The sequence below is a fragment of the Mesorhizobium sp. M1322 genome, from assembly GCF_040318085.1.
In the GTDB taxonomy this organism is placed as follows: Bacteria; Pseudomonadota; Alphaproteobacteria; order Rhizobiales; family Rhizobiaceae; genus Mesorhizobium.
Genome location: NZ_JAMYLP010000025.1, coordinates 1 through 54,448, shown reverse-complemented (window position 1 = coordinate 54,448; position 54,448 = coordinate 1). Strand labels below are relative to the sequence as shown.

Sequence of the window (54,448 nt, the reverse complement as noted above, 5' to 3'; positions counted from 1 at the left end):
ACGCGAAAACGCAACATCATTTGTTGAACATTCATTCAAAATGGCTGGACAATACGGCAACAGCCATGCCAGATTTCGCGCATTCGGGCCGATCACACGTAGGGGTCGGGCAGAAATGAAGGGGTCGGGCAGAAATGAAGACTGGGCCAAAATGAAATCCTGGGATGCGATCGTCATCGGCGGCGGGCACAATGGCCTGGTCAACGCCTGCTACCTGCAGCGCGCCGGGCTCGACGTGCTGGTCGTCGAGAAGAACGGCTGGGTCGGCGGTGCCGCCACCAGCAGGGAATTGACGCCCGGCTTCCTCTATTCCAATTGCTCCTATGTCTGCTCCCTGTTTCGTCCCGAGATCATGCGCGATCTCGAACTGCCGCGCTTTGGCCTGCAGGTGATCTCCTATGACGGCGGCGCGGTATTCACCAGGGATGGCGACTATCTCGCCAACTACCGCGACCACGATGCTCACCGGCGCGAATTCGCCCGCTTTTCCAAGCGCGACGCCGAAGCCTATGACCGCTACGCCCGCGACGTGACGCGGCAATGTCGCTTCATCCAGCCGCTGCTGATGCGCACCGCGCCCGATCCGACCAGTTTTCGGCCACGCGATCTCGGCGAGCTTCTCTATCTGGGCAAAAAGTTCGCCGGGCTTACGCCTGAGGAAATGGCGCTGACGCTGCGCTTCTGGACCATGTCGATCTCGGACTTCCTCGATGAGTATTTCGAGACCGACGTCATCAAGGCGAATTTCGCGCTGTCCGGCATTATCGGCACTGCGCTCGGCCCGATGTCGCCGGGCACCGCCTACGTGCTGCTGCACCACTATATGGGCGAGGTCGACGGCTCGGTCGGCGCCTGGGGCTATGCGCGCGGCGGCATGGGCGCGGTCACCAAGGCACTCGCCGCCTCCTTCCAGTCCTCCGGCGGCACCATCCGTACCGGCGCCGAAGTCGATCATGTTTTGGTCCGGCGCGGCAAGGCCAGGGGTGTGGTGCTGGCCGGCGGCGAAGAAATCCCCGGCAAGCTCGTCGTCTCCAATGCCGACGTGAAACGCACCTTCCTCAAACTGGTCGAGGAAAAGGAACTGCCGGACCTCTTCCTGCGCCGGGTCAGGAATTTTAAGATCCGCGGCTCGTCGGGCAAGGTCAATATCGCGCTGGATTCACTGCCAGAATTCCCGGCGCTGCCAAAGGATTCGCCGGTCTATCGGGGCGACATGCATTTCACCGATTCGATGGAACGCATGGAACGCGCCTATGACGACTGGAAGGCCGGGCGCTGGTCGGCCGACCCGTTCCTCGACATGGTGATCCCGACGACGCTCGATCCGACCATGGCTCCATCAGGCAAGCATTTCATGAGCTGCTTCGTGCAGTATGCGCCACCGAAGGTGAACGGCCGCGATTGGACCGACGCTGACCGCGATGGTTTCGCCGAAAGCGTGATCGCCCAGATATCGGACTACTCGCCGGGTTTTCGCGACCGCATCGTCCATATGGAGGTCCGCACGCCGCGCGAGATCGAGGCTGAGGTCGGCCTCACCGAAGGCAATATCTTCCAGGGCGAACTGACCTTCGATCAACTTCTGTTCAACCGGCCGGTGCCGGGCTACGCGCAATACCGCTCGCCGGTCGCTGGGCTCTATATGTGCGGCTCCTCGACCCATCCTGGCGGCGGCGTCATGGGCGCGCCTGGCCGCAATGCGGCGGCCGAGATCCTGCGCGATCTTGCCAAGCCGACTAAGCATATGAGCCCGGCCCATGACGTCATTTGACGCAATCGTTATTGGTGGCGGTCACAACGGCCTTGTCTCGGCCGCTGTCCTGGCCAAGAGCGGCCGCAAGGTGCTGGTCCTGGAAGCTGCCACGGATGTCGGCGGTGCGGCGCGCACCGAGGAGTTCGCGCCGGGCTTTCGCGTCTCGTCGGTTGCCCATCTGCTGAACCGTCTGCATCCCGATGTGGTGAAGACGCTTGAGCTGGAAAGGCATGGGCTGGACATTGCGCGCGGCGACTTCGTGCCATCCGTAGCGCTGTCGCAAGACGGCCTGCCGCTTGTCCTGCATGGCGCCTATGGCGAGGTGCTGACCGGCGCCGGCTCCACTGAGCAGACCGCCTGGAAGCAACTGCGCGCGCAACTGCTGCGCTATGCCGGCATCCTGAAGCCGTTCCTTGCGCGCCGACCGCCCGATCTCAGCGGCATGTCGCTGCTTGAGACGCTATCGCTCGGCCAGACCGCCCTGGCGTTGAAGAAGCTCGGCAAGGAGGACATGCGCGACTTCCTGCGCGTGCTGTTGATGAACGTTGCCGACCTGCTCGACGAGCAGCTTGCCGACGATCGGCTGAAGGGCCTGCTCGCCTTCGATGCCACGCTCGGCAGCCATCTCGGCCCGCGCTCGCCGACCTCGCTGCTCGGTCTCTATTATCGGCTGGCAGGCGAGGCAGGCGGCACTGCCGGCGCGCAGGTTCAGCCGAAAGGTGGCATGGGCGCAGTCATTTCAGCCATCCGCGCAGCAGCTGAAAAGGCAGGGGTGACCATCCGCACGGCGACTCCGGTGGCAAGGATCATCGTCGAGAAAGGCTGCGCCGCCGGCGTTGTGCTCGACAGCGGCGAGATGCTTCGTGCCAAGACGATCGTCTCCGCTATCAACCCGGCAATCACTCTCCTCGATCTTGTCGGCTCGCGCGAGATCGACACCGGCTTTATCCGCAAGGTCAGGAATATCCGCATGAAGGGCGATGCGGCGAAGCTCAATCTGGCGCTCGATCGGCCGCCGCAATTCGCCGGCGCCGATGCCGCGGACCACAAGGGCCGTCTGGTGATCGCGCCCTCGCCCGATGGTGTCGAGCGCGCCTTCAATCCATCGAAATACGGCGAGTTCTCGCCCGAGCCGGTTATGGAGATCACGCTGCCCAGCCTTGCCGACCCGTCGCTGGCGCCGGATGGCGCCTGCGTGCTGTCTGCGGTGGTGCAATATGCACCCTATGCGCTGAAACAGGGCTGGAGCGCCGGGAGGGCGAAATTCCTCAAGGCGGTCATGGCTCAATTGGAGGTCTATACGCCGGGAATCGGCAAGACAGTTCGCTATGCCGAGCTGCTGACACCGGCCGACATCGAGGCGCGCTACCGGATGCCGGGCGGTCACTGGCATCACGGCGAACTGCAGGCCGACCAGATACTGATGTCGCGCCCCGTCTCCGGCTGGTCGGGCTACGACACGCCGATCGACGGGCTGTTCCTCGCCGGCGCCGGCTCGCATCCGGGCGGCGGCGTTTCCGGCGCGCCCGGCTTGAATGCCGCCAAACGCATCATCGCGACGAAGGGGTAGGATATGAACATCCAATCGGCTAAGGCCGAACTCTACGGCGCCCCCCTCTGTCCTGCAGGACAGAGGGGGGCGCGAAGGAACACCGTCATGAACCATCAATCGAGCATCGACCCATCGACCTCCACAGCACAATCCCATTTTCGCACCTTGCGGGTCGGCACGCCGTTTCAGCCCCGCATCGATGCGCTGGCCAGGACCAATGACTGGTACAATTGGGCCGGCTACCGCGCTCCACATTCGCTGTGGGACGAGGAGCTCGAATATTTCGCCATCCGCAGCCAAGCTGCGCTGTTCGACATCTCGCCGATGACGAAGTACCGCATCGCCGGGCCGGACGCCGAGGCCTTCCTCAATCGAATCACGTTGCGCGACGTGAGCAAGCTGAAACCCGGCCGCGTCCACTATACCGCCTGGTGCGACGACGACGGTTTCGTCCTCGACGACGGCACGCTGTTCCGCCTGTCGCCGGCACGATTCCGCCTATGCTCGCAAGAGCGGCATCTGCCATGGCTGCTCGACAGCGCGATTGGGTTCGACGTGGCTGTCGAAGAAGAGACCGAAGCCGTCGCCGGCGTGGCGCTGCAGGGACCGGCCGCCTTCGCCGTGCTGCGCAATGCCGGTTTTGCCGGCGTCGAAAGACTAAGGGTCTTCGACCTTGCCGAGTTCCCGCATGATGGTGACACGGTCACTATTTCGCGCACCGGTTTCACTGGCGATCTCGGCTACGAACTGTTCGCGCCGGCCGACAAGGCGCTCAGCCTCTGGGATCGGCTGATGCTGGCCGGCGAACTGCGCGGCATCCGCGCCATCGGCTATACGGCGCTCAACCGCGCCCGGCTCGAAGCCGGGCTGATCGTCGCCAATGCGGATTTCACGACGTCTGAGCGTGCCATCCGCGCCGACCGCTTACGCATGCCGGACGAGATCGGCCTCGGCTTCATGATCGACTTGGAAAAGGGTCACTTCAATGGCCGCCGCGCCATCGTCGACGCACGGGCGAGGAAGCGTCTTCGCCATGTGCTGGTCGGGCTGGAGATCGAGGGCAACATTCCGGCCGAGCATGCCATCGTCTACTACAGGAAAAGTCAGGAGGTCGGGCTGGTCAGCGCCGCCATGTGGTCGCCGATGGCCAAGTGCAACATCGCCATCGCCTCGCTGGCGCGGCCGTTCGGCGATACCATCGTCGACGACCTCTGGGTCGAGATCTACGCCATGCGCGAATTGCAGTACCAGAAGCTGATGAAGCGGGCCAAGGTGGTGCAGCGACCCTTCATCAAGCTCGACCGCCGCACCGCCAATCCGCCGGCGGATTTCTGACCATGAGGGATGAGGCAGACAAGCACGACGTCGATGCAGAAGCCAGCGAGCAGTGGGAACTGGTCAACACGCCGCTCGGCGAAAAATGGTCAGGCCGCACCCGCTACGCAGCCGCCATGTTCTACTACAGGCGCGGCGAGATGAATGCCGAGACGCTGGAAGTCTACCGCATCTGCGCAAGGCTGGATTCGACGGATCCGCTGCCGATCATCCGCAACCGTGGCGTCGGCCAGGATTGGCTGAAGCGCATGGGCGGCTAGCAATTCCACCTAGGCCTGTCGAGATTCAGGTCAGGCCGAGTCGAACCGATGGTTTCCGAGAACCGGAGCGGAGCGTACTTAAGTACGTGAGTACCGGAAGCGCAGGAAACCGCCGTTCGCAGGCCGGCATCACCTGAATATCAAGATACCCTACCCGATGGTCTTTTCCAGCATGTTGATCCAGTTGCGATAGGCGATCTTCTCGATCAGCGCGCGACCGAAGCCGCGCGCCGCGAACGTATCGAGTAGCTTCGGGAGGCCGGTAACGTCGCCGATAACAGCCGGGATCATGGCGCCGTCGAAATCGGACCCGAGGCCGACGCCGTCTTCGCCCAGCGCCTGCAGCAGCGAATCGACATGGCGCACCATGATGTCGAGACTGGTATCGGCATTCATCCGGCCGTCTTCGCGCAAAAACCCGGTGGCGAAATTCAGCCCGACCAGGCCACCCGTCTCGCGGATCGCGCCGAGCTGCCAGTCGGTGAGGTTGCGGGAATGGCCGCAGATCGCATGGACGTTCGAGTGCGTCGCCACCAGCGGTGCGTCGCTGATCTCGACGACATCGCGAAACCCCTTTTCGTTGAGGTGCGACAGATCGATCATGATCTTGAGCTGGTTGCAGGCCTTGACCAGTGCCTTGCCGGCATCGGTCAGGCCAGGTCCGGTGTCGGGCGTCGACGGGAAACGGAACGGCACGCCGTGGCCAAAAGCGTTCGGGCGGCTCCAGACGATGCCGAGCGAGCGTAGGCCGGCCGCATGCAGAACGTCGAGCATCGTCAGTTCGGGGTCGATCGCCTCGACGCCTTCGATGTGGAACACCGCCGCGATCGACCCTTTCGCCATCGCGTCGCGCACCTCACCGGCGCTGCGGCAAACGGTGAGCGCCGACGCCCGCTCCAGCCTGTACAGGATCGAGGCCATGGCGATGGTGGAATCGAGTGCGTCGGACCGGGAGAGTTCGGGCGGCAACGGCTCGTTGTCGCTGGGTGCCGGCGGCACCGCGCTGCGCCTGGATTTCTCAGCCGGCGGCGGGAAGATCGCGAACATGCCGCCGGCAAAGCCGCCCTTCTTCGCGCGCGGCAGGTCGATGTGGCCGCCCGGCGTTCCCTCGATGAACAGCTTCTCGACATCCGCGTCTTTCGACTGATAGAGCCTGAGCAGCGTATCGTTGTGGCCGTCGAAGACGGGAACGAGGTCGGTTTCGGTCATAAAGGGATCATCAGTTCGATTGGTCGGGCGGCAATATACCTACTTAGGCAAGGCAATACCCACTAGGCAAGACAACCCATTAGGCAAGACAGGCGATCTGCGCATATGCCACAGCGATGCATGCCCTTGTAGCTGCCCGTCCTCAACCGTCATCTCGTGCCGAGGCCTGTGGGTAGGACCAGCACTATTGCTTCAGCACGTCGGCCCATTCCTTGTGACGATGGAACTGGGCATTGGCGAACGGGCAGAGCGGAATGATCTTCTTGCCCGCCGCGCGCGCGTCCTCGACGGCGCGGGTAACGAGGCGAAGCCCGGCGCCCTGGCCGCGAAACGCATCCGGCACTTCGGTGTGATCGATGATGATCTGGTGCTCGCCGATCTTGGTGAAGGTCATCTCCGCCTCGGCGCCATCAGGCCCGCGCAAGAGATACCGGCCCTTGGAACCGCGATCCTCCAGTTCGATCTCCGGCAATTGATCAAGCATCGCTTACGCTCCTTCCACCGGCGTAGCGGACAGGAACCGCCGCGCCGCTTCGATCTCGTTCGACTGCACCTCATGGCCGCCGTCGTGCCACTCCACTGTGACATCGGCGCCATCGGCGCGCAAATAGGCCTCCAGCCGCGACGTCAGGTTGGTCGGACAGATCGGATCGCGCCTGCCTGCGGTGACCAGGATACGGCGGCCGGCAAGGCTGCCCTTCACCTCCGGCTCGAACGGGATCAGGGGATGCATCAGCACCGCCGCATCGAACAGGGAGGGCGCCGCGAACACCATCGAGGCCAGGATGTTAGCCCCGTTGGAATAGCCAAGGCCAAGCACCGACGAGGCCTTTGCCGCCTCGACATGCGCCTTGACGAAGCCGACCATCTTGTCCGTCGCCCGCGCCAGATCGTCCATGTCGTAGACGCCCTCGCCGGTGCGGCGAAAGAAGCGCGCAGCACCGTTTTCCGAGACATCGCCGCGCGGCGAGACGATGGTCGCTTGCGGCGCGAGGTCGCGCCCGAGCGACAGAAGCTGGCTCTCGTCGGCCCCGGTGCCGTGGAAGACGAAGAGCAGCGCGCTGCCCGGCGAACCAGGCAGTGTCTTGTAGATGTAAGCGTCCTTGCTCATGGCCTGTCCTCAGTCTTCCAGCTTCTGCAGATGTTGCTCGAGATAGGGCCGCAGATGCTGATGCTGCGACGGCAGCTTCAGCGCCTCGCCGAGATGGGCGGTGTCCTCGTCGCGATCGAAGCCCGGCTCGTTGGTGGCGACTTCGAACAGCACCCCGCCCGGCGTGCGGAAATAGATCGCCCAGAAATAGTCACGATCGATCACCGGCGTCACCTGATAGCCGGTGTCCATCAGCGCCTTGCGCACTTCGAGCTGCTTGGCGCGGTTTTCGACAGCGAAGGCGACGTGGTGGACGGAGCCGGCACCGAGATCAGCAAAAGCGGCGCCCGGCAGCGATTCGATATCGACGATATTGGCGCCGTTGCCGTTCTTCACCGCCAGCCTTTTTACGGTGCCGGACGTGTCGACTTCCTCATAGCCCATGAATTTCAGCAGCTCTTCTGTGGCGCCGCTATCCTTCAGCCTGAGCGACACGGAGTGAAAACCACGGATCGCCTCGTCGGAGGGAACATCGCCCTTCGCCCACGGCGTACGGGTGTCGGCCTTGTTCTCGACCAGCGCAAACCTGTCATCATCGGGACCGGCGAAGGCAAGGCGCTTCTCGCCGAAGCTCTCTTCATGCGACAGCCCGGCGACGCCCTCATTGGCAAACCGCTTTTCCCAATAGGGAAGCGTGCCTTCGGGCACCGAATAGACCGTGGTGCCTACTTCGCCAACGCCGTGGCGGCCCTTGCCGATGTTGGGGAACGGAAAATAGGTCATCACCGAACCGGGCGTGCCGAGCTCGTCGGCATAGTAGAGGTGGTAGACATCCGGCGCGTCGAAATTCACGGTTTTCTTGACCCGGCGCAGGCCGAGCTTTTTGGTGAAGAACTCATTGTTCTGGCGCGCATTCCTGGCCATCGAGGTGACGTGATGCAGGCCTTTGATCTGGTCGAGCATTTTCCTGCTCCTTCCCTTGTCCTGTGCGGCCCATGCCGCGGTCCACGCCAATATGAGGACCCGCCAGCTGGCGGCCAAGCCCGCAAACACAGAATGGACTGTGCCCCATGAGTGAACAATAAAACGACTTTTGTTCACCATTTGGCGAACACCCCAGGCTTGCGTCGCCACAGAAATTCGGCTCCATGAGCGGCACGCTTTCGATGAAGGATACAGCATTGGTCAGAAAAGACAGACGCCCGAATGTTCTCCTGATCACCTGCGATCAGTGGCGCGGCGACTGCCTGTCGGCGGCAGGCCACAAGGTGGTGCGGACGCCGAATGCCGACGCGCTCGCCGCCGAGGGTGTGCTGTTTCGACAGCATTATGGCGGGGCGGCGCCCTGCTCGCCGGCACGCGCCTGCCTCTACACCGGCCTATACCAGATGAACAACCGCGTTTGCCGCAACGGCACCCCGCTCGACGCCCGCCACGGCAACATCGCGCTCTCGGCGCGCAGCCTCGGCTATGATCCGACGCTGTTCGGCTATACCGACGTATCGCCCGATCCGCGCACGCTGGCGCCGGGCGACCCGCGGCTGAAAAGCTACGAAGGCGTGCTGCCCGGCTTCACCGTGCGCCAACTCCTGCCGGAGCATCAGAAACCGTGGCTGTCGTGGCTGAAGGCGCGCGGCATCGATAGTAGCGCCGGCTTTCCCGACATCCATCGCCCAGCGGACGACCTTGGAGGCACGACCGACAGCGCGGTGACCAACGCGCCGCCCGTCTACTCGAAGGACGAAACCCCAGCTGCTTTCCTGACCGGCGAGTTCGTCCGCTGGCTTGGCGAACAAGAGCGCGATACACCGTGGTTCGCGCATCTTTCCTTCCTCAGCCCGCATCCGCCCTTCATCGTGCCGGAGCCCTACAACAGGATGTATGATCCTGCCCGGGGACCGGCTTTCCACCGCGCCGCGAGCTGGCAGGCCGAGGCAGAAAGCCACCCCTACCTTGCCTATAACCTTGACCTGCAGGAGCGTTCGAATTTCCGCCCCGGCGCCGAGGGCAAGGTGCGCGACTGGGGCGACGACGATTTTGGCCGCATCCGCGCGCTCTATTACGGCATGATCTCGGAGGTCGACGCACAGCTTGGCCGCATCTGGCAGGCGGTCAAGGCGGCGGGTGCATGGGATGACACCATCGTCGTGCTGACCTCCGACCATGCCGAGATGATGGGCGACCATTACATGCTGGGCAAGGGCGGCTTTTTCGACGGCAGTTATCATATTCCGCTGATCGTCCGCGATCCGCGTCGCCGCAAAGCGGCCGGGGCCAGCGTCGACCGCTTCACCGAGGCGGTGGACATTGCGCCGACATTGCTCGCTCTGCTTGGCGAGGAAACCCCGCCGCATCTCGACGGACGATCGCTGAAGCCGTTCCTGGATGCCGGGGAGCCGGGGAACTGGCGCGAGGCCGCGCATTGGGAGTTCGATTTCCGCTCGGTTGCCGACGGTGATGCCGAGCGCCATTTCGGCATCGGTCCGCGCCAGTGCAATCTGGCCGTCATCCGCACGAAACAATTCAAATATGTACATTTCGGCGGCGGCCTGCCGCCGCTGCTGTTCGACCTGGAGAAGGATCGAGACGAACTGACCAATGTCGCTGCCGATCCGGCCTATCTGCCGGTCCGGCTGGAGCTTGCCGAAAGGCTGCTTGCCTGGCGGGCCGAACATCTCGATCAGTCGCTGGCGCTTGCCGAACTGACCGACGATGGCGTTGCCGGCTACGTCGCAGGCCTGCCGCCTTTCCAGTCATAAAAGGCCCACGCCGTCGCCGGCGCGGGGTTTTAGGGGGGAATCACTGGGGCTTAGCGCATCATCATACGCTGTTCGTCGCGTTTTTGCGTATAGGTGCCCTTGTCATAGGCGACCTGCGCCTCGAGCTGCTCCTTGGTGAAGTTCGTGTAAAGATAGCGGTTGCCATCCTTGTCGGTCATGAATTTAAGGTTGTCCATGCCGACAGCCACTTCCTTCTCGCCGACGCCGAGGAAACCGCCGACGTCGATGATGACGGCGTCGACCTTCTTGTCGCCCGTCAGCACGACGTCGCCAATCTCACCGAGGTTGACATCATTGGCGCCGTAGACGGTGGTTCCAACCAAATCTTCGGAGCGGATTTCGTTGATCGGCATTTCGGTCAGCGCCGATTTGTCGATCGCCGCGGTCTGCGTCTGGTCGGGGGTTGCGTCAGGCGTTGCTGCAGCCGGAGCCTCGGCTGTCTTGTCCGCCGGTGCTGGAGCAGCGGGGTCAGGCGTTGTTGCCGGGGCCTGCGCCATCTTATCGGCCGGGGCTGGAGCCGGAGCCTCGGCTGTCTTGTCCATTGGAGCCGGAGCAGCGGTGTCAGGGGTTGCCGCCGGGGCTTCCGCAGTCTTCTCCGCCGGGGCTGGGGCCGCATCGACAGCAGGGGTGGTTGTCACTGGCGCCGGCGCCGCAGCGTCATTCGATGCGGTTGTCGCCGGGGCGGGATCATAGGGTTCGCGGTTGAACTCCGGCAACGCCTCCAGGTCTTCCTTCGTGGTCTCGGCCACCAGCCAGCGATCGCCGTCCCTTTCCGCCCACTTGGCCTTATCGAACTCGAAGGCGACATTCTTTTCGCCAACCTCAAGGAAGCCGCCGACGCCAATGATCAGCGACTCGGCCTTGCCATCCTTGGCCAAGACGATGTCGTTTACGTCGCCGATATTTTGAGCATCGTCGCCGGTGCCGTTGTAGACGGTTTCGCCGATGATATTGGTCGCAAGATTACCGTCGGCACGCTTCACAGGTTCGGCGGGAGCTACGGTGCTATCGGCGGGAGCAGCCGGAGCATTCTGTGCGGTGGTATCCGTCGAGCCGGAAGGGGCGGCAGGAGCCGTAGCCGTGGTGTCATTGGCCGCAGGAGCCGGATCGTAAGCGTCACGGTCGAAGTCCGACTGAGCCGTCAACTCATCCTTTGTGGTTTGGGCAATCAGCCAGCGGTCGCCATTCCGTTCGGCCCATTCCAGCTTGTTGTAGTCGAAAGCCACGTTCTTGGCGCCAACGCCAAGAAAGCCGCCGACGCCGATGACGACGGATTTCGCCTGACCGTTTTCATCGAAGACGACATCACTGACCTCGCCGATATTCTCGGCATCGTCGCCTGTGCCATTATAGACCGATTCGCCAATGATATTCGTCACTAGGCTACCCTCGGCGCGGGCAACAGGGATCGCCGGGGCGGTATCCTGGACTGCCGGGTCTTGCGTCGGGGCCGGGGTTGTGGCCGTCTGCGCATATGCACCGGTCGCAATCAGCGCTGCGAGCGCGGTGGTGGTCAAAAGGGTGCGGATCATCGTAATACTCCTCGCGTATATCTCGTCGGGGCCGCGAGCATGGGAGATCGGTCGCGGCGTCACACATTCACAACGTCGTGACCGCGCGGTTGTTCCGACACCATTGCGAGTGTCGTGCAAAAACCACCCGAATCGCGCCCAACCATGCGTTCGGCGGGTGAGATTCGCTCCTGTATATTCGTCAGAGCTGCGGAACTTTTTTTCAGCCGCCCCGTTCCAGCCTATGGCTGGGTGTGTTCTGGCCGATGATTATTCAATGGCTGCTAAGAAAAAACGGAGCGGGGGGATGCGATTTGCGGCGGTGCTGAACAAGGAGGGCGGCACTCTGCGCACGATTGATCTTTCCGCCTTCACGGACCGGATGCGCCAGACGTTGGAGGCAGCAGGTCATTCCATCGATATCGACATCGTTGCCGGCAAGGACGTCGTCGCAACGCTGGACCGCATCGCTTCGAAGCACAGCGTCGACATTGTGCTGGCCGGTGGCGGCGACGGCACTATTTCGGCTGCGGCGGCTCGGTTGATGGGCAGGAAGAAAGCACTTGCCATTTTACCGGCTGGCACGATGAACCTGTTCGCCCGTGGGCTCAGCATTCCACAAGCCCTTGACGCGGCCGTGAAATCTTTTGCCGACGGCGAGGTGATCGCAGTCGATATGGCAACCGCCAACGGTAAGCCATTCGTGCATCAGTTCTCGATCGGCATGCATGCCAAGATGGTTCAGCTTCGCCAGACCATGGAGTTTGGCTCGCGGTTAGGAAAGATGCGGGCCTCGGTGAAGGCTGCCTGGGCGGCGATCAACAACCCGTCGGCAATGAAGGTGACGCTGACCATCGGCGAAGCCGAGATCGTGACGCGCACCACCGGCATCGGCGTCACCAACAATCTGTTCGGTGAGGGTCATCTGCCCTATGCCGACAATCCCGCCGGCGGCGTGCTCGGCATCTATGTCACGGTGGCGCGGCGGCGTGGCGAACTGGTCAGGTTCCTCTTCGACGTGGCGCGCGGTAAATGGCGCGACAGTGAGCATGTCGAAATCCACCAAGCCGACCGGGTCATTTTGAAAGTCCACTCCGCAAAGAAACGTCGCGCCGTCATGGACGGCGAACTGGTCGGGCTTGATCGCGAAACCACGGTCGAAATCCATCCTGGCGCGCTAAACGTTCTCGTCCCGGCGCGCGCCGTCCAAGCGGAGGCAGCGTGATGCAGCCCGGGACAGTCGATCGGAAAGCTTCAGCCTCTGGGAATCTCGCCCTGTTCGTCCCTGGGAAGCTCGCCCTGTTCGGTTGTCGACGTCTTGTCTATCATGTTGCCGTAAATCTCCGCGATGCCCCAGGCGATAAACGCCAACAGCAGCGCGGCGATCAAGATACGGAAAGTATGCCACCCCCAGCGTCCTTGGCGGGCTTTGTCTTCAGGAACGATCCTGGGCATGATCGGCCTCCATATGGTTTGGCGCTGGGATATCGTTTAGCGCCGGCAAGTCGTTTGGCGCCGGCGGGCGCTGGCAAAATGTGGTTGGGTAACGGTTCCTCAAGGCGAAGGTTCCGGTCTCAGAGCCAGGCAACTGGCCTGGCGAGAATGGCTGCGAGCCGATGCTTTTGGGGGCCTTGTGGATAGCAGGGTAGAGAAAACGCCGAATCTGCCGGTCGATGTCATTAACGTGGTAAGGGCGCAGGATCGGCTTGCAGTACTGCACGGTCTCGATGCAATGGACACGGCGGCCGATCCTGACTTCGACCATATCAGCCGTCTTGCCGCCGCGGTCATGCAAGCGCCCATCGCGCTGGTGACGCTGGTCGATGTCGAGCGGCAATGGTTCAAGTCCTGTGTCGGTCTAGATGAGACCGAGGCCGCGACCGATGCATCTTTCTGCGCCCATGCCATTGCCGCCGGCGATGAGCCGATGGTGGTGACCGATGCGACCACGGATCCACGTTTCAACGCCAGCCCGCTGGTCACTGGCGAGCACCATGTCCGTTTCTATGCGGCTGCGGCGATTGTGGTGGCCGGCGCCCGGATCGGCACGCTCTGCGTGCTCGACCGGAAGCCGCGCGCGTCCCCGTCTGCCGCCCAGCTCGAACAATTGACGGCGCTCGCCAGCCTCGCGGCCAGCCTGTTCGCATTGAAGCACGCCACCCGCAACGGCGCCAGCATCGCTGCGGCGCTGGCGCGCGAGGAAAAGCGGCGCGGCATAGCGCTCGATGCCGCCTCGCTCGCAAGCTGGGCATGGGATATCCACACCGATGTGATCGAATGCGATGTCCGGTTGTCCGAGCTGTTCGGCCTGCCGCGCTCGAACCGGCTGAGGGCGCGCGATATCCTTGCCGCCATTGACCCGCGTGATGTCTACCAAACCGAGACGCGCTTTCGTGACGCGCTGACCGGCGGCGACGACTATTTTGGCGAATACCGCGTCAAAGGCTTCACTCCGCCGCGCTGGCTCGCGACCCGCGGCCGTGTCATCGAACGCGACGGCGACGGCAAGCCGACGCTGATCTTCGGCGTCAATTACGACATCACCGAACGCAAGCTGGGCGACGAGCGGCAACGGCTCTTGCTGCGCGAGCTGAACCATCGCGTCAAGAACACGCTGGCGACAGTGCAGGCGCTGGCGACGCAGACCGTTCGCCATGCCCGCCAGCCGAGCGAGTTCCTCGAAGCCTTCAGCGCCAGGCTTCAGGCGCTGGGCGCCGCCCACAGCCTGCTGTCCGACCGCGAGTGGCGCGGTATCGGCATTCGCGAACTCGTGCAGATCGAGGTCAAGCCGTTCGACACCGCCGAACAGCCGCGCATGACGATCTCAGGCGCCGATCTGCTGCTTTCGCCCGACCAGGCAGTCGGGCTCGGCCTGATCTTGCATGAACTGGCCAGCAACGCGCTGCAACACGGAGCGCTGTCGGCGGCTTCGGGCAAGGTCGATCTCGACTGGCGGGCACAGGGCCGGAAAGGCGCACGGCGCCTGGTGCTGACCTGGCGCGAAAGCGGCGGGCCTGAAGTTGCCTCGCCCGAACGCCACGGCTTCGGCTCGATCCTGATCCGCCGCAGCCTGGCCAAGGTCATCTCCAGCGAAGTGACCCACGAATTCCGGCCGGAAGGCGTGTTCGCCGAAATATCGATGCCGCTGGAGGATCTGCCAAAGTGACGGCTCGACCATGATCCCGAACCGAAGGTCTGCGTCAGCGAAAAGTGGAGGCCGGTTTTCGGATAAGATGTCGTCAAACAACAAGAAGAATCGCTTCGGGCTATTTCGCTTCGCCGGCATCCGCATCGTCGGCATCGGGCTTCACGTTCTCGCGGTAAATGGCGTAGGCGGCGAGTGCAATCGCCGGGGCGAGTATGGTGCCCAGGCCGCCTTTCCCCTTGAATAGCGCCGGCAGCACGGCGAGCGCGGCCGTGATGCCGACCGCCTTCATGTCGGCTTTGCGCGTCCGCGCCCGGCGTCGGGCGCACGCGCCGGCCGACAGTTGATGGAGGAGCAGGAGAAGTCCTGCGATCACCAGGAAGCCGACCCCGAAACCAAGGCAGGCTGCCATCGGCCCGTAGCGACCCGCCACCCAGACATAGGCGGCTCCGACGAGGAAACCGACGCCGCATAGTGCTGCAAGTGCTGCGAGCGCATAGACGATTGCAGCCGCGCGTGCGCGGCGCACGGCTGCAACGGCTTCACCGGAGGCAAGACCCGAGATAAACGATGCCAGCATTCCCATCTGGGCTGGGGGCTAGCGGCGCGCGAGAAGCGCGAACAGAAAGCCGACGCCTGCCGCGATTGCCAGCGACGTCACCGGCTTTTCGCGCACGCTCGCCACCACTTGCGCTTCGATATCCCTGGCGTTGCTGCGCATATTTTCAAACGCTGCCTCGCCTTGGGCGCGCAATTGCTCGACTCCTTCCGTAGCAACGCGACGAGCAGCCCCGTAACCATGTTGGCCGGTCTCGGCCAGCTGTTCGGTGAGTTTCTGAATGTCGACTTTTAGCTGCCTGATGTCGGCTTCAAGGTCCGAATTCGGCTGGCTTTCGTTCGGGGACTTTCCTGCGGCAGTCGCCATTGCTTAACTCCTTGCGTTTGCTCGGGTCGAAACGTTCGACCCAACCCCAGGGTTCCGAAATCGGAACAAATCCATGAAAGGGTGTTTCCGCAGGCGAGTCCAGCCCGACACGTCTCCGGTAGCCGCTCAGATCAGCGGTCGGCGATCTTCGCTCAACCCTTCCCAGCGGGCGAGTTCCTTGAGCCTTTCGGTGTCGACCACCTCGCAGCCGCCGTCGCGCCAGAAGATAAGGTTGCGGTCCATCAGCTTGCGGATCGTCTTGTTGGTGTGGACCAGCGACAGGCCGAGCGTATCGGCGAGGTGCTGCTGCGTGATCGGAATCTGCACCGGCGTCCTGCCGTTCAGCCCGACCGCCCTGGCGCGGCTGGAGATGAACGCTATTAGATAGGCTGCACGCTCGAGCGCGGTGCGTCTGCCGATACTGAGCAGGTTCTCGTCCAGCATGCGCTCCTCTCGCGAGGCGATCCAGGTAATGTCGTAGGCGAGGCCCGGATGGCTGCGGTAGAGCTCGGGAAGGGCTTCCCGCTCGAAGACGCAGAGCAGCATCGGCGACAGCGCTTCCACGGAATGCTGCATTTCGCCCATCAGGCTGCCTTGCAAACCGATGAGATCGCCTGGCATGGAATAGTTCAGAATCTGGCGGCGGCCATCCGGCAGCAATTTGTAGCGGAAACCCCAACCCGACAGCACCGTATAGAGATGGGCGCTGTGGCTTCCCTCCACCAGAACGGTAGCCCCCTTGTCGAAGGCCAGTTCGCCCTTCTTGTGTGCGTTGACGAAGACAAGTTCCTGCTCCTCGAACGCCCGAAACGCCGGCAACGGCCGCAGTGGGCAGTTCTCACATGAATACCGGCGGGTGGACAAAGAACGGCCGTTCTGGCCAGACATTTCAATCCCTCTTCGAGAGCGGGCCCTTTCCGGAGGGCGATAGCAAACGCCCTGCAGGCGTCGAGGTTACGCCATCTGCGCCGACATGTCTTTTTTAAATGACAGGATGCCAATAACATTAAAGGACAGGAAGCCAAATAGGGAACATCACTCTATTCCCTGCGCTCCCTGTTCCCGGCGCCCCACGGAGACATTGCCACGTGCCCCCATTGCTGGACGGATTGCGGATTCTTGTTTTGGAGGATGAATTCCTGATCGCCATGGATGTCGAGCAGCTTTGCCGCGACTATGGCGCTGGCGACGTGGTCATCGCCCGCGATCTGGCTGAGATCGATCGGAAGAGCGTTGCCTCGCGATTCGATGCGGCCATCGTCGACCTCATGCTGGGCGGCACTTCGACACTCGATTTCGCTTCGCGGCTGCGCGAATCGGGCGTGCCTTTCGTCTTCGCCTCGGGCTATTCCGAGATGGACGAAATCAAGGTGTCCTTTCCCGATATCACATTGGTCACCAAGCCCTATTCGGGAGACGACCTCGTGCAGGCAGTGGCGGCAGCCTGCGGGCGCGGACCTCTTGTTTGATGTCCGGAAACCTGAGCCCATATTGCCGGGCCCCTATACTGATGGTCCGTATTCAGGCGGCGTTCGACCCCGTCACCTGAGCCGAGATCGCATCCGGGCCGAACTCGTCATCACCGGAAATCTTCAGGATTTCCTGCAGCCGCGTGCGGGCGCGGCTGACGCGGCTCTTGATCGTTCCGACCGCGCAGCCGCAGATCTCGGCGGCTTCCTCGTAGGAAAAACCCGAAGCGCCGATGAGGATGATGGCTTCGCGCTGGTCCTCGGGCAATTGCTCGAGCGCGCTACGAAAATCCTTGAGGTCGAGCTGGCCGTGCTGAGCCGGATGGACGGCTAGCCTGGCCGTCATGATGCCGTCGCTGTCCTGCACCTCGCGGCCGCGCTTGCGCATCTGCGAATAGAATTCGTTGCGCAGGATGGTGAACAGCCATGCCTTGAGATTGGTGCCCGGCTCGAAGCTTTCATGCTTGTCCCAGGCCTTCACCAGCGTTTCCTGCACCAGATCGTCGGCCTTGTCGGCGTTTTGCGTCAGCGACACGGCAAAGGCCCGCAGGCTCGGAATCGAGCCGAGCAGATCCGTCTTGAAGCTCTGGGAGACGGCGGCCATGCCTCAGTCCTTTTTCCGTGCAGGTTGCGCCTGCTCCAACTGGCTGAGCAATTGGGCGAAGCGATCCGGCACGTTGTCGGAGACCAGCTCGTCGTAATATTGTTTGAGTTTGCGGCCGATTTCCGAGTTTGGCCCGAGCGGGTCGCCGGAAGCAGCCCGGCGCCTGTTGGCAGCACCAGCCGTGTTATCTTTCCTCATGTCCTCATTTCGCCCTTTATTCCCAGCACCCTGCCGCCCTTCAATACACGATGCAAAGCCGGCGGTCCCCTTGTCTGGTTGCCCGTCCCGACCTCAAACGCCGTCCTCTTACATTAGTTCCAAAAGCATCGGAACTTTTTCGCAAAGCCGGCGTTTATGTTTTCAGGGCTTATTTCGGGGCTTGTAATCAGCTTGGCCTACAATCTATGAAATTACGTCAGAGGGAGACGTCCATCATGAGCCTATCCGCAACCATCGCTCCGCACCTGCCGTTTCTGCGCCGCTTCTCGCGGGCCGTTTCCGGATCGCAGGAGAGTGGCGACGCGCTGGTCGCCGCGATGCTCGAAGCCATCATCGCCGACGTTGACATCTTTCCGAACGCGTCGAGCGACCGCATCGCGCTCTACAAGGTCTTCGCCAGGCTGTTCACCTCGGTCGCCATCCGCGTTCCGCAAGAACACCCGCAGTCGGCGTGGGAACAGCGCGCCGCCGCCAATCTGAACGCGATCTCACCCCGTCCCCGGCAGGCCTTCCTGCTGGTCGCCGTCGAAGGTTTCAGCGAAGACGAGGCGGCTGAGATTCTCGACGTCGACGATCAGGAGTTCTCCGACCTTCTTGCCGAGGCCAGCAACGAGATTTCCCGCCAGGTGCAAACTGATGTCCTGATCATCGAGGACGAGCCGCTGATTGCCATGGACATCGAGCAAATGGTCGAAAGTCTGGGCCATCGTGTTGTCGGTACCGCGCGTACCCACGCCGAAGCGGTGGCAATGTTCACAAAGACGCGGCCGAAGATGGTGCTCGCCGACATCCAGCTTGCCGACGGCAGTTCGGGCATCGACGCGGTGAACGAGATCCTGTCGTCCACACCGGTGCCGGTGATCTTCATCACCGCCTTTCCCGAGCGCCTCCTGACCGGCGAGCGGCCGGAGCCGGCCTTCCTCGTCACCAAGCCGTTCAATCCGGACATGGTCAAGGCCCTGATCAGCCAGGCGCTGTTCTTCGACCGGCACGCGAAAGCCGCTGCATAGGACCGGCAGGCCCGGCCTCGCGCGGCCCGTTTCGACAGATCGCCCGTTTTCCACTGATCGAATGATGCTGATCTCTTGCGGCTGGCTAACGTCACTTGCGCCTCGAACTTCCCCTGAGCAATGACGATTCAATCCGGCCGGAAAGATTTGCAGGGATCGTCTTTTTCGGGAAATGGTGGAACAAACGGCAGCGAAAGACGTTTTTGCCGTACCATTTGAAGGAGATGGATCATGCTTTACTGGGCGCTCGTATTTCTAGTCGTCGCGATCATTGCAGGCGCTCTTGGTTTCGGCGGCATCGCCGGCACCTCGGCTGGTATAGCGCAGATATTATTTTTCATCTTTCTCGCTTTCCTGATCATCTCGCTTATTGCGGGCTTGTTCAAACGCGCGTCGTGAACTGCGATCGAACACTGGGAGCCGCACCCCTCAAGCGGTTTCCAGCTACCGCCGAGCGGTGTCCTTAGCGGGACGTCGTTCGGCGGACCTCTTTTGGGAACCCATTTTTCCGTCAGCCGTTCAGCCTGCATTGGGTGGGTGAACTGACCGATGCATCCAGAGCCGGAGACATGAAAGACAGCGGACGGAGCAATGAGATCATCGCTCTGCAATCCGCTGAGAGTGGAATGCAGCTTGGCCGGGCCCTTCTCCATGCGCTGCACAATGCCGGCATTTCGGTTCTCTATCAGGATCGCGAGATGAAAACCGTCTGGGCCCGCAACATGCGTCCGCCATGGGCTTCCGATACGGCCGACAACAACGGCCTCCTGCCGCCGGCGCAGGCGGAGCGTATTTGTGCGGCCAAACGCAACGTCGTCGCATCCGGCAATCCGGAACATCTTGAGCTCAGCATTCCCGCCGACGATGGCGTTCGCTGGTTCCAAATATGGGTAGACGCGGATCGCGACGACGGCGGCGCGGTGCAGGGCGTCGTCACCACCATGGTCGAAACGACCGAGCAGAAACGTCGCGAGCAAACCCTGAAGACGCTGCTGCGAGAGGTCAGCCACCGCTCAAAGAACCTTTTGGCAATTATCCAGAGCATCGCCACCCAGACCAGCCGTTATTCGGACACGCTCACCGATTTCCTGACACGCTTTCGCGGCCGTTTGCAGTCGCTTGCCTCATCGCAGGACCTGGTGACCTCGTCCAACTGGCGGGGAGCGGCACTGCGCGAACTGGTGTCCGGCCAGGTCGGCCGCTATGGAGCCGACCCGGTGCGCAGCCTGCGTTTTCAGGGTGCAAATCCGTACCTTAACCCCAATGCCGCCCTGCATATCGGCTTGGCCATGCACGAGCTTGCCGTCAATTCGGTCAGCTACGGCGCTCTGTCGCGAGCCGACGGATTCGTCGAGGTGACGGCCGATCTGACGGCCGCTTCCGCTGGCGAGACCGCCCTGTCGCTGACATGGGCCGAAGCCATCGGAGCCAATGACAATCATCCTAATGAGAAGCGTTTTGGCAGTGTAGCGCTCGAGCGCGTCGTGCCTGCGTCGTTGAACGGTAAGGCGACAATTGAAATCACCGGGGACCGCCTCGAATATCGTCTTGTCGTTCCTCGCGGCAATTTCGAGACGGATTGACCGGACAACAGCCGAGCCCAGAGCGCTGGGGCCAAGAGGGTTGCGATTGATACCGGCCGCGCCGGCTTTAACCATCTGTTCACCATAAAGTCCGATGCTTGTTTTTTCCAGACACAGCATGACGTTTTCGATCGCATCTGCTGCGCAGTACGGGAGGAATGGCTTTGACGGTTGCCGACATCAATAGGCTGGAACAGCCCGCACGCGTTTCGATGGGCGGGTTTCAGGATCTCGAAGCATCCGCGATGCCGTCGCCCCGTGCTTCCCTCCCGACCCCCGGCCTCGCCGCGATCGGGCTGGCTGCGGTAGTCGTCCTGGCCGCCGCGTTCCAGTTGGTCTAGAGCGTTGGACGCAAGTGGCCGGCGGCTTGTGCTTGCCTCATGTCGACCTGTTCCAATCAGCCGCCAGCCTGCATCGCCGGAACTTTGGCGGATGTCGCCCGTTCTTATGGCGAGAGGACCGTCGCCATGGAACATATCGCTGCAGTGCTGCTGGTCATCGGCTGTTCGAACACGATGACCGAGTGTCGCGAACTGCCTGTGTCGGTGAGCGTTTTCGAAACCGCTCAGGAATGCAAGGCCGAGCGTTCTTTCGTCGTGGGCGATTTGCGGGGTGAGGCTCCGCGCATAATTGCCGAATGCCTTTCCGTCGATCCGGCACTGGAGGATGATTACGACCAGATCGTCTGGACTGTGCGGCCGGACGGCACGCTCGACGCTTCCGTGGAGATTTCTAGCCTTGAGGTTGCCTCGAACGGCGCGCCCCCCGAACAAGATTCTCTTAGCCAACAATGAAATCGAGCAGGCAAAACGCTTTTTCGCATGATAAATGACGGGTGGAGCTACAAGTGAGGACAAAAGCGAGGAGTGACTCTATGCGGAAGATGATTATTGCCATGGTTGCCGTGGTCGCGGTCAGCGGTTGCAGCACCACCGAGCGGGATGTCGGCGTCGGCGCCGGTGTCGGCGCTCTGGCCGGCGGCCTGATTGACGGCGGCAAGGGAGCGCTGGTGGGCGCAGCCATCGGGGCCGGTTCCGGCCTGCTGGTGCGCAATCTGCGCAATGGCTATTGCCAGTACCGCGACAACCGTGGCCGTCTGTTTACGGCTCGCTGCTGATCCGTTTCAAACAAAAGAAGCGGAGACCGGCTCGTCCGGTCTCTGTTTACTTTGCGCTTCGAAAAGGGTCGGTTTGCGGCGACGTTTCAGCCCGACAATGGAATCCTGATTTCCACGCTCAACCCGCCATCGTGAAAATCGCGATTGATCGTACCGCGCAATTCGCGCGTGACGTTCAGATCGATCAACTTGGTGCCAAAACCGGTTTTGACAGGTGGTTCGAGTTTCTTCTGGCCGGCTTCGCGCCAGTTGAGAACCAGCGTCCGGTCGCTCCTGCTGCTTTCGACCGACCAGTCGACCTTGAGCGACCAGTCGCCCTTTCTAATATTCGCCGAATTGCCGGTTTCGCCATATTTTAGCGCGTTCGTCGCCAGTTCGTGAAAGGTGAGGCCGAGCGCTTGCGTCGTCGTCTCATCGAGCAACACCTCTGGCCCCGACAATATCCCCTCGGGAAGCTCCCTGCCGAACACCTGGCCAAGCTCGATGCGCAAGAGATCGCCGAGATCGGCCTTCTGCCAGCGCGAGCGCGTCAGCATGTCCTGGGAAGCCGCCATCGCTTGCAACCGGGCCGAAAAAGAGGACGAGAACTCGTGGACGTCGGTGGCGTGCGACGCCGTCTGCCGCGCGATTGCCAGCACCCGTGTGATCGAGTTCTTGATGCGGTGCTTCATCTCCTGCAGCATCAGATCTTTTTCGAGCAGGCTCTTTTCCGTCGTCTCATGAAGCAGCGAGACCGCGTCATAGGCCCGCTCCTGATAGCGTGCCACCAGCGCGATGGTTCCCGCGAGCAGCAGTCCGAACAGGCCGAGCATCACCGGAATGGCGCGCGAGGAGGGTTGCGAGAAGGCGCTTGTCGGCCTGAACAGGACGGTCCATGGACGTCCGGCGATGGTGATCTCGCGAGAAACCACCAGCCTGTCACCGAAGGTCGACGCCGGCGGCGTTTCCGACCGGAACAAAAGATGGTCGGCATCCACCTTGCCGTCATAGATTTCGATGTTCACCGGCAGCAGCGGCGTCCGGCTGAGCGCGGTCTGGAACAGATCTCGGGCGCGGAAGGCCGCATAAAGAAAACCTGTTGTCGAGGATCTGGACGCATCGATGCCGTCCTGGGCGGTTTCGACGTTGAGCCGCACGAAGACGAGGAAGCCGGTGAAGGTCTGCGCAGCACCTGTTCCCTGGCCTAGCTGCACGCGCCCGCTCGCGTGCTGCTGGTTGTCGGCCATCGCCCGTTCGATCGCCTCGCGCCGCACCGGTTCGGTGAACATGTCGTAGCCGATGCCGGATTGATTGGAAGGATCCAGCGGCTCGAACAGCATGATGGGCGTACGCCATGGCAGCGTTGTCGTAGCCGGATAGATCGCATGGCTGGCGCCATAGTCGTGCCGGATGGCACGCTCGACCGCTGCCTCGTCGCCGGCTCTCACCAGCCGGAGAAAGCCGATACCGCGCAGGCCGGTAAAATTGTCGTGGATACCAAGCGCTTCGAAGAACGCCCTGAATTCGCCCCGCGAAATGCCGCCATTGCGCGCCTCGAACAGTGCATGGGTCGATCGCAGCAGCGACAGTTGCAGGTCGATGCGGCTGTCGATCCGGTTGAGCGCATCGTCCGCCGTTGCCTCGAACTTGATGCGCGCCGCTTCCTGCGTGGCGAAATAGGCGAATCCCGCCATCGTCAGGCTGATCAGCGCGACGGCGATGAAAGCGACGATCGGAAAGAACTTCTTCAAATTGCTGCTACGGCCCATGGTTCCCCATCTTATGGGCAAGTCCCCGCGTCAACACAATGGCGCGGCCAAACCATCATGACCGCTGGTACATCACATGACAGGTACTTAGCCGGCTTATTGAAGCTTCAGGCGGCGATCTTCAGCGCACCTGGCCCGGGAATGGCGCCGGGCGGGGACTTGCCCAGGATGATCATGCCGAGCACCTCGTCCTGGGTCACGTCGCTGGTGCGCGCCGTGCCAACGACCCGACCATTCTTCATCACGCAGACGCGGTCGGCAAGCTCGAACACATCGTGAATGTCGTGGCTGATCAGGAAGATGCCGATGCCGTCGGCCTTGAGTTGCATGACCAATTCGCCGACCTGCGCCGTTTCCTGCGGGCCCAGCGCCGCCGTCGGCTCATCCATGATCAGGATTCGGGCGTTGAACAGGATGGCGCGCGCGATCGCCACCGACTGCCGCTGGCCGCCCGAAAGCTTGACCACCGGCTCCTTGAAGCGCTGGAAGCGGGGATTGAGCCTGCCCATCACCTTGCGCGCCTCGGCCTCCATGGCGCCATCGTCGAGCGTGCCCCAGCCGGTCATCAGCTCGCGGCCGAGGAAGAGGTTGGCGGCGGCGTCGACATTGTCGGCGAGCGCCAGCGTCTGGTAGATCGTCTCGATGCCGTATTTCTTGGCATCGCGCGGATTGGAGATCGAAGCCTCCTCGCCATTGACGAAGATCTGGCCCGAATCGCGCTTGTAGGCGCCGGACAGGATCTTGATCAGCGTCGACTTGCCGGCGCCGTTGTGGCCAAGCAGCGCCACGACCTCGCCCGGGAAAAGGTCGATCGACGCATCGTCGACGGCGCGAATGCCGCCAAAGGCAATCGAAATATTGCGCATATCGATCAGCGACGTGGGAGCAGTTGTGTCAGCCATGATCGTTCCTCCCTATGGTTTTTGCTGGAGCATGGTGTTGAACCGAAAACGGATATCCACTTTTCACTGACGCGGACCTTCGGCTCGGGATCATGCTCAGACCCGCTTGCGGTAGACGGTATCGAGCCAGACGGCGACGACCAGGACGGCGCCGACGACGACGCTCTGAAGCGGTGAATCGATGCCCAGCAACACCATGCCGGACTGCAACGACTGCATCAGAAGCGCGCCCAGCATGGCGCCGAGCACGGTGCCGGAGCCGCCGGCCAGCGACGTACCGCCGATGACCGCGGCCGCGATGACCAGCAACTCGTCCAGCGTACCCAGCGCATTGGTCGACGCATTGAGACGGGCCGACGCAATCGCCGCGCTGATTGCGGCCAGCACGCCCATGATCATGAACACCTTCATGGTCACCCAGCGCGTGTTGATGCCGGCGAGTTCCGCCGCTTCCGGATTGCCGCCGATGGCAAAGACATAGCGGCCGAAACGGGTGCGCCTGGTGATGAAGGTCATGACGATGCCCACAGTGACCGCGATCAGCACCGGTATGGCGATGCCATGGGCGATGAACAGCCCGCCTTCCGGGACGGTGATGCCGGTCCGCTGGGCGTACTGGCGAACGATGCCGATCGGCCAGGGATAGGAATTGGCGATCCAGACGGCGCCAAGGATGGCGGCACAGGCAACAGCACCGAGCAAGGTCTCCGCCCAGACGGGGCGCAGCGGAAATTTGAACCGCTTGCGCTGCGACCGGCCGTTGAGCAGCATGAAAGCGACGGCAACACAGGCGAGAATGCCGACGATCCAGCTTGCGGTTGCCCCGATCGAGCCTCGCGGCCCGCCACCCATGAGCTGGAAGGTGGCATCGAGCGGTGCGACGGTGCGCCCGCTCGTCATCAGCCACGCCATGCCGCGCCAGATCAGCAGGCCGCCCAGCGTTACGATGAAGGCCGGAACCTCGAGATAGGCGATGATGAAGCCCTGAAGCGCGCCGATCATGAGACCGAGCACCACGCCGGCAGCCAGTGCGATGATCCATATCCAGGGATTTCCAAGCTGGAACCCCATGACGCGGATGAGGAATTCGGCCTGCGCGACGCCCATCACCATGCCGATCACACCTTCGACGGAGCCGACCGAAAGATCGATATTGCGCATCACGATGACCAGCACCATGCCGGTCGCCATGATCGCGAGCGAGGAGGTCTGCACCGACAGGTTCCAGAGATTGCGCGGCATAAGGAAGAGCCCGCCCGACAGGATGTGGATTCCAACCCAGATGACCAGCAGCGCGCCGACCATGCCGAGCATGCGTATGTCGAGTTCGGTTGCCTTGAGGAAGCGGCCGACGGGGCTGAGCTCGGATTCACGCGCCCGATCGACAGCTGTATCGGCGGCCGGCGTGTTGGAAGTCGTATCGGTCATGATGTCCTCCCACCGGGTTGCCGTCTGCCGCGGATGCCGGAGCAGCTTAGAAGTTAGCCGCGAGAAGCGGAAAAACAATTCTTTTTGAAAAAACGCCGCGGCGTGGAGCCGCGGCGTTTCAGGCTTCTTGCGAAGGCCGGATCAGTTGCAGACCGGGACGGTGCCCGCTGCCACGCCGGCGCAGACCTCTTCCTTCTTGATCCAGCCCGCGTCGATGACGACGTTGAGATTGTCCTTGGTGATGGCAATCGGCGTCAGGAACAGCGACTTGACGACATTGCCGCCCGGCGTGGTGAAGTCCTTGACGCCCGCAACGTCTGTCATCTGCTTGCCGTCGGCCAGCTGCGAGGCGATCTCGGCAGCGTTCTTGCCGAGTTCGCGCGCGTCTTTCCACACCGATACGGTCTGCGTGCCGAGCGCGATGCGGTTCAGCGCGGCATGGTCGCCGTCCTGGCCCGACACCGGGACGGATCCGGCTAAGCCTTGCGCCGTCAGCGCCGCGACGACGCCACCGGCGGTGCCGTCATTGGCGGCAACCACCGCATCGACCTTGTTGTCGTTGGCGGTCAGGAACTGTTCCATGTTCTTCTGGGCGTTGGCGGGAAGCCAGCCGTCCGTATAGGCCTCGCCGACATTCTTGATCTTGCCGCTGTCGATGGCGTCCTTGAGCACTTCCATGGAGCCGGCGAACAGGAAATCGGCATTCGGGTCGGCGCCCGAGCCCTTGATGAAGACGTAATTGCCTTCCGGCGCCACCTTGAACACTTCGCGGGCCTGCATGCGGCCGACTTCCTGGTTATCGAAGGTCAGATAGAACACGTCCTTGTTCTCGATCAGCCGGTCATAGCCGACGACCGGAATGCCTTCGTCCAGCGCCTTCTGCACCGCCGGCCCGATGGCCGAGGCATCCTGCGCAAGGATGATCAGCGCGTTGGCACCCTGCGAGATCAGGCTCTCGACGTCGGTCAGCTGCTTGCCGGGATTGGACTGTGCATCGGCGGAAATATACTTGTCGCCGGCTGCCTCGATCGCCGACTTCATGGCGGCTTCGTCGGTCTTCCAGCGCTCTTCCTGGAAGTTCGACCACGAAACGCCAATGACCTTGTCCTTCGCCTGTGCAACCGACGCGAGCGTCAGCGACATCGCGACCCCCGCCAGAATGGCGGCTGTGAATCTCTTCATGATATTCCTCCCTGCGCCGCGTACGGCGCGACCAGACTGGCCCGAAGGCCGGCACAAAGGCTCTATTTTTTTCGAGCCTCGAAAAAATACTGGTCCAACGCCGAAGCGCTGTCAACATCAAACCTGATGGATCTTGATGTCCCTGCCGACTTATTTCGAGTCTCGGAATAAACAATGACAGGGCCGGCTGCTTCTGCGAGTATTTGTAGGACATTACCGACGGCTTCCGTCCATGAGCGGCCGCGGCAATAGGGAGGAAGCAAAAGAATGTCGGTTGGAATCCGTCATGACGATTTGCGCCGGCGCAACCGGGCCATGGTGATTTCGGCCGTACGCCGGGCCGGCCAGCCGTCGCGGACCGAGATCGCCGCAACCACCGCCCTCAGCCATTCGACCATATCGGCGATCTCTTCCGACCTGATCCAGGAAGGCATCCTGACCGAGATCAAGGCGAGCGAGACCGTTTCGATGAAACGCGGCCGACCGCAGGTCGGCCTCAGCCTCAATCCGGAAGCCGCTGCGGTATTGGCGGTCGTATTGTCGCTGAATTTCCTGTCGGTCGCCGTCATCGACTATGCCGGACAGGTGGTCGCCGAGGAACAGCGCCGGCTGGACACGCTGACCATGTCGCGCGACGAGCTGATCGGCGAATGTGTCGCCATCGTCCGGCGTCGGCTCGAAGACCCCGACCTCGATGTCCAAAGCGTCGCCCGTATCGCGCTGGCGATCCAGGGCATCACCGATTCCCATGCGCGCGCCATGTTGTGGTCGCCGATCACGCCGCAGACGAATATCGCCTTCGCCGACATTCTGGAACGCGAGTTCGGCATCCCGGCCATCATGGAGAACGACTGCAACATGATGGCCGTGGCGCTGCGTTGGCGCGACCCGGATCGCTACCGCGACGATTTCATCGCCATCCTGCTCTCGCACGGCATCGGTATGGGGCTGGTGCTGAAGGGCGAACTGTTCACCGGCACCCATTCCTCAGGCGGTGAATTCGGCCACATGATCCATCGGCCGGGCGGCGCGCTTTGCCGCTGCGGGCGGCGTGGCTGCGTCGAGGCCTATGCCGGCAACTACGCCATCTGGCGCAACGCAAGGCAATTGAGCGAGAACGCCGAGCCGGTCGCCGATGTCAGCGACGCCGAGATGCGGGCACTGGCGGCCCAGGCGCGCCAGACGGACGGACCGGAGCGCGAAGCCTACCGCAAGGCCGGCGAAGCACTCGGCTTCGGGCTCGGCAGCCTGTTCGCGCTGATCGATCCGGCGCCGGTCGCCATGGTCGGCGCCAGCGCTGCCGCCTTCGACCTGATCGAACCGGCCCTGCGCGAGGCCATCGCCCAGACCGCCGGCGGCCAGCATTCGGGTTCGATTTCCTTCGACACCGAGCCGAACGAACTGCCGCTGATCCGCGAAGGCTGTGCCATGCGGGCGCTGAGCTTCGTCGACCAGGAGATTTTCGCGCCGGGCATCCAGGCGCGAGCCGGCTCGGTCGGAAAGAACGTGGCTTGAATTCGAAGGCAGGGATCGCCGGATCGCGACTTGGGGTGCGTTGATTCAGGTCAGGCCGAGTCGAGAATGGTGGGTTCCGAGAACCGGAGCGGAGCGTACTTTTGGGTACGTGATGAGCGGAAGCGCAGGAAGCCGCCGGTCGCAGGCCGGCATCACCCTGAATATCAGCTAGTCTTCCCTGATCGCATAGCCCGCGCCGCGGATGGTGCGGATGACATCAGGCATGCGACCATTGTTGACCGCCTTGCGCAACCGTCCGACATGGACGTCCACCGTGCGCTCGTCGATGTAGATCGTCTCGCCCCAAACATTGTCGAGCAACTGGCTGCGCGAGAAGACCCGACCCGGGTGCCGCATCATGAATTCGAGCAGCCGGAACTCGGTTGGCCCGAGCCGGATCTCGCTCTTCTTGCGATAGACCCTGTGCGATTCGCGATCGAGCACGATGTCGCCGACCTTAAGCACGCTGGACAGCACTTCCGGCTTGGCGCGGCGCAGCAGCGCCTTGACCCTGGCCATGAATTCCGGCGTGGAGAACGGCTTGACCAGATAGTCGTCGGCTCCGGTGGAAAGGCCGCGCACCCGATCGCTCTCCTCGCCGCGCGCGGTCAGCATGATGATCGGCAGCCGCTCGGTTTCCGGACGCACCCGAAGGCGCCGGCAAAGCTCGATGCCGGAAACCGCCGGCACCATCCAGTCGAGCACCAGAAGATCGGGCACGTTTTCCTGCAGCCGGATTTCGGCCTCGTCGCCGCGCGTCACCACCTCGACCTGATAACCCTCGGATTCCAGATTGTAACGAAGGAGGACGCCCAGCGGCTCTTCATCCTCCACCACCATGATGCGCGGCGCGATCATCGGCCGGTCACTCCTGTCATGTCGCTGGCGCCGACATCATCGTTTCGTCTAGCTTCGGGCGATCCGCCGGCAATTGCTGCCCGGTCACGACAAAGTAGGCGTTTTCGGCGATGTTGGTGACATGATCGCCGATACGCTCGAGATTCTTGGCGCAGAACAGAAGATGCGTGCAGGCGGTGATGTTGCGCGGATCCTCCATCATGTAGGTCAGGAGTTCGCGAAAAACCGCCGTGTATTTCACGTCGATCTTCTGGTCATCGGCGCGCAGTTCTTTCAACGCGCCGGCATTGCGCGACACATAGTGCTCAACCACCCCGCGGAGCTGCACAAGAACGAGATCCGCCATCGCGTCGATACCGTGCGACAGATTACGCGGCGTGGCGCTCTGCCCGACTGCGCTGACCCGCTTGGCTATGTTCTTGGCCAAATCGCCGATGCGCTCGAGATCGCCGGCCATGCGGATTGCGCCAACCACGGCGCGCAGATCTTGCGCCATCGGCTGCCGCTTGGCGATCAGCGTGATCGCGCTATCGTCGAGTTCGCGCTGCCGCGCATCCATGATGGCGTCGTCCGAGACGACACGCTGCGCCATCGCATTGTCTGACGCAAGCAACGCGCGGATCGAGGCTGCGACCATCGCGGCGGCGAGCTCGTCCATGTCGCGGATCAGCCTGTCGATGTGCTCCAGTTCCTCGTCGAAAGATGCGACGGTGTGTTCACCCATGATACTGTCCTCGTGTTCGAAATTCGCCGCCGGACCGCTCAGCCGAACCGGCCGGTGATGTAGTCCTGGGTGCGCTTGTCGTCGGGATTGGTGAACATCTTGTCGGTCGCGCCCTCCTCGACCAGATAGCCGAGATGGAACATCGCCGTGCGTTGCGACACGCGCGCCGCCTGCTGCATCGAATGGGTGACGATGACGATCGTGTAGTTCTGGCGCAGTTCGTCGATCAGTTCCTCGACGCGGGCGGTGGCGATCGGATCCAGCGCCGAACAGGGTTCGTCCATCAGGATGACTTCCGGCGACACTGCGATGGCGCGCGCGATGCACAGGCGCTGCTGCTGTCCGCCAGAGAGACCGGTGCCCGACTCGAGCAGGCGATCCTTGACCTCGTTGAACAGGCCGGCCTTCTTCAGGCTCGATTCGACGATGCCGTCCAGCTCGGCCTTGCTCCTGGCCAGGCCATGAATGCGCGGACCGTAGGCGACATTTTCATAGATCGACTTCGGAAACGGGTTCGGCTTCTGGAATACCATGCCGACGCGAGCTCGCAGCTCGACGACATCGATTTTCGGGTCGTAAACATCCTCGCCGTCGAGCGTTATCTTGCCGCTCACCCGCGCGATATCGATCGTGTCGTTCATTCGGTTCAGGCAACGCAGGAAGGTCGACTTGCCACAGCCCGACGGACCGATCAACGCCGTGACCTGGTTCTCGCGGACATCGAGGTCCACGTCGAACAGAGCTCGCTTCTCGCCGTAATGAACAGAGACCTTTTCGCCCTTCATCTTGATCGAAGGGGCATTGGTTCCGCTGCTCAGTTTCTGTTCGACGCCGGCTTCCGTCATGATGTTCATATCCTCTACTCCTTACCAGCGCCGCTCGAAGCGCCTGCGCAGTATCACCGCGATGGCGTTCATGATGACCAAAAACACCAGCAAAATCAAAATCGCCGCCGAAGTCTTCTGCTGGAATCCAGCTTCCGGGAAATCGGCCCACATGAATATCTGCACCGGCAGGATCGTCGCGGGATCGGTAAAGCCGCCGGGAATGTCGACGATGAAGGCGACCATGCCGATCATCAGCAACGGCGCGGTTTCGCCCAGCGCATGCGCCATTCCGAGAATGGTGCCGGTCATGATGCCCGGCATCGCCAGCGGCAGGACGTGATGGAATACGGTCTGGACCTTGGACGCTCCGATGCCGAGCGCCGCCTCGCGGATCGACGGCGGCACGGCGCGCAGCGAAGCGCGCGAGGCGATAATGATGATCGGCAGGGTCATCAGCGCCAGCACCATGCCGCCGACCACCGGGGCCGAACGCGGCATGCCGAAGAAATTCAGGAATACGGCAAGTCCAAGCAGGCCGAAGACGATCGAAGGTACCGCCGCCAGATTGTTGATATTCACTTCGATGATCGTCGTCAGCCGGTTCTTGGGGGCAAATTCCTCGAGGTAGATCGCCGCCGAAACGCCGATCGGGAAGGCGATGGCGAGCGTAACGATCATGGTCAGGAACGATCCGACGACCGCGCCCCAGATACCGGCCAGTTCCGGCTCGCGGCTTGCGCCGGTGAAGAAGAAGATCGAGTTGAACCGGCTTTCGATCTGGCCGGCGCTCTTCAGCGTGTCGAGCCAGACGATCTCCTTGTCCGAGATCTTTCGCGATGCTTCCGGCGTATCGATGACGCGCAGGAATGCCTGGCCGCTCGCGGCGGGCGTCGTGCCGTCCAGCGCCTCGATCACCGTGCCCTTTGCGACCGCCGCCCCGTTGGGCCCCGGCGATAGCGCGGTGAGCTTGACCGTGCCGCCATTGAACGTGACCAGCAGCGACGACGCGCCGCTCGTCAGCGTGAGCGTGCCGTTTTCGCCCTCGGTCGCACCATGGCCGCGCGCCAGCGTCAGCATGGCATCGTCGCCGAAGGTCAGATCGATGTCGCCGCTGGTTTCCGAAGGCGTGACGCTTGTCGAAATCGCTTCGTCCGAACCGACGTCGGCAAGCAAACCTTTGAGATAAAGGTCGGCAAAATCGTCAAGTGGAACGGCATAGTCCACCGTTCCTCCGAGCATCCCCGGATCAGCCGCAATATCCTTGCGCAGGAAGACGCCTGTGCCGGTGGAAATCAGCCCGCGCAGCAGTCGCTTGTCCTGACGGCTCTTAACATCCGGAAATCTTGCCGTAAGCGCTTGCTGAGCGATGGCATCGTAGTTGACGGCATCGAGTTTCGCGGGGTCGACCTTGGCCGCCGAGAGATCGATCGGCAGCGTCAGATAATTCTGCCGCAACGCCGGGATCGCCTGCGTGACGATCGTCGACAGGAGCAGCACAAGGAATAAGCCGGCCAACGCGACGGCTGCAGCACCGAGCCATTTGAACCACGTTTCGGTGCGGTAACGACCCTTCAGCCGCGCCTTTGCGGCATCGTCGGTATGAATGCTGACCGGCCGTCCGACGGCGCCGAATGACGAGATCGCATCAGTCATATTGCTCTCGGTATTTCTGGACGACGCGCAAGGCGACGATGTTGAGGGTGAGCGTGATGCAGAACAGCACCAGGCCGAGGGCGAACGCTGCAAGCGTCTTGGCGCTGTCGAACTCCTGATCGCCCACCAGTAGCGTTACGATCTGCACGGTCACGGTGGTGACCGCTTCGAGCGGGTTGGCCGTGAGGTTTGCCGCCAGCCCCGCCGCCATGACGACGATCATTGTTTCGCCGATCGCGCGGCTGACGGCAAGCAGCATCGCCGAAACGATGCCTGGAAGGGCAGCGGGAAGGACCACCTTGCGGATGGTTTCCGACTTGGTCGCACCGAGGCCTGCGGAACCGTCTCTCAGGGATTGCGGAACGGCGTTGATCACATCATCGGAAAGCGAGGAAACGAAGGGAATGATCATGATACCCATGACCACGCCTGCGGCGAGCGCAGATTCGGACGCGACGTTGAGGCCCAGGCTTTCGCCGATACCGCGGAAGTAGGGCGCAACCGTCAGCGCGGCGAAAAAGCCGTAGACGACGGTCGGAATGCCGGCGAGAATTTCCAGAACCGGCTTTGCCACCGCGCGGACGCTTTTGGAGGCGTAATCCGAAAGGTAGATCGCAGCCATCAGCCCGATAGGCGCAGCCACTAGCATAGCGATGAAGGTGATGAGCAGCGTGCCGGCAAAGAGCGGCACCATGCCAAAAATGTCCTGGTTGACCGCCCCGGCTTCCGCTCCGGCGCCGGTGAAGGCGCTCTGCGGCGACCAATGCGTGCCGAACAGGAACTTATAGAACGGCACCTGCTGGAAGAACCGCAGGGATTCGAAGATGAGCGACAGGACGATGCCGACCGTCGTCAGGATCGCGACTACCGAACAGGCGATCAAGAATGCGCGAAGAACGCGCTCGACCACATGGCGCGCCCGGTAGGCCTGTGCGATGCGCGAATTGGCCCAGTAAAATCCGGACGCGGAAAGCACGAGCGCGACGGCCCAGATGATCCAGGTGCTGGTCGTATGGATCGATTTGTAGACGGCCGCGGCTGCCTCTTTCGTGGGATCGGCGAAGCCGACAAGCCCGCCAAAGGCCATCGCGCGAGCGTCGCGGATGAAAGCTTCGACCTGCGGGACGCCCATTCCCGACAACTCGGAGGCGAAGCGGTCGGCAATGATCGACGATTCAATTCCCGGCGTGACCAGCGACCACAACAAGATCGCAAGCAGCGCGGGACCGGCAGCAAAAAGCGCCAGAAACATGCCATGTTGGCCAGGCAGCGAATGCAATCGCGCGACGTCGCCATTGACACTGGCAATGGCGCGTCTCCGGCCGATCCAATAGGCCGCAGCGGCCAGAACCAACAGAAGAACAACGAGATAACCGACCATGATTCAGGACGTCCCCTCGACCGCCGGTCATTCACCGGCTCAAAGCACGGGACCTTGGTCCCGCGCTTTGGGCTTTAGTGCATAGGGTCAGAGCGGATATACGCCCGGACCCCGAAACATCAGGAACCCATGCCCTTCAGGGCCTTGGCGTTTTCGGCCCATGTGGCGCGCTCGGCGTCCGGCAGCGGGATCAGGCCCTTGTCGGCCAGATAACCATCAGGACCCCATGCAGCCTCCGAGGTGTACTCGGCGATGAACTCCTGCATGCCGGGGATGACGCCAACATGCTCTTTCTTGGCATAGACATAGAGCGAGCGGGAAACGCCGTAATCGCCGGATGCGATGTTCTCGAAGGTCGGCTCGACGCCGTCGATCTTGTGGCCCTGCAACTTGTCAGCGTTCTGGTCAAGGAACGAGAAGCCAAAGACGCCGAAGGCATTCGGGTTGGCTTCCAGCTTCTGGACAATCAGATTGTCGTTTTCGCCGGCCTCGACAAAGGCGCGGTCTTCGCGGATCTCGCCGCAGCCCTTTTCGTTAGCCGCCTTCACTTCTTCCTGGCAGGCCGCGTCCATGACGAGTTCAACGAACGCATCGCGCGTGCCAGATGTCGGCGGCGGGCCAAGCACCTCGATCTTCGTCGCGGGAAGTGACGCATCGACATCCGACCAGTTCTTGTAGGGGTTGGCGACGACCTTGCCGTCAACAGCGACGTTCTTGGCGAGTGCCTTGAAAATCTGTTCCTTGGTCAGATCAACGACAGTCCCTGCCTTCGAGTTGGCCAGTACGATGCCGTCGAAGCCGACCTTGATCTCGACCGGCGTCACGCCGTTTGCCTTGCAGGTTTTAAGCTCGCTGTCCTTGATGGCGCGCGAGGCATTGGTGAAGTCGGCGGTATTTTCGCCGACGCCCTGGCAAAACAGCTTCATGCCGCCGCCGGTGCCGGTCGACTCGACGACCGGGGTCTTGATCTTTCCGCTCTGGCCGAGCTTTTCAGCGACAGCCGTCGTGAAGGGGAACACTGTGGACGAACCGACGATTTGAATCTGGTCGCGCGCGGCGGCATAACCAGCCGACGCGGCGAGCGCAAGCGCCGCGGCCGACGCCGTAAGGAGGAATTTCTTCATGTGGCCTGCTCCTGTTCGGAAATGGTCTCTCGGCGCCATTCCTTCGGCGCCCGCTGAGGCCAATAGCCTCCGATTATTACAGTCACATGACAGTTTGATGTCAGCCCGGTAACCGCCGCACAGCCATGTCGAAAAGGAAGGGACGCGGGTCTCGCCGGCACAGCCGTGGTTTGCCGCTGGAATCAGCAGCTTGCACGATTTGCGGCCGGCATTTGCCCTCGACAGGCGAGACAATGGCGCTAAAAAGAAAATCCGGGCGGGAGCGCGTTGCATGCGGCCAAGGAGGTCATGGCCGCGCCATCGCCGAAACAGGTCCGTTGGGGTAAATCTGACCCTGCTTCTTGCCGGCGGTCGCTGCTCCCGCCCGTAACTAGAGGAGCGGAACTCGAATGCGCTTATTGTCCCAACCGGACGCACGCTTTGGTATGGTGCGATCGCACCATAGTCTTGTCCGCAACACGTCGCCGAATCGGCTGAACTCTAAAGCCTGATGAGAACTATCCCGTGTTGCGCTGGATTTCTCCGTCCGCGCCGACCTTTTCGCGCAAGGCTCTGGGGCTGATGGGCTTGGGGCACGTAATCGTCCATGCCCGCCCCGAGTCGCACCAGGGGGATGCTGCGACACTTTGATTTTGCGCATGATCCCCCGTGAAATCGATTCCGATTCTCCGGTTCATACGCTAGCTTGCCCGCAGTGTATTCCGACGGTTGTCGGTAGAACCGAAGCCGCGTTATAAATCCCGCAAGGGTATTGCCGATGTTGGGACGGATCCTGCCTTTTTTCCTGTGCCCGATGCTGCTGTTGGGGAGCGGCTGCTCGCGCAGCTATGACGGCACCGTCGTCATTCCAAGGCCGCTTGATGTCCGGCGGTTCTGGGACAGGCCGCAGCAGCAGGCGCAAGCCGAACAGCCGCAGTTGCTTCAGACCGATGTCTTTCCGGTGGCGCCCGAAACGCCTGAAAGAGCGGCGGTCCGCAGAATCAGCGCCCCCGTGGCGCGGAGAAGGCAAATCACCAGGATTTCCAAAGTTCCGCCAACGCCGTCATCCCAGCCGGCAAAACCGCTCACCTGCAGGAACGTCAGCCAACCCGGAAAACGGGTCCGCATGGTCTGCGAATAGCCGGCCGGCATTCAAACGATGGCGCCAAAATACCCTCAAACGCTGCTGCGCACCTGACGCAGCGGTAGCAAGGTCTCTTGCTGGAATGCTATCTGGCCGGCCAGATTCCGGAATCGGCCTGGAGCGACTACGTCTTGGAGTCGCCGGAATTGGCACGCCATGTCGATGCGAGACGCGGGCAACACTGATATCTCGTGAACCGGGAACCGGTTTGATCGCTCGAGGTGACGCCGCCTAGCAACGCGTGGCTGAATGGCCCGCCCGGAAACGAGCGGGCTTTGCCTGGGGCGATGCCCGGTTACTGTCTGGGCGAGCCGAATTGCAGGGTGAAGACACTGCCTGCAATCCCTGGGCGAGCGCCGGCGAAAAACTCAGTGGCAGGCAGCGTTCCAGGGCGGCGATCGCGGCATCGACGAAGGATTACCGTGCCTTCGCGTCACCGGCCACATTGATGGCAGTCGGCCTGGGCGGGCGGATAAGCGTGCCGTTGCGTTGGCTTGATGGCCGACGAAAATCGCCAAGTCAGGCCGCGGTTTCCCTGGAACAATAGCCCTTGAAACAAAAAGGCCGGCACATGGCCGACCTTCCTTCCACCTCGACCGCGCCAGTACATCCGTGGTCACGAGTTGGAGGTGAATTGCCGATCAGTAGATAGGGATTTGGTTAACGAATCCTTAACAGAAGGGGAGTTGCTCGACGACGCGCATAGCCAATCTGATTTGCGTCATGATGAGTGTGGAAAGTCGTCTTAAAAAGCAGCACGGACTATTAATCGTTGTGCACCAACATGTTGGTGCGCGAGATATCTAAGTAACTATCGTATTCTGGAAGTCGATTTATGGCCGTACTCGGCGCCCTCCCTCCCGACGTTGTCTGTCGACCAATTCGCGAAGCTGATTGGGAAGGAGTGGTCGACTGCCTGTGCCGAGGCTTTCCGAAGCGTGACCGCAGTTACTGGATACAGGCCCTGACCCGTTTGTCGCAGCGGCCTGCCGTCGCCGACTTCCCACAATATGGCCTGGCTTTGGAGAAGGCTGATCGGATCGTCGGCGTTGTATTGACCCTCTATACCCTTTATCGCGGGCAGGAAGGCGACGAAGTCCGCTGCAACCTTTCAAGTTGGTCCGTCGACGCGGAATGCCGTCCCTATGGGGCCAAATTGGTTACGACGATTCTCAGGCGAAGGGACGTGACCTACACGAATATTTCGCCGGCGCCCGCAACGTTAAAAGCCAACTGGGCGCTCGGCTTTCGCCCCTTCTCCACCGGACAGTTTGCCTTCTTGCCGGCTTTTAGTTCGGCGCAGCGGTCATGTCGCGTGCTTGAAGCTCGTCCCGATCTTGCGGAGATGGCGCTGCTGTCCGACAATGAGAGATACATACTCTCGGAACACGCCGCGCTGGGCTGCCTGTCATTGATTTGCATTTGCGACGGAGCAGCGTTTCCTTTCGTATTAATGCCGCGCCGAATATTGCACGGTCTTATCCCATCCTGTCAGATCGTCTATTGCCGCTCCCTCGCGGATTTGAGCCGGTGCGCCGGTGCCATGGGGCGCTTTCTCTTGCGAAGCGGCATCCTGCTTTGCGTCGTCGACGCCAAGGAGCCGATTGCAGGCCTGTTCGGGTGGTACCGCCCCAACAGTGGGCTGAAGTACTTCAAGGGTCCCAGACCACCCTCGCTCGGAGATCTGACGTTCACCGAGCTTGTGATATTCGGTCCCTGAGCAACAAGCGCGACGCCGCCCCGATTTGCAGCTGCCATGCCGATGCCTCTGGCCTATCCGGCGACCGGTCGGTGTCTCGGCCTATGACAGCATCCCTGCTGCATTGGAGGGCAAGCTCGATGCGGTCAACGCGGTCAGCCAAGGCGCCTCACGCCCCGGCCTGCGACTTCACATAGGCGATGTAGCCGCGCACGTCGGCGGCCGGCTCGGCATAGGCTTTGCCGAGCTTCTTCTCGATCGCCACCATGTAGTCTTTTGTCCAGTGGGGCAGCGCGTAATCGATGACGGCCAGGAATTCGAGCGTCGCCGCCAGGCGGATGTCGGCGATCGACGGGTTGTTGCCGCCGATAAATGGCTTGCCGTTCCTGAAGAAGCTGTGAAAGACCTCCAGCGGCTCGGCAATCGCGGCCGCCGCGGCCTTCTGGGCTTCCGACTTCCTGTCGGGGTGGGCATCGCTGTGACCAACCTCGCCGGCATATTGCGGGAAGTTCAGCGCAGGATAGGTGGCGCGCGCCACATAGGGGTAGAGCGTGCCGATCAGGTAGAACATGGCGCTGTCGATCATTGCCCGCTTGGCCGGCGCCTGGGGATATAATTTCTCCAGCCCATGCTTGTTGGCGAGATACTGCATGATGGCGCAGCTTTCCCACAGGACGCCTCTCGGCAAGCCCTTGTCCTCGATCATCGGCGTAAGATGGGCTGGGTTTCGCGCCATATATTCCGGCGAGCGCGTGTGGCCCCATACGTCGGTCTCAAAATGGTCGAGCCCGGCCGCGCGTGCAAACACCCGAACGCTCATATTGTTGACGCTCGGCTTCAGCATGCTGAGCGTCAGCGCCGGTTTTTTCGCTGATTTCGCTTTGCCCTTGGCTGCAGGCTTTTTGGCGGAAACCTTGGCTGCCGGCTTTGCTGCTGTCGCCGCTGGCCTGGCGGCAGCCTTGACCGCCGGTTTCGCTCCCGGCTTGGCTGCCTTGGCCGCAGGTTGCTTCGAACTCTTCGTTGCCGTCTTTGCCATTGCGTTCCTCCCTTGTTTGGCTGTCGTTAGTATGGATTTTTCGGCGTGCGGTCTTCCGACAAGGTCGCGCGGGAGCGCTCGACGAGCGCCTGGATCGCGTCGGCGAGATGCACTTCGGCTATTGCGTAGTCGCCGCGCGCGACGCGAACCTTGTGCGCCTGCATCAGCACGTCGGCATGGGTGAAGCCCGCCGGCGGCTCGAAACGATAGGAGGCGAGCTCGATCAGCAGGCCAAGCGGATCCTCGAAGTAGATCGAATCCATAAAACCGCGATCCTTGACGCCACTGTGCTTGATGGCGCGCTCGTCGAGCCGGGCGACCGCCTGCAGGAAGGTAACGCGCGATACCGCAAAGGCGATGTGATGGACGCAGCCCGTATCGGTCGGCGTGCGCCGCTTGACCGGCGTGCGGCTCTCGTCGGTGAAGATAGTGATCAGCCGGCCGTCACCGGGATCGAAATAGAGGTGGCTTTCGCTGGCCTTGTCGAGATTGGGCTGCTCGAAGATGAAAGGCATGCCAAGCACGCCTTCCCAGAAGTCGATGGAGGTCTGACGCCCGGCGCCGACCAGCGTGATGTGATGGACCCCCTGCGACTGCAGTTTCTGCATTGGTCTCCCTCCCTGCGCTCTTCTCGTCCCCGGGGCGAGCGTCGACCTATTCGCTGCGCGACAGATTCGTCCCGGCGGCGTTCTGCGCACCGTCCTGGACCTTTAGCCCCATTTCATGACGCGATGCTAATTCAATTGAGGGCGCCGCGCCAGAAGTGGCGACTCCGGCCACGACCGACGGCGATACCCGTGACGCAAATGTTTTGAAATCCTTGGTACGCCCAAGGGGAATCGAACCCCTGTTCCCGCCGTGAGAGGGGCGTCTACTGAGACCAAGCCAGTTCACCTTAACGGCCACGACCTGCGCGACACGCCCCTGGAGCATCGGCGCGAGCTGCTTGCTGGTTTGATTTCGGCGGGAAGTCGCATCCAATTCAGTCAGTCTCTTCCGGGGGAAGCCAAAGCAATCTTCCATTTGGTTGATCAAGCCGGTCTGGAGGGATGGTCTCGAAGCGCTGTGGCAGCAGGTATCGCAGCGGGCGGTCGATCAACTGGCTGAAGGTGAAGTGCTACACCGTCGACGAATATGAACTGCTGGGCGTCGAGCGTGAGGCTGGCAAGCCAGCATTCGCCCTCATGGGGGAGATCGGCACGCGCAAATATGTCGGGTCGGCTTTCATCAATTCAAGCCGAGCGATCCGCGAGCGGCTATGGAAGCGAGTCCAGGAGCATGCCGGGCCGCCGCCGAAGGGCATGAAGCGGCCGGCAACACAGTGGGTTAAGCCGGGGATCAAAGCGCGGGTGAAGCACCTCAGGGGCGAGGAAGATCTTCGGCACGCCTCGCTGCAGGATTTCTGGGACGAAGGAAGTTAATGCGCTCCGCCGGCTTGTGACGGAATGAGCACCCGCGGACAGAACTTCTTGCACAAATGGCTGAGCAACGGCCTGCCTGAGAGACCATCTGCCTGCACAAAAGGTAGCATCGTCAGCTCCAGATGAACGCGAGGAAGAAACCGGCAATAGCAATTGCCGAGATGACATTGGGCCATACGGCATCGTGGGCCGGTTTGGCTGGCTTGTACCTGTGCCCCGTGCGGGGGAGCAGATCCGGATCGTAGCGCACGTGGCGCTTAAGGTCGTATTTGATTGGCCGTTTCATCGCGGGCCTGACCACCAGCGAGCTTAAGAGGAGGCGCTGTGCTGGCTGACCAAAAACTTGCGCTCAAGGCAACGGAATAGCATCATTCGAACGAACACTGTTCGTCATGACGAGTAGGGAAGTGAATGCGGTCGGCGGCGCTTTCAAAGCTCTAACCGCGCGTTCTGGCTTTCGGTTCTGGCGCGCTTTCCGACGGATTTTCAGTTAACTTTTCAGATCGCCGATCCCTTGCCAACAGGGACTTCTTTTTTCTCGCCGGCAGCTCATCGCGATCGCCCTCAGCGGTCGCGCGGCCATGCTTCGCGGCAATCGCGTAGTCCGCTCTGTTTGTTCGATAGTCTTCTTTTTGCACAGACATGTCCTCTCTCCCGTTCCAGAATATTAACGCGCCGCCACAGAAAGCAGTTCCGAAAACAGAATTCAGAACGCATATGAAGAAGGGTGAGGTACGATAACTTTAATCCACCATGTCACGCAGCGACTTTTGCGCTTCGGCGGCCTGTACTTCTCGACCAGCCTGACCTTGTCAATGTCTACCGTCACCAGCGGTCCCATGTCGACGGTCACCCTGCCGCCTTCCTCGTCTATGCGCGTGATCTCTCCGGCGAGCTCGGTCTGCTGCCCCTTCTTCACCTTGGTATGATCGATGATCGAATGGGGGAAGCCATAGCTCGGGATGGACACGCTTACGCGGTCCTCAGTGACCCGCCTCCGGACGGTGGCCGTGATCGCCACCTGATCTCCAATCCCAATTCCCCGCGCCATTCCATGAGTCTGGGGTGGGCAGGGCCTTAGTCAAGAGATTGCTAATATAGGTGACCGCTTCATCCAATCGATGGACGAAGCCCATCAAGGGCCGGTGCTATTTTGATGCATGTCGCGACCTTACTTTCCCCCGAGCCACCTTGCTATTGCTATCCTCGCGATCAGCGTCGGCTATGCCGAAGCCGCGGACCGCAAGGTCGAAACCGCGACGCTCGGGACGTACGCCAATTCGAAGAGCCTGCCGGTTTGCACCGCGTCAAACTCACTCTTCGAAGTGCTAGGTGACAAGTGTTTTCTCGTCAAAGGTTCGATGATCTATGGCGACATCGCGGAGCTGTCCCAGATAGTCACTTTGGGCTGGTAGCCATGAGACTCGCGACCCTCCACCTTGAAACTGCGAGATACGGCGACGTTTATCGCGCCGCAAAGCTCACGCGGCTGAGGCAGCAGGTGATCCGGCACATCAAGCGCACTGACGCCTCGGCTCAAAAAGTCGAGCAAGCGCTGGCTAGGTTGGCCGAAGCAAAAGCACCCATGGACAGGCTCGCGCGGCATCAGTAGGGCCTCATGGCACGATTCCGCGTCGGCACGATGTGCGGCGGGTTGTTCGGTTGTTGCATGTGGCGTTCCTCCACATCCGTTTCGCGATGCCTTGGCGGTCGGGCGTGCTTGAGGGTGTAGGCCACTGCTGCGACGCTCCCTACATCTAGTTGTTTTCGATGATGCCGGCTCCGCCGTCGGTCAGGCGAGGCGCCGGCGCCGACTTCCGCAGCCTCGCACCGGTGCCTTCGCCATTCGTTATATCCACATTGTGCGCAGTGTAGGATGCGGGCAGCGAAGGATGGATACCGCTTTCGAAGGCGGCTCTGGCAGAAGCCGTAACGAAGAGGGGAATCGGCTTCATCGATTCACTCTTCCCGCCGCCACCGCCAAGCAAAAACAAGCACCGTCCGCCCCAGGAAGGCATGCGCGAGGACAAGGCATCTCTCGATGAAGGCGAGGTCGTGCTGCATTGGCCGGAGAATTTGTCGGCCGACAGCGTTCGAGATTTTGAGTATTGGGTCGAAGGGATCATTCGCCGCGCCAAACGTCGTGCCTGAATCGACGATAAATAGTCGAGGACACCCGGATAGATGGTGCGATCGTGGCGAGTGAGTTCCCGATTGATATTTGGTCGGATATTTGTTCCATCGGAACGGTTCGTGACCATTCGGAAAAAGATAAAGCGATTTCAGGTAGTTAAGTGGTACGCCCAAGGGGAATCGAACCCCTGTTCCCGCCGTGAGAGGGCGGTGTCCTGACCGCTAGACGATGGGCGCGTTCAAGAACCGGCGATATAGGCTGACGGCCGGGAAAAAGCAACTGGCCTTCGGACAGTCGATTGATGCTGCAAAAATATCCGTTGCAAGCCTATCGTTTTGGCTCGATCAGGTCCCAGAGATTTCCATGGAGATCGGCGAAAACCGCCACCGTGCCATAGGCCTCGTGGCGGGGTGGCTCACGGAATTCGACACCCTTTTCGAGCATTGCCGCGTGGTCGCGGCCAAAATCGTCGGTTTCGAGAAACAAAAAGACGCGGCCGCCGGTCTGGTTGCCGATGCTATCCCTTTGCGCATCATCGGCCGCTTCGGCCAGCAGCAGCCGCGCGCCTTGTCCGTTGGCCGGCGCCACCGTGACCCAGCGCTTGCCGCCGCCCAGATCGACGTCCTCGGTGAGCAAAAAGCCCAGCCTGTCGACATACCAGGCGATCGCCTCGTCGTAATTGGCAACGACAAGCGCGACAGTGACGACGCGGCGATTTTTGGCGAAACCGGTCATTTGTTGCGGATCGAAAAACGGCCGATGATCCGCCGCTCAGCGATATCGTAGACAAAGATGGTGCGGCTGCCGTCGGCTAGCTCCGCATCGATGGAGACGCGGTTGCCGGAGAGCGACTGGCTGATGACCTTGGCGCCGACCGGCAGCACGATGTCGCCGGTCAGCGGGTCGCCTGATGGTACCTGGATGTCCCCGGTCAGCGGCGGAGTGGACGACGGCGGCGCGGTGCGCGTTTTGTAGACAAGAGCTGCGATCACCACCATAAGGGCAAGGAACAGCAGGCCGAGATTGATGGCGACGAAGCGGACGAGCTTCTTGCGCACTTTTTCAACCTCGGGGTCGAGCGGCTTTTCCTCGTCTTCATCGGCAACAGCCATGGCAAAACTTTCCGGAACGATTTTCGATGAGCGCTCATAACGAAGAGGCCCCTATATTGATAGAGGATGGATTGATAGGGAATGGATCGCCAGACGGGGGATCGCCAGACGGGGGGTCGATCATGCTGGAAGCAGGTCCCGATGCGGCCGGCCAGCGCCTCGACCAATGGCTGGCGGGCAAGCTCGGCCCGGACATGTCGCGCAGCCGGGTGCAGATGCTGATCAGGCAGGGCGCCGTCAAGATCGGCGGCCAGCCGGTCAACGAGACCAAGCGCAAGATGGCGGCCGGTGACCGCGTGTCGGTCGACATGCCGGAGCCGGAGCCGGCGGAGCCGCAGGGCGAGAACATCCCGCTCGACGTCCTCTATGAAGACAACGAATTGATCGTCATCAACAAGCCGCCGGGGCTGGTCGTTCATCCCGGTGCCGGCAACTGGACCGGCACGCTGGTCAATGCGCTGATCCACCATTGCGGCGACAGTCTTTCCGGCATCGGCGGTGTGCGGCGGCCTGGCATCGTCCACCGCCTGGACAAGGAGACCAGCGGCGTCATGGTCGTCGCCAAGACCGACCGCGCCCACAAATCATTGTCGGAGGCCTTTGCCGACCATGGCCTGACCGGTGATCTCAAACGCGCCTATCTGGCGCTGGTTTGGGGCATCCCGATGAGACCGACAGGCACGGTCGACGAGCCGCTCGGCCGCGCCGCCGACCGCGTGCGCCGTGCCGTGGTGCCGGAGGGGCGCGACGATGCCCGCCACGCCGTCACCCATTTCACCGTGATCGAGCGCTTTGGCGAGCAGCAAAAGGAATTTGCCATGGCAAGCCTGGTCGAATGCCGGCTTGAGACCGGCCGCACCCATCAGATCCGCGTCCACATGGCCCATATCGGCCATCCGGTCGTCGGGGATCCCGATTATGGCCAAGCCTTTCGCACCAAGGCAAACCGGCTGCCCGAGCCGCTGAAAGGCCGGGTGAAGGCATTTCCGCGACAGGCATTGCATGCCCGCCTCCTTGAATTTCGGCATCCGACGGCCCATCTAACCATGCGGTTCGAGGCGCCGGTACCGAGGGATATGGAGGAACTCGTCGACGGCTTTCGCAAACTCTGAACCGCGTTCCACCCATTCAAAACCTGATCGACATAAACCTGACCGGCGTTGTTCACTTTGGCGTGACACACTGTTTCGTGTTGAACCAATGCTGTCCTTTCTGGTTTTGTTCCTATATACACCTGACGTCGCGAACGAGCCTTTGGCGTCGCGACATATGCCCGCCGCGTTTCGGGGGCACCACTCCAAGAGAGAGGGGGCGCTATCATGGCCCAATCATTACCCAGTATCGTTTCCGGCGAAGGCGGCCTCAGCCGCTACCTGGAAGAAATCCGTCGCTTTCCGATGCTTCAGCCGCAGGAAGAGTACATGCTCGCCAAGCGTTACGCCGAGCATGAGGACACCACGGCTGCGCACAAGCTCGTCACCAGCCACCTTCGGCTCGTCGCCAAGATCGCCATGGGCTATCGCGGCTACGGCCTGCCCATCGGCGAGGTGATCTCGGAAGGCAATGTCGGTCTGATGCAGGCCGTCAAGAAATTCGAACCGGAGCGCGGCTTCCGGCTCGCCACCTACGCCATGTGGTGGATCAAGGCCTCGATCCAGGAATACATCCTGCGCTCGTGGAGCCTGGTCAAGATGGGCACGACCGCCAACCAGAAGCGCCTGTTCTTCAACCTGCGCAAGGTGAAGGGCAAGATCCAGGCGCTCGACGACGGCGATTTGAAGCCCGACCAGATCACCGAGATCGCCACCCGCCTCAACGTGTCCGAAGCGGAGGTGGTGTCGATGAACCGCCGCCTGTCGGGCGACGCCTCGCTCAACGCACCGATCCGGGCGAGCGAAGGTGAATCAGGTGAATGGCAGGACTGGCTGGTCGACGACCACGAAAGCCAGGAAGAGGCGCTGATCGAGCAGGACGAGCTGGAAAACCGGCGCGGCATGCTGTCCGGCGCTCTTGCCGTGCTCAACGAGCGCGAGCGGCGCATCTTCGAGGCGCGCCGCCTTGCCGAGGAGCCGCTGACGCTGGAAGAGCTGTCGGCCGAGTTCGACATCAGCCGCGAGCGCGTGCGCCAGATCGAGGTGCGCGCCTTCGAGAAGGTGCAGGACGCGGTCAAGGCCGCGGCCAAGCGCCAGATGCAGGCGCTGCGCACCATCGAGGCGCAGCCGGCGGCGTAAAGCCTTCCTGCGGAAACAATAACGGCGGCGTCAGGCAACTGGCGCCGCTTTTTTTGTGGGTTCGGCCCATCGTGGCGGCGGCCGTCGTCTTTTGGCGTCAGCGCCGCCCCTCATCTGCCTGCCGGCATCTTCTCCCCGTAAACGGGGAGAAGGGGGCTGTCCGCAACCTTGGCTCCATCTCTACGACGTTGGGAATTGGCGAAATCTTCGGCGAAGCGTCCTTCTCCCCGTCACTATACGGGGAGAAGTGCCCGGCAGGGCGATGAGGGGCGGCGCCGAGTTTGAATTAGAGTTGTAGCGCCAGCGACCCATCTCATCAAAGGCAATCGAGCGGAAATTTCAAATACCGGCGGCCGTTGGATTCCGGTTCCGGCAAGCGTCCACCATTCATGTTGACCTGCAGCGCGTGCAGGATCAGCCTGGGCATGGGCAGCGTCCTGTCGCGCGCCTCGCGCAACGCCACGAAATCGGCCTCTGTCTTGCAGGCGGCAACATGGGTGTTTTTGGATTTCTGCTCCGCGACCGTGCTCTCCCACAAGGGTTCGCGCCCCTCCGCCTGGTAGTCATGACCGACGAACAGGCGTGTCTCGTCCGGTAGCGCGAGGATATCCTGGATCGAGCGCCAGAGTTGCGCGGCACTGCCGCCGGGAAAGTCCGCTCTCGCCGTGCCGCTGTCCGGCATGAACAGCGTATCGTGGATGAAAGCGGCGTCGCCGATCACATAGGTGATCGAGGCCAGCGTGTGGCCCGGCGAAAAGAGCACCTTTGCCGGAATGGCGCCAACCGAAAACACCTCGCCGGCCGCGAATAGCTTATCCCATTGCGACCCGTCGGCAGGAAAATCCGGCCAGTTGTAGATCGCTTTCCACAATTTCTGGACGTCGACAATCTTGTCGCCGATTGCCGTAGGCGCTCCTGTCTTCGTGCTGAGATAGTGCGCCGCCGAGAAATGGTCGGCGTGCGGATGCGTGTCGAGGATCCATTCGACGACCAGCCGTTGATCTCTAATGAAGTCGAGCATCGCGTCGGCATTTTTCGTCGCAGTGGCGCCGGACTTCTCGTCGAAATCGAGGACCGGATCGATGATTGCGCATCGTCGCGTCTGCGGGTCGGCGACGACATACTGGATGGACCCGCTCGGCTTGTCGTAAAAACCTGCCACTTGCAGCTTGGCCGATGTCGCGTCCAATCTCGGCTCCCTCAACTCCCACCCGGCAGGAATGGTTTTCCCTGCCGGGGCAAAAGAAGAGCATGGTCATTCGCCGGCGCCGCGCCGTCAAGCACCACATGCTTCGCCGAGGCAAAAAGCCCGAAATCCTTCCGTGCCGCCCCTGCCGCTCAGGCGGAGGGCTGCTTGGTCTTCCTGAGATACGGCAGGATCGTCTCGTAGGCGCCGAAACGCTTGATCGCATCCTCGTTGGAGACCGCGGCGGTGATGATGACGTCCTCGCCCTGCTTCCAGTTCGCCGGCGTCGCCACCTGGTGCTTGGCGGTCAGCTGCATGGAATCGATCGCGCGCAGGATCTCATCGAAGTTGCGGCCGGTGGTCATCGGATAGGTGAGGACCAGCTTGATCTTCTTGTCGGGGCCGATGACATAGACCGAACGCACCGTCGCGTTGTCGGCGGGCGTGCGCCCTTCCGACGTTTCGCCGGCACCCGCCGGCAGCATCTCGTAAAGCTTGGCGACCTTGAGATCCTTGTCGCCGATCAGCGGATAGTTCACCGAATAGCCGGTCGCCGTCTTGATGTCGTCCTGCCATCTGCCGTGGCTTTCGACCGGATCGACGGAAATGCCGATGATCTTGACGTTGCGCTTCTTGAACTCGCCTTCCAGGCCGGCCATCGTGCCGAGCTCTGTCGTGCAGACCGGCGTGAAATTCTTCGGATGACTGAAAAGCACTGCCCAGCCATCACCGATCCATTCGTGGAAGTTGATCGTCCCTTGCGTGGTTTCGGCCGTGAAATCCGGCGCGGTGTCGTTGATACGAAGGCCCATGACGTGTCCCTACCCTGATTGCAGATTGCAGCCGGCACACCGGCGCTGCTTCTGCCTTTCTACCACTCCGGCGTCATCCTTCAAACGCCTGTTGCGCCGGTATCAAGGCCGGCGGCGAAAACTTTTTCGCCTGTTGTCGCAAAATGAAGCATTCCCGCCCCATTGATGGCGGCGCAATGGTCGTTTGGGCGCGATGGCAGTGGAAGTCTAAGCCTTGTTCACCGCCAGCGTCGTCGCCAGATCTTCCATGCGCTGGGCGAGCGCGCCAAGCGCTTGGGTCAGCACGGAATCGTTCTTGTCGGCCTTGGTCAGCGCGTCGTCACGCGTCTTGCGCAGCGTCAGCACTTCGCTTTCCATGCCCTTGACGCGTTTTTGCAGTTCTGAAAGCTCGTCCATGACCATGATGCCGGCCATCACCGTCAGCCGCTGGTCGCCGATCTCGCCGAAAGAATCCTTCAGATGCGAGACATAGCGGTCGAAGCGCTCGGCAAGGTCGATCAGATGCTCTTCCTGGCCCTCGTCGCAAGCCATGCGATACTGCTTGCCGTCGATGGAAACCGTGACTTGTGCCATTGGCCTACCTGTCCAGTCCCTATCTGTCCAACACGGCGCGGATGGTTTCCATGGCGGTCACCAGCCGACGCGACACTTCCTTGTTGGCGTCTTCCAGCCGTTCGGCGCGCGCTTCGGAATTGTCGAGTTCCTGCGCCAGCCGCGAGCGGTCGGCGTTCATGCGCTGCACCTCCGCCTCGGCTTCCGTATAGTCGCGCTCGTGCTCGAGCTTGGCCGCGACGGCGTTTTCCAGCCCCTCGATGGCCTTACCCAGCCTGGCGATGACTTCCTTGAGTGTCGTTTCCCCGGTCATGGCTTTTGTCCTGCGCCCTGCCCATCACCGAATCATCCACGTTCAGAACGCGTTATGTCTGAAACATTACCCGTCGTGTGAAGCCAACGTCAACAAAGCTCTCGCGACTGTCCCCTGCTAACGCTAATGTAGAGCCCCCAAGGCCCTTCTGGGGCCCTCACAAGACCGGCAAAAGGGCCGGTTTATTGGCTAACAAGATCGGCAAAAGCGCGCCGGTTTATTGACTAAAAGGCCGCGCCTGCTATGTGTCGCGCACCCTTTTCCAGGGCTCACCCAAAGGCCCAAACCCCCACACTGGAGGAAGCATGACCTCGCGTGAACAACATGACCGGATGGCCAATGCGATCCGTTTTCTTTCCATGGACGCCGTCGAGAAGGCCCAGTCGGGCCACCCGGGCCTGCCCATGGGCTGCGCGGACATTGCCACGGTGCTGTTCACGCGTTTCCTGAAATACGATCCGAAGAACCCGCACTGGCCCGATCGCGACCGTTTCATCCTGTCAGCCGGCCATGGCTCGATGCTGCTTTATTCGCTACTCTATCTGACCGGCTATGAGGACATCACCCTCGACCAGATCAAGCATTTCCGCCAGTTGGGATCGAGGACGGCGGGTCATCCCGAATATGGCCATGCCGCCGGCATCGAGACGACGACCGGCCCGCTCGGCCAGGGGCTTGCCAATTCGGTCGGCTTCGCACTCGGCGAGCGCATCATGAATGCCGCCTTCGGCAACGACCTTGTCGACCACTACACCTATGTGCTGGCCGGCGACGGCTGCCTGATGGAGGGTGTTTCCCAGGAAGCCATCGCACTTGCCGGACATCTCAAGCTGAACAAGCTGATCGTCTTTTGGGACAACAACAACATCTCGATCGACGGCCCGGTGTCGCTGGCCGACAACACCGATCAGGTCGCTCGCTTCCAGGCGTCCGGCTGGAACGCCAGCCACATCGACGGCCAGGACCCGGAAGCGATCGCCTATGCCATTGAGGCGGCCCGCCATTCCGACAAGCCGACGATGATTGCCTGCAAGACGACGATCGGCTTCGGCGCGCCGACCAAGGCCGGCACCAACAAGGCGCACGGTTCGCCGCTCGGCGCTGAAGAAATCGCCGGCGCCAGGAAGTTCTTCGGTTGGGACTATCCGCCCTTCGAGGTTCCTGCCGCTATTCTCGATGCCTGGCGCGACGCCGGCAAGACCGGCGTCAAGGCACGCACCGACTGGGAAGGCCGCCTTGCCAAGGCCGACGCTCAATTGCGCAGCGAATTCGAGCGCCGCATCAGTGGCACGCTGCCGGCGAATTTCGACGCCGTCATCACCGACTACAAGAAGAAGCTCGCCACGGACAAGCCGAAGGTCGCCACCCGCAAATCGTCGGAAATGGCGCTCGAGATCATCAACGGCGCGGTGCCGGAAACCATCGGCGGCTCGGCCGACCTGACTGGCTCCAACAACACCAAGACCAGCCAGACCAAGAACATCACATCGGAAGATTACGGCCAGCGCTACGTTCACTACGGCGTCCGCGAGCACGGCATGGCGGCCGCCCTCAACGGACTGACGCTGCATGGCGGCCTCATCGCCTATGGCGGCACGTTCATGTGCTTCTCCGACTACGCCCGTCCGGCGATGCGGCTTGCCTCGCTGATGGGCATCCGCTCGATCTTCGTCATGACCCATGATTCCATCGGTCTCGGCGAAGACGGCCCGACCCATCAACCGGTCGAGCATCTGGCCGCACTGCGCGCTATTCCGAACCACAATGTCTTCCGCCCGGCCGATGCGGTTGAGACAGCCGAATGCTGGCAGCTGGCCATCGAGCAGGAAAAGACGCCCTCGACGCTGGCGCTGACCCGACAGAACCTGCCGACCGTGCGCAACGACTTTGTTGCGGAAAACCTCAGCCGCCAGGGCGCCTATGAGCTGGCCGGCGCCAATGGCGATGCGGCAGTGACGATCTTCGCTTCGGGCTCCGAGGTCGAAATCGCGCTGGCGGCACGCGAGGCGCTGGAAAAGCACGGCCATCCGACCCGCGTCGTCTCGGTGCCGTGCTTTGAATTGTTCGACAAGCAGAGCGCCGATTATCGCAACAAGACGATCGGCAACGCGCCGATCAAGATCGCCATCGAAGCCGGCATCCGCCAGGGCTGGGATTATTTCATCGGCACCGACGGCATCTTCATCGGCATGACCGGCTTCGGCGCCTCTGGCACGATCGAACAGCTCTATCCGCATTTCGGCATCACCGCCGAAGCGACGGTGAAGGCGGCGGAAGCCCGCCTGCACGGCGAATAAAATGTGCTGATATCCGGCGAAACCGCACATAGCGGTTTCGCCGGCGGCCTCGACTTAGTGGACTTAAATCCAACCCATCGACGGCTGGATTCTTTGCCAGCCCGCCGTTATGAAGCTGCGGACTTGATCTTCGGCCTCCAACTCCCAGGGAGAGAAAAATGACCGTCAGAGTTGCCATCAACGGATTCGGCCGCATCGGCCGCAACATCCTGCGCGCCATCCACGAATCCGGCCGAAAGGACATCGACGTCGTCGCTGTCAACGACCTCGGCCCGGTCGAGACCAACGCGCATCTGCTGCGCTTCGACAGCGTGCATGGCCGCTTCCCGCATAAAGTGACGGTTGATGGTGACCAGATCACCGTCGGCACCGAAAAATTCAAGGTCACCGCGATCAAGGACCCGACCCAGCTGCCGTGGAAGGATCTCGGCATCGATATAGCGCTCGAATGCACCGGCATCTTCACCGCCCGCGACAAGGCAGCGGCGCATTTGACCGCCGGCGCCAAGCGCGTCGTCGTCTCGGCGCCGGCGGAGGGGGCCGACCTCACCGTCGTCTATGGCATCAACCATGACAAGCTGACCAAGGACCACATCGTGATCTCGAACGCCTCCTGCACCACCAACTGCCTGGCGCCGCTGGCAGCCGTGCTGCATGAGGCCGTCGGCATCGAAAAGGGCATGATGACGACGATCCACTCCTACACCGGCGACCAGCCGACGCTGGACACCATGCATAAGGATCTCTACCGCGCCCGCGCCGCGGCCCTGTCGCAGATCCCGACCTCGACCGGTGCGGCCAAGGCGATCGGCCTAGTGCTGCCCGACCTCAAGGGCAAGCTTGACGGCATCTCCATCCGCGTGCCGACCCCAAACGTCTCGGTCGTCGATTTCAAATTCATTGCCAAGCGTGCGACCACGGTGCAGGAAATAAACGAAGCGGTGATCGCCGCCTCCAACGGCAAGCTGAAGGGCATTCTCGCCGTTACCCCTCATCCAAACGTGTCGATCGACTTCAACCACGATCCGCATTCCTCGATCATGGCGCTCGACCAGACCAAGGTCATGGACGGCAACTTCGTTTCGGTGCTGTCCTGGTACGACAATGAATGGGGTTTTTCCAACCGCATGGCCGACACCGCGGTCGCCTTTGGCAAGACCATCGCCTGATTGCAGAACCATCTTCTCGCGACCTGAAAACGCCCGGCTCTGTCCGGGCGTTTTTCATGAGAGCGCCAACGCCTTTTGAATGTGCAAACGACGCTCTGACAGTTTGATCGGCAAGACCGCGCCATGAGCGCCAAAACATTCAAAAATCAGCGGCATAGGGCAAAAAACCACCCTCCCGCCTTGCACCGGTCATGTCTTCGCCTCACTCTCTCGTAAAGCGAGAGGAACACGAATTCGAGGGGGCAATTGGCGGATGGAGCATGCGATCTATCTCGTGACGCTGGTCGGCGCCGCACTGGTCGTCGCCGCCGCGTTTTCGAGCCTGATCGCCTTCCGCTTCGGCGCCCCTCTGTTGCTGCTGTTTCTCTGCATCGGCCTGGCCACGGGAACCGACGGCCTTGGCATCCAGTTCGACAATGCGCGACTGGCTTATTTTGCCGGCTCACTGGCGCTGGCGGTCATCCTGTTCGATTCCGGTTTCGGCACGCCGCTGAACGCCTTGCGGCAGGCGGCCGGACCGGCGCTGTCGCTGGCGACCATCGGCGTCCTTTTGACCACTGGCCTGTTCGGCGTCGTCGCCCACTATCTGCTCGATCTCAGCTGGCTGGAATCCTTCCTGCTCGGAGCTGCCGTCGCGTCAACCGACGCGGCAGCGGTGTTCTTCCTATTGCGCGCCGGCGAGATCAATTTGCGCGAACGCGTGCGTTCGACGCTCGAGGTGGAATCCGGCACCAATGACCCGATCGCCATCTTCCTGACCATCAGCCTGGTCGAGATCATCGCCGCCAACGCCAGTCCCGAGGCCAGGGTGCTGGTTACCGACCTCGTCCTCGGCTTCCTTCTCAACATGGGGCTTGGCGCCATAGTCGGCATTTTCGGCGGCCTCGCCATCGTGCGGCTTGTCGACCGGCTCAATCTCGACCACGGGCTGCTGCCGATCTTCGTGCTGACGCTGTCGCTGATGGTGTTCGCCGCAGCCGGCGCCATCGGCGGCTCCGGCTTTCTGGCGGTTTATCTCGCCGGCCTCATTGCCGGCAATTCCGACATCCGCGCTGTCACCATCCTCAAGCGCTTCCAGGACGGCATGTCATGGCTGGCACAGATCATCATGTTCCTGATCCTCGGCCTGTTCGCGACGCCCTCGCAATTTCCGGCGATCCTGCTGCCGGCGGTGCTGCTGGGCCTGTTCCTGATATTCGTGGCGCGGCCGATCGCCGTCTGGCTTTGCCTGATGCCGTTCCGTCTGCCGCGTCCGGAAGTCGCCTTCGTCTCATGGGTGGGCCTGCGTGGCGCCGTCTCGATCCTGCTCGCCATCACGCCGCTGCTTGGCGGCCTTGAGAATGGCCGCCTTATCTTCAACACCGCCTTCATCGTCGTGCTGGTATCGCTGGTCATCCAGGGATGGACTGTCGGACCGCTGGCGCGCCGCCTCGGCCTGATCGTGCCGGCCCGCTTGGGGCCGTTGGACAAGGTCGAACTCGAATTGCCTGGCTCGGCCCATCACGAGCTTCTCGCCTACCGCGTAGCACCTGGCAGCCCGGTGGCGCGCGGTGAGCGCATTCCGCGCTGGGCGAGGCCGTCGCTGGTGCTGCGCGACGGCCGCTCGATGCGCTTCCAAGACATGGGCAGGCTCGCCGCCGGCGACCACGTCTACATCTTCGTGCCGGATCGCTATCCAGCCCTGCTCGACAAGCTGTTCGCCAGCCGCGCCGTGGTCGATCCCGAGGATGCGGATTTCTTCGGCGCCTTCGCCGTCGATCCGGCGCGCTCCGCCGCGGAACTGGAAGCCGCTTACGCGCCGGGCCTGACCGAGGAGGAACGCAAACTGACAGTTGGCGATCTGGTGACGGAGCGGCTCGGCGGCCATGCCGAATATGCCGACCGCGTGCTGATTGGTCCGATCGAGCTGATCGTCCGCGACGTCGACGACAAGGGCAAGATCACTGGCCTCGGTCTTTCCCTCGAGCCGACCGCGCCGGTGGCACGGGTGCCGGTGTTCCTGAGTGCCGGCGAGATCGCCGACCGCATCGTTGCCTTTGTGCGCAATTGGCGCAAGCGGATCAAAAAGCAGAGTGCCGAGGCGCCGGCGGACGCGGAACCCGCTCCACAGCCGGTGGTGGAAAAGGCAACCGACGGGGGCTGACTGCCCCGCGACACAGGCCGTGGTCATATTTTCCGCGTAGCACCATTGCAGGTCTTGCATCGTCGTTGGTGCGGGTTAAGGTCCCGGCGTTTTTTGCGAAAGGGAACAGCATGGCCGGCTTCAAGACACTGGACGACATTGGCAACATCGACGGCAAGCGCTTGCTGGTGCGCGTCGACCTCAACGTTCCCGTCGCCGACGGCAAGGTCACCGACGCTACCCGCATCGAGCGCATCGCGCCGACCATCACCGAGCTTTCCAGCAAGGGCGCCAAGGTCATCCTGCTTGCCCATTTTGGCCGGCCCAAGGATGGACC

The 54,448-nt window shown here is 62.0% G+C and carries 58 protein-coding genes and 1 tRNA gene; 25 read left to right on the top strand and 34 right to left on the bottom strand.

Annotated features, from left to right (window positions below):
* Window positions 1–151: 151 nt before the first annotated feature.
* From NKH12_RS12445 to NKH12_RS12430, 4 genes are all read left to right on the top strand, one after another.
* Window positions 152–1,771, top strand: a complete 1,620-nt coding sequence (locus NKH12_RS12445; protein ID WP_352953377.1) for a phytoene desaturase family protein — start codon at window positions 152–154, stop codon at window positions 1,769–1,771.
* Complete coding sequence (locus tag NKH12_RS12440) at window positions 1,758–3,323, top strand: phytoene desaturase family protein (protein ID WP_352953376.1); 1,566 nt, start codon at window positions 1,758–1,760, stop codon at window positions 3,321–3,323. Before NKH12_RS12445 ends, NKH12_RS12440 begins: the two co-directional genes overlap by 14 nt.
* A gap of 87 nt (window positions 3,324–3,410) precedes the next feature.
* Complete coding sequence (locus NKH12_RS12435; protein WP_352953375.1) at window positions 3,411–4,640, top strand: aminomethyl transferase family protein; 1,230 nt, start codon at window positions 3,411–3,413, stop codon at window positions 4,638–4,640.
* 2 nt (window positions 4,641–4,642) lie between these two features.
* A complete protein-coding gene (locus tag NKH12_RS12430; protein ID WP_352953374.1) occupies window positions 4,643–4,900 on the top strand; it encodes a hypothetical protein in 258 nt (85 codons plus the stop codon).
* Window positions 4,901–5,050: 150 nt separating this feature from the next.
* Here NKH12_RS12430 and NKH12_RS12425 read toward each other — a convergent pair whose 3' ends face one another.
* The 4 genes from NKH12_RS12425 to NKH12_RS12410 form a co-directional block, all read right to left on the bottom strand.
* A complete protein-coding gene (locus NKH12_RS12425; RefSeq protein WP_352953373.1) occupies window positions 5,051–6,109 on the bottom strand; it encodes a dipeptidase in 1,059 nt (352 codons plus the stop codon).
* Between the two features lie 184 nt (window positions 6,110–6,293).
* Window positions 6,294–6,593 (bottom strand): GNAT family N-acetyltransferase, encoded by a 300-nt coding sequence (locus tag NKH12_RS12420; protein ID WP_029348700.1) that lies wholly within the window; start codon window positions 6,591–6,593, stop codon window positions 6,294–6,296.
* Window positions 6,594–6,596: 3 nt separating this feature from the next.
* A complete protein-coding gene (locus NKH12_RS12415) occupies window positions 6,597–7,220 on the bottom strand; it encodes an alpha/beta hydrolase (RefSeq protein ID WP_352953372.1) in 624 nt (207 codons plus the stop codon).
* Window positions 7,221–7,229: 9 nt separating this feature from the next.
* Window positions 7,230–8,162 (bottom strand): VOC family protein, encoded by a 933-nt coding sequence (locus NKH12_RS12410; protein ID WP_352953371.1) that lies wholly within the window; start codon window positions 8,160–8,162, stop codon window positions 7,230–7,232.
* 185 nt (window positions 8,163–8,347) lie between these two features.
* On the opposite strand from NKH12_RS12410, the gene NKH12_RS12405 reads away from it, so the two are divergent.
* Window positions 8,348–9,958 carry an alkaline phosphatase family protein gene (locus NKH12_RS12405; protein ID WP_502910784.1) on the top strand — a complete coding sequence of 537 codons (1,611 nt, stop codon included), beginning with the start codon at window positions 8,348–8,350 and terminating at the stop codon, window positions 9,956–9,958.
* Between the two features lie 50 nt (window positions 9,959–10,008).
* Here NKH12_RS12405 and NKH12_RS12400 read toward each other — a convergent pair whose 3' ends face one another.
* Window positions 10,009–11,511 (bottom strand): PRC-barrel domain-containing protein, encoded by a 1,503-nt coding sequence (locus NKH12_RS12400; protein ID WP_352953370.1) that lies wholly within the window; start codon window positions 11,509–11,511, stop codon window positions 10,009–10,011.
* A 286-nt stretch (window positions 11,512–11,797) separates the two neighbouring features.
* Between NKH12_RS12400 and NKH12_RS12395 the strand changes: the two genes are divergently transcribed.
* Complete coding sequence (locus tag NKH12_RS12395; RefSeq protein WP_352953369.1) at window positions 11,798–12,715, top strand: diacylglycerol/lipid kinase family protein; 918 nt, start codon at window positions 11,798–11,800, stop codon at window positions 12,713–12,715.
* A 29-nt stretch (window positions 12,716–12,744) separates the two neighbouring features.
* Here NKH12_RS12395 and NKH12_RS12390 read toward each other — a convergent pair whose 3' ends face one another.
* Entirely contained in the window at window positions 12,745–12,945 is a 201-nt protein-coding gene (locus tag NKH12_RS12390) for a hypothetical protein (protein WP_352953368.1), read from the bottom strand.
* Between the two features lie 178 nt (window positions 12,946–13,123).
* On the opposite strand from NKH12_RS12390, the gene NKH12_RS12385 reads away from it, so the two are divergent.
* Window positions 13,124–14,656, top strand: coding sequence for a sensor histidine kinase (locus NKH12_RS12385; RefSeq protein ID WP_352953367.1), 1,533 nt, complete (start codon window positions 13,124–13,126; stop codon window positions 14,654–14,656).
* 100 nt (window positions 14,657–14,756) lie between these two features.
* On the opposite strand, the gene NKH12_RS12380 is transcribed toward NKH12_RS12385, so the two are convergent.
* From NKH12_RS12380 to NKH12_RS12370, 3 genes are all read right to left on the bottom strand, one after another.
* On the bottom strand, window positions 14,757–15,221 hold the full coding sequence (locus tag NKH12_RS12380; protein ID WP_352953366.1) for a hypothetical protein: 465 nt from the start codon (window positions 15,219–15,221) through the stop codon (window positions 14,757–14,759).
* A gap of 12 nt (window positions 15,222–15,233) precedes the next feature.
* Window positions 15,234–15,560 (bottom strand): ElaB/YgaM/YqjD family protein, encoded by a 327-nt coding sequence (locus tag NKH12_RS12375; protein ID WP_352953365.1) that lies wholly within the window; start codon window positions 15,558–15,560, stop codon window positions 15,234–15,236.
* A gap of 126 nt (window positions 15,561–15,686) precedes the next feature.
* Entirely contained in the window at window positions 15,687–16,448 is a 762-nt protein-coding gene (locus NKH12_RS12370) for a Crp/Fnr family transcriptional regulator (RefSeq protein ID WP_352953364.1), read from the bottom strand.
* A gap of 260 nt (window positions 16,449–16,708) precedes the next feature.
* On the opposite strand from NKH12_RS12370, the gene NKH12_RS12365 reads away from it, so the two are divergent.
* Window positions 16,709–17,029 carry a response regulator gene (locus NKH12_RS12365; RefSeq protein ID WP_502910785.1) on the top strand — a complete coding sequence of 107 codons (321 nt, stop codon included), beginning with the start codon at window positions 16,709–16,711 and terminating at the stop codon, window positions 17,027–17,029.
* 52 nt (window positions 17,030–17,081) lie between these two features.
* Here the strand turns inward: NKH12_RS12365 and NKH12_RS12360 are convergent, their stop codons facing one another.
* Both NKH12_RS12360 and NKH12_RS12355 read right to left on the bottom strand, forming a co-directional pair.
* Window positions 17,082–17,633 (bottom strand): RNA polymerase sigma factor, encoded by a 552-nt coding sequence (locus NKH12_RS12360; protein ID WP_029348707.1) that lies wholly within the window; start codon window positions 17,631–17,633, stop codon window positions 17,082–17,084.
* 3 nt (window positions 17,634–17,636) lie between these two features.
* Window positions 17,637–17,831 carry a NepR family anti-sigma factor gene (locus NKH12_RS12355; RefSeq protein ID WP_352953362.1) on the bottom strand — a complete coding sequence of 65 codons (195 nt, stop codon included), beginning with the start codon at window positions 17,829–17,831 and terminating at the stop codon, window positions 17,637–17,639.
* Between the two features lie 236 nt (window positions 17,832–18,067).
* Here NKH12_RS12355 and NKH12_RS12350 point away from each other — a divergent pair, with 236 nt between their 5' ends.
* The 6 genes from NKH12_RS12350 (at window position 18,068) to NKH12_RS12325 (ending at window position 21,562) form a co-directional block, all read left to right on the top strand.
* Entirely contained in the window at window positions 18,068–18,862 is a 795-nt protein-coding gene (locus NKH12_RS12350) for a response regulator (protein ID WP_352953361.1), read from the top strand.
* Window positions 18,863–19,093: 231 nt separating this feature from the next.
* Window positions 19,094–19,261, top strand: coding sequence for a DUF1328 domain-containing protein (locus NKH12_RS12345; RefSeq protein WP_023797107.1), 168 nt, complete (start codon window positions 19,094–19,096; stop codon window positions 19,259–19,261).
* A 170-nt stretch (window positions 19,262–19,431) separates the two neighbouring features.
* Window positions 19,432–20,445, top strand: coding sequence for a sensor histidine kinase (locus NKH12_RS12340; protein WP_352953360.1), 1,014 nt, complete (start codon window positions 19,432–19,434; stop codon window positions 20,443–20,445).
* 158 nt (window positions 20,446–20,603) lie between these two features.
* The gene (locus NKH12_RS12335; protein ID WP_352953359.1) at window positions 20,604–20,786 is read left to right on the top strand and encodes a hypothetical protein; all 183 of its coding nucleotides are present in this window, start codon (window positions 20,604–20,606) and stop codon (window positions 20,784–20,786) included.
* A gap of 126 nt (window positions 20,787–20,912) precedes the next feature.
* Window positions 20,913–21,239 (top strand): hypothetical protein, encoded by a 327-nt coding sequence (locus tag NKH12_RS12330; protein WP_352953358.1) that lies wholly within the window; start codon window positions 20,913–20,915, stop codon window positions 21,237–21,239.
* An 80-nt stretch (window positions 21,240–21,319) separates the two neighbouring features.
* Window positions 21,320–21,562, top strand: a complete 243-nt coding sequence (locus tag NKH12_RS12325; RefSeq protein WP_352953357.1) for a YMGG-like glycine zipper-containing protein — start codon at window positions 21,320–21,322, stop codon at window positions 21,560–21,562.
* A gap of 86 nt (window positions 21,563–21,648) precedes the next feature.
* On the opposite strand, the gene NKH12_RS12320 is transcribed toward NKH12_RS12325, so the two are convergent.
* The 4 genes from NKH12_RS12320 to xylF all read right to left on the bottom strand — a co-directional run bounded on the left by NKH12_RS12320 (window position 21,649) and on the right by xylF (window position 26,822).
* Complete coding sequence (locus tag NKH12_RS12320) at window positions 21,649–23,292, bottom strand: CHASE domain-containing protein (RefSeq protein WP_352953390.1); 1,644 nt, start codon at window positions 23,290–23,292, stop codon at window positions 21,649–21,651.
* Window positions 23,293–23,417: 125 nt separating this feature from the next.
* Window positions 23,418–24,212 (bottom strand): ATP-binding cassette domain-containing protein, encoded by a 795-nt coding sequence (locus tag NKH12_RS12315; RefSeq protein WP_352953356.1) that lies wholly within the window; start codon window positions 24,210–24,212, stop codon window positions 23,418–23,420.
* 96 nt (window positions 24,213–24,308) lie between these two features.
* Window positions 24,309–25,640: a sugar ABC transporter permease gene (locus NKH12_RS12310; RefSeq protein WP_352953355.1), complete on the bottom strand. Its 1,332-nt coding sequence runs from the start codon at window positions 25,638–25,640 to the stop codon at window positions 24,309–24,311.
* A gap of 141 nt (window positions 25,641–25,781) precedes the next feature.
* Window positions 25,782–26,822 carry a D-xylose ABC transporter substrate-binding protein gene (xylF, locus tag NKH12_RS12305; RefSeq protein WP_352953354.1) on the bottom strand — a complete coding sequence of 347 codons (1,041 nt, stop codon included), beginning with the start codon at window positions 26,820–26,822 and terminating at the stop codon, window positions 25,782–25,784.
* A gap of 267 nt (window positions 26,823–27,089) precedes the next feature.
* Here xylF and NKH12_RS12300 point away from each other — a divergent pair, with 267 nt between their 5' ends.
* Complete coding sequence (locus tag NKH12_RS12300) at window positions 27,090–28,337, top strand: ROK family protein (RefSeq protein ID WP_352953353.1); 1,248 nt, start codon at window positions 27,090–27,092, stop codon at window positions 28,335–28,337.
* Window positions 28,338–28,505: 168 nt separating this feature from the next.
* Here NKH12_RS12300 and phoB read toward each other — a convergent pair whose 3' ends face one another.
* The 7 genes from phoB to NKH12_RS12265 all read right to left on the bottom strand — a co-directional run bounded on the left by phoB (window position 28,506) and on the right by NKH12_RS12265 (window position 36,035).
* Complete coding sequence (phoB, locus tag NKH12_RS12295) at window positions 28,506–29,195, bottom strand: phosphate regulon transcriptional regulator PhoB (RefSeq protein ID WP_023822590.1); 690 nt, start codon at window positions 29,193–29,195, stop codon at window positions 28,506–28,508.
* Window positions 29,196–29,211: 16 nt separating this feature from the next.
* A complete protein-coding gene (gene phoU / locus NKH12_RS12290; RefSeq protein ID WP_352953352.1) occupies window positions 29,212–29,919 on the bottom strand; it encodes a phosphate signaling complex protein PhoU in 708 nt (235 codons plus the stop codon).
* A gap of 38 nt (window positions 29,920–29,957) precedes the next feature.
* Window positions 29,958–30,773, bottom strand: a complete 816-nt coding sequence (gene pstB, locus NKH12_RS12285) for a phosphate ABC transporter ATP-binding protein PstB (protein WP_352953351.1) — start codon at window positions 30,771–30,773, stop codon at window positions 29,958–29,960.
* Window positions 30,774–30,785: 12 nt separating this feature from the next.
* Window positions 30,786–32,399, bottom strand: coding sequence for a phosphate ABC transporter permease PstA (gene pstA, locus NKH12_RS12280; protein WP_352953350.1), 1,614 nt, complete (start codon window positions 32,397–32,399; stop codon window positions 30,786–30,788).
* Window positions 32,392–33,780, bottom strand: a complete 1,389-nt coding sequence (gene pstC / locus NKH12_RS12275) for a phosphate ABC transporter permease subunit PstC (protein ID WP_352953349.1) — start codon at window positions 33,778–33,780, stop codon at window positions 32,392–32,394. Before pstC ends, pstA begins: the two co-directional genes overlap by 8 nt.
* Window positions 33,781–33,899: 119 nt before the next feature.
* Complete coding sequence (locus NKH12_RS12270) at window positions 33,900–34,904, bottom strand: PstS family phosphate ABC transporter substrate-binding protein (RefSeq protein ID WP_352953348.1); 1,005 nt, start codon at window positions 34,902–34,904, stop codon at window positions 33,900–33,902.
* Window positions 34,905–35,825: 921 nt separating this feature from the next.
* Window positions 35,826–36,035 (bottom strand): hypothetical protein, encoded by a 210-nt coding sequence (locus NKH12_RS12265; RefSeq protein ID WP_352953347.1) that lies wholly within the window; start codon window positions 36,033–36,035, stop codon window positions 35,826–35,828.
* 827 nt (window positions 36,036–36,862) lie between these two features.
* On the opposite strand from NKH12_RS12265, the gene NKH12_RS12255 reads away from it, so the two are divergent.
* A complete protein-coding gene (locus NKH12_RS12255; RefSeq protein WP_352953346.1) occupies window positions 36,863–37,747 on the top strand; it encodes a hypothetical protein in 885 nt (294 codons plus the stop codon).
* A 148-nt stretch (window positions 37,748–37,895) separates the two neighbouring features.
* Here the strand turns inward: NKH12_RS12255 and NKH12_RS12250 are convergent, their stop codons facing one another.
* Complete coding sequence (locus tag NKH12_RS12250; RefSeq protein ID WP_352953345.1) at window positions 37,896–38,762, bottom strand: glutathione S-transferase family protein; 867 nt, start codon at window positions 38,760–38,762, stop codon at window positions 37,896–37,898.
* A 26-nt stretch (window positions 38,763–38,788) separates the two neighbouring features.
* On the bottom strand, window positions 38,789–39,370 hold the full coding sequence (locus tag NKH12_RS12245; protein ID WP_352953344.1) for a VOC family protein: 582 nt from the start codon (window positions 39,368–39,370) through the stop codon (window positions 38,789–38,791).
* 441 nt (window positions 39,371–39,811) lie between these two features.
* Here NKH12_RS12245 and NKH12_RS12240 point away from each other — a divergent pair, with 441 nt between their 5' ends.
* Entirely contained in the window at window positions 39,812–40,183 is a 372-nt protein-coding gene (locus NKH12_RS12240) for a hypothetical protein (RefSeq protein WP_352953343.1), read from the top strand.
* 437 nt (window positions 40,184–40,620) lie between these two features.
* Here NKH12_RS12240 and NKH12_RS12235 read toward each other — a convergent pair whose 3' ends face one another.
* Window positions 40,621–40,827, bottom strand: a complete 207-nt coding sequence (locus NKH12_RS12235; RefSeq protein WP_352953342.1) for a hypothetical protein — start codon at window positions 40,825–40,827, stop codon at window positions 40,621–40,623.
* Between the two features lie 62 nt (window positions 40,828–40,889).
* Window positions 40,890–41,204 (bottom strand): hypothetical protein, encoded by a 315-nt coding sequence (locus NKH12_RS12230; RefSeq protein ID WP_502910783.1) that lies wholly within the window; start codon window positions 41,202–41,204, stop codon window positions 40,890–40,892.
* A gap of 139 nt (window positions 41,205–41,343) precedes the next feature.
* On the opposite strand from NKH12_RS12230, the gene NKH12_RS12225 reads away from it, so the two are divergent.
* Window positions 41,344–41,598, top strand: a complete 255-nt coding sequence (locus tag NKH12_RS12225) for a hypothetical protein (RefSeq protein ID WP_352953340.1) — start codon at window positions 41,344–41,346, stop codon at window positions 41,596–41,598.
* Window positions 41,599–41,940: 342 nt separating this feature from the next.
* Here NKH12_RS12225 and NKH12_RS12220 read toward each other — a convergent pair whose 3' ends face one another.
* Window positions 41,941–42,138, bottom strand: a complete 198-nt coding sequence (locus NKH12_RS12220; protein ID WP_352953339.1) for a hypothetical protein — start codon at window positions 42,136–42,138, stop codon at window positions 41,941–41,943.
* Window positions 42,139–42,199: 61 nt separating this feature from the next.
* Between NKH12_RS12220 and NKH12_RS12215 the strand changes: the two genes are divergently transcribed.
* Window positions 42,200–42,334 (top strand): hypothetical protein, encoded by a 135-nt coding sequence (locus tag NKH12_RS12215; protein ID WP_352953338.1) that lies wholly within the window; start codon window positions 42,200–42,202, stop codon window positions 42,332–42,334.
* A 144-nt stretch (window positions 42,335–42,478) separates the two neighbouring features.
* Here the strand turns inward: NKH12_RS12215 and NKH12_RS12210 are convergent.
* The 3 genes from NKH12_RS12210 to NKH12_RS12200 form a co-directional block, all read right to left on the bottom strand.
* A tRNA-Glu gene (locus tag NKH12_RS12210) sits at window positions 42,479–42,553 on the bottom strand.
* Window positions 42,554–42,644: 91 nt separating this feature from the next.
* Complete coding sequence (locus NKH12_RS12205) at window positions 42,645–43,052, bottom strand: VOC family protein (protein WP_352953337.1); 408 nt, start codon at window positions 43,050–43,052, stop codon at window positions 42,645–42,647.
* Window positions 43,049–43,429, bottom strand: a complete 381-nt coding sequence (locus NKH12_RS12200; RefSeq protein WP_352953336.1) for a fimbrial protein — start codon at window positions 43,427–43,429, stop codon at window positions 43,049–43,051. Before NKH12_RS12200 ends, NKH12_RS12205 begins: the two co-directional genes overlap by 4 nt.
* Window positions 43,430–43,455: 26 nt before the next feature.
* On the opposite strand from NKH12_RS12200, the gene NKH12_RS12195 reads away from it, so the two are divergent.
* Entirely contained in the window at window positions 43,456–44,541 is a 1,086-nt protein-coding gene (locus NKH12_RS12195; RefSeq protein WP_352953335.1) for an RluA family pseudouridine synthase, read from the top strand.
* Between the two features lie 207 nt (window positions 44,542–44,748).
* On the top strand, window positions 44,749–45,660 hold the full coding sequence (rpoH, locus tag NKH12_RS12190) for an RNA polymerase sigma factor RpoH (protein WP_029348727.1): 912 nt from the start codon (window positions 44,749–44,751) through the stop codon (window positions 45,658–45,660).
* A 316-nt stretch (window positions 45,661–45,976) separates the two neighbouring features.
* On the opposite strand, the gene NKH12_RS12185 is transcribed toward rpoH, so the two are convergent.
* The 4 genes from NKH12_RS12185 to NKH12_RS12170 all read right to left on the bottom strand — a co-directional run bounded on the left by NKH12_RS12185 (window position 45,977) and on the right by NKH12_RS12170 (window position 48,523).
* Entirely contained in the window at window positions 45,977–46,849 is an 873-nt protein-coding gene (locus NKH12_RS12185) for an MBL fold metallo-hydrolase (RefSeq protein WP_352953334.1), read from the bottom strand.
* A gap of 149 nt (window positions 46,850–46,998) precedes the next feature.
* The gene (locus NKH12_RS12180) at window positions 46,999–47,658 is read right to left on the bottom strand and encodes a peroxiredoxin (RefSeq protein WP_352953333.1); all 660 of its coding nucleotides are present in this window, start codon (window positions 47,656–47,658) and stop codon (window positions 46,999–47,001) included.
* Window positions 47,659–47,865: 207 nt separating this feature from the next.
* Window positions 47,866–48,231, bottom strand: coding sequence for a cell division protein ZapA (locus NKH12_RS12175; RefSeq protein ID WP_023797070.1), 366 nt, complete (start codon window positions 48,229–48,231; stop codon window positions 47,866–47,868).
* A gap of 19 nt (window positions 48,232–48,250) precedes the next feature.
* Window positions 48,251–48,523 carry a DUF4164 domain-containing protein gene (locus tag NKH12_RS12170; RefSeq protein ID WP_023797069.1) on the bottom strand — a complete coding sequence of 91 codons (273 nt, stop codon included), beginning with the start codon at window positions 48,521–48,523 and terminating at the stop codon, window positions 48,251–48,253.
* Window positions 48,524–48,828: 305 nt separating this feature from the next.
* Between NKH12_RS12170 and tkt the strand changes: the two genes are divergently transcribed.
* The 4 genes from tkt to pgk form a co-directional block, all read left to right on the top strand.
* Window positions 48,829–50,820, top strand: coding sequence for a transketolase (tkt, locus tag NKH12_RS12165; RefSeq protein ID WP_352953332.1), 1,992 nt, complete (start codon window positions 48,829–48,831; stop codon window positions 50,818–50,820).
* Between the two features lie 158 nt (window positions 50,821–50,978).
* Window positions 50,979–51,989, top strand: coding sequence for a type I glyceraldehyde-3-phosphate dehydrogenase (gap, locus tag NKH12_RS12160; protein ID WP_352953331.1), 1,011 nt, complete (start codon window positions 50,979–50,981; stop codon window positions 51,987–51,989).
* Between the two features lie 253 nt (window positions 51,990–52,242).
* A complete protein-coding gene (locus NKH12_RS12155) occupies window positions 52,243–54,132 on the top strand; it encodes a potassium/proton antiporter (RefSeq protein ID WP_352953330.1) in 1,890 nt (629 codons plus the stop codon).
* A gap of 110 nt (window positions 54,133–54,242) precedes the next feature.
* Window positions 54,243–54,448, top strand: a 206-nt coding sequence (gene pgk, locus NKH12_RS12150) for a phosphoglycerate kinase (RefSeq protein WP_352953329.1), incomplete at its 3' end; no start/stop codon positions are given.

Bases quoted from the DNA above. Each gene is read 5' to 3' on its own strand.
- NKH12_RS12445 (WP_352953377.1), top strand. From the start codon at position 152: ATGAAATCCTGGGATGCGATCGTCATCGGCGGCGGGCACAATGGCCTG.
- NKH12_RS12440 (WP_352953376.1), top strand. From the start codon at position 1,758: ATGACGTCATTTGACGCAATCGTTATTGGTGGCGGTCACAACGGCCTT.
- NKH12_RS12435 (WP_352953375.1), top strand. From the start codon at position 3,411: ATGAACCATCAATCGAGCATCGACCCATCGACCTCCACAGCACAATCC.
- NKH12_RS12430 (WP_352953374.1), top strand. From the start codon at position 4,643: ATGAGGGATGAGGCAGACAAGCACGACGTCGATGCAGAAGCCAGCGAG.
- NKH12_RS12425 (WP_352953373.1), bottom strand. From the start codon at position 6,109: ATGACCGAAACCGACCTCGTTCCCGTCTTCGACGGCCACAACGATACG.
- NKH12_RS12420 (WP_029348700.1), bottom strand. From the start codon at position 6,593: ATGCTTGATCAATTGCCGGAGATCGAACTGGAGGATCGCGGTTCCAAG.
- NKH12_RS12415 (WP_352953372.1), bottom strand. From the start codon at position 7,220: ATGAGCAAGGACGCTTACATCTACAAGACACTGCCTGGTTCGCCGGGC.
- NKH12_RS12410 (WP_352953371.1), bottom strand. From the start codon at position 8,162: ATGCTCGACCAGATCAAAGGCCTGCATCACGTCACCTCGATGGCCAGG.
- NKH12_RS12405 (WP_502910784.1), top strand. From the start codon at position 8,348: ATGAGCGGCACGCTTTCGATGAAGGATACAGCATTGGTCAGAAAAGAC.
- NKH12_RS12400 (WP_352953370.1), bottom strand. From the start codon at position 11,511: ATGATCCGCACCCTTTTGACCACCACCGCGCTCGCAGCGCTGATTGCG.
- NKH12_RS12395 (WP_352953369.1), top strand. From the start codon at position 11,798: ATGCGATTTGCGGCGGTGCTGAACAAGGAGGGCGGCACTCTGCGCACG.
- NKH12_RS12390 (WP_352953368.1), bottom strand. From the start codon at position 12,945: ATGCCCAGGATCGTTCCTGAAGACAAAGCCCGCCAAGGACGCTGGGGG.
- NKH12_RS12380 (WP_352953366.1), bottom strand. From the start codon at position 15,221: ATGGGAATGCTGGCATCGTTTATCTCGGGTCTTGCCTCCGGTGAAGCC.
- NKH12_RS12375 (WP_352953365.1), bottom strand. From the start codon at position 15,560: ATGGCGACTGCCGCAGGAAAGTCCCCGAACGAAAGCCAGCCGAATTCG.
- NKH12_RS12370 (WP_352953364.1), bottom strand. From the start codon at position 16,448: ATGTCTGGCCAGAACGGCCGTTCTTTGTCCACCCGCCGGTATTCATGT.
- NKH12_RS12365 (WP_502910785.1), top strand. From the start codon at position 16,709: ATGGATGTCGAGCAGCTTTGCCGCGACTATGGCGCTGGCGACGTGGTC.
- NKH12_RS12360 (WP_029348707.1), bottom strand. From the start codon at position 17,633: ATGGCCGCCGTCTCCCAGAGCTTCAAGACGGATCTGCTCGGCTCGATT.
- NKH12_RS12355 (WP_352953362.1), bottom strand. From the start codon at position 17,831: ATGAGGAAAGATAACACGGCTGGTGCTGCCAACAGGCGCCGGGCTGCT.
- NKH12_RS12350 (WP_352953361.1), top strand. From the start codon at position 18,068: ATGAGCCTATCCGCAACCATCGCTCCGCACCTGCCGTTTCTGCGCCGC.
- NKH12_RS12345 (WP_023797107.1), top strand. From the start codon at position 19,094: ATGCTTTACTGGGCGCTCGTATTTCTAGTCGTCGCGATCATTGCAGGC.
- NKH12_RS12340 (WP_352953360.1), top strand. From the start codon at position 19,432: ATGAAAGACAGCGGACGGAGCAATGAGATCATCGCTCTGCAATCCGCT.
- NKH12_RS12335 (WP_352953359.1), top strand. From the start codon at position 20,604: ATGGCTTTGACGGTTGCCGACATCAATAGGCTGGAACAGCCCGCACGC.
- NKH12_RS12330 (WP_352953358.1), top strand. From the start codon at position 20,913: ATGGAACATATCGCTGCAGTGCTGCTGGTCATCGGCTGTTCGAACACG.
- NKH12_RS12325 (WP_352953357.1), top strand. From the start codon at position 21,320: ATGCGGAAGATGATTATTGCCATGGTTGCCGTGGTCGCGGTCAGCGGT.
- NKH12_RS12315 (WP_352953356.1), bottom strand. From the start codon at position 24,212: ATGGCTGACACAACTGCTCCCACGTCGCTGATCGATATGCGCAATATT.
- NKH12_RS12310 (WP_352953355.1), bottom strand. From the start codon at position 25,640: ATGACCGATACGACTTCCAACACGCCGGCCGCCGATACAGCTGTCGAT.
- xylF (WP_352953354.1), bottom strand. From the start codon at position 26,822: ATGAAGAGATTCACAGCCGCCATTCTGGCGGGGGTCGCGATGTCGCTG.
- NKH12_RS12300 (WP_352953353.1), top strand. From the start codon at position 27,090: ATGTCGGTTGGAATCCGTCATGACGATTTGCGCCGGCGCAACCGGGCC.
- phoB (WP_023822590.1), bottom strand. From the start codon at position 29,195: ATGATCGCGCCGCGCATCATGGTGGTGGAGGATGAAGAGCCGCTGGGC.
- phoU (WP_352953352.1), bottom strand. From the start codon at position 29,919: ATGGGTGAACACACCGTCGCATCTTTCGACGAGGAACTGGAGCACATC.
- pstB (WP_352953351.1), bottom strand. From the start codon at position 30,773: ATGAACATCATGACGGAAGCCGGCGTCGAACAGAAACTGAGCAGCGGA.
- pstA (WP_352953350.1), bottom strand. From the start codon at position 32,399: ATGACTGATGCGATCTCGTCATTCGGCGCCGTCGGACGGCCGGTCAGC.
- pstC (WP_352953349.1), bottom strand. From the start codon at position 33,780: ATGGTCGGTTATCTCGTTGTTCTTCTGTTGGTTCTGGCCGCTGCGGCC.
- NKH12_RS12270 (WP_352953348.1), bottom strand. From the start codon at position 34,904: ATGAAGAAATTCCTCCTTACGGCGTCGGCCGCGGCGCTTGCGCTCGCC.
- NKH12_RS12265 (WP_352953347.1), bottom strand. From the start codon at position 36,035: ATGCCGGCCGGCTATTCGCAGACCATGCGGACCCGTTTTCCGGGTTGG.
- NKH12_RS12255 (WP_352953346.1), top strand. From the start codon at position 36,863: ATGGCCGTACTCGGCGCCCTCCCTCCCGACGTTGTCTGTCGACCAATT.
- NKH12_RS12250 (WP_352953345.1), bottom strand. From the start codon at position 38,762: ATGGCAAAGACGGCAACGAAGAGTTCGAAGCAACCTGCGGCCAAGGCA.
- NKH12_RS12245 (WP_352953344.1), bottom strand. From the start codon at position 39,370: ATGCAGAAACTGCAGTCGCAGGGGGTCCATCACATCACGCTGGTCGGC.
- NKH12_RS12240 (WP_352953343.1), top strand. From the start codon at position 39,812: ATGGTCTCGAAGCGCTGTGGCAGCAGGTATCGCAGCGGGCGGTCGATC.
- NKH12_RS12235 (WP_352953342.1), bottom strand. From the start codon at position 40,827: ATGTCTGTGCAAAAAGAAGACTATCGAACAAACAGAGCGGACTACGCG.
- NKH12_RS12225 (WP_352953340.1), top strand. From the start codon at position 41,344: ATGTCGCGACCTTACTTTCCCCCGAGCCACCTTGCTATTGCTATCCTC.
- NKH12_RS12220 (WP_352953339.1), bottom strand. From the start codon at position 42,138: ATGAAGCCGATTCCCCTCTTCGTTACGGCTTCTGCCAGAGCCGCCTTC.
- NKH12_RS12215 (WP_352953338.1), top strand. From the start codon at position 42,200: ATGCGCGAGGACAAGGCATCTCTCGATGAAGGCGAGGTCGTGCTGCAT.
- NKH12_RS12205 (WP_352953337.1), bottom strand. From the start codon at position 43,052: ATGACCGGTTTCGCCAAAAATCGCCGCGTCGTCACTGTCGCGCTTGTC.
- NKH12_RS12200 (WP_352953336.1), bottom strand. From the start codon at position 43,429: ATGGCTGTTGCCGATGAAGACGAGGAAAAGCCGCTCGACCCCGAGGTT.
- NKH12_RS12195 (WP_352953335.1), top strand. From the start codon at position 43,456: ATGAGCGCTCATAACGAAGAGGCCCCTATATTGATAGAGGATGGATTG.
- rpoH (WP_029348727.1), top strand. From the start codon at position 44,749: ATGGCCCAATCATTACCCAGTATCGTTTCCGGCGAAGGCGGCCTCAGC.
- NKH12_RS12180 (WP_352953333.1), bottom strand. From the start codon at position 47,658: ATGGGCCTTCGTATCAACGACACCGCGCCGGATTTCACGGCCGAAACC.
- NKH12_RS12175 (WP_023797070.1), bottom strand. From the start codon at position 48,231: ATGGCACAAGTCACGGTTTCCATCGACGGCAAGCAGTATCGCATGGCT.
- NKH12_RS12170 (WP_023797069.1), bottom strand. From the start codon at position 48,523: ATGACCGGGGAAACGACACTCAAGGAAGTCATCGCCAGGCTGGGTAAG.
- tkt (WP_352953332.1), top strand. From the start codon at position 48,829: ATGACCTCGCGTGAACAACATGACCGGATGGCCAATGCGATCCGTTTT.
- gap (WP_352953331.1), top strand. From the start codon at position 50,979: ATGACCGTCAGAGTTGCCATCAACGGATTCGGCCGCATCGGCCGCAAC.
- NKH12_RS12155 (WP_352953330.1), top strand. From the start codon at position 52,243: ATGGAGCATGCGATCTATCTCGTGACGCTGGTCGGCGCCGCACTGGTC.